The 43,419-nt window shown below is 60.7% G+C and carries 47 protein-coding genes and 1 pseudogene; 25 read left to right on the top strand and 23 right to left on the bottom strand.

The window, feature by feature from the left end; translation table 11 throughout:
• Positions 1-170: 170 nt before the first annotated feature.
• The 3 genes from ACN2XU_RS22235 to ACN2XU_RS22225 all read right to left on the bottom strand — a co-directional run bounded on the left by ACN2XU_RS22235 (position 171) and on the right by ACN2XU_RS22225 (position 2,319).
• Entirely contained in the window at positions 171-482 is a 312-nt protein-coding gene (locus ACN2XU_RS22235) for a cytochrome b/b6 domain-containing protein (RefSeq protein ID WP_419412547.1), read from the bottom strand.
• A gap of 258 nt (positions 483-740) precedes the next feature.
• A complete protein-coding gene (locus ACN2XU_RS22230; protein ID WP_419412546.1) occupies positions 741-2,060 on the bottom strand; it encodes an MFS transporter in 1,320 nt (439 codons plus the stop codon).
• Positions 2,061-2,067: 7 nt separating this feature from the next.
• Positions 2,068-2,319 carry a metal-sensing transcriptional repressor gene (locus ACN2XU_RS22225; protein WP_419412545.1) on the bottom strand — a complete coding sequence of 84 codons (252 nt, stop codon included), beginning with the start codon at positions 2,317-2,319 and terminating at the stop codon, positions 2,068-2,070.
• Between the two features lie 79 nt (positions 2,320-2,398).
• Here ACN2XU_RS22225 and ACN2XU_RS22220 point away from each other — a divergent pair, with 79 nt between their 5' ends.
• The 9 genes from ACN2XU_RS22220 to ACN2XU_RS22180 all read left to right on the top strand — a co-directional run bounded on the left by ACN2XU_RS22220 (position 2,399) and on the right by ACN2XU_RS22180 (position 8,660).
• Complete coding sequence (locus ACN2XU_RS22220) at positions 2,399-2,761, top strand: hypothetical protein (RefSeq protein ID WP_419412550.1); 363 nt, start codon at positions 2,399-2,401, stop codon at positions 2,759-2,761.
• Positions 2,762-2,818: 57 nt separating this feature from the next.
• On the top strand, positions 2,819-3,541 hold the full coding sequence (locus tag ACN2XU_RS22215; protein WP_419412544.1) for a HupE/UreJ family protein: 723 nt from the start codon (positions 2,819-2,821) through the stop codon (positions 3,539-3,541).
• Positions 3,542-3,563: 22 nt separating this feature from the next.
• On the top strand, positions 3,564-4,187 hold the full coding sequence (locus ACN2XU_RS22210) for a transmembrane anchor protein (protein ID WP_419412543.1): 624 nt from the start codon (positions 3,564-3,566) through the stop codon (positions 4,185-4,187).
• Positions 4,188-4,552: 365 nt separating this feature from the next.
• Positions 4,553-4,915, top strand: coding sequence for a hypothetical protein (locus ACN2XU_RS22205; RefSeq protein WP_419412542.1), 363 nt, complete (start codon positions 4,553-4,555; stop codon positions 4,913-4,915).
• Between the two features lie 59 nt (positions 4,916-4,974).
• Complete coding sequence (locus tag ACN2XU_RS22200; RefSeq protein ID WP_419412541.1) at positions 4,975-5,193, top strand: hypothetical protein; 219 nt, start codon at positions 4,975-4,977, stop codon at positions 5,191-5,193.
• A complete protein-coding gene (locus ACN2XU_RS22195; RefSeq protein ID WP_419412540.1) occupies positions 5,190-6,587 on the top strand; it encodes a TolC family protein in 1,398 nt (465 codons plus the stop codon). Before ACN2XU_RS22200 ends, ACN2XU_RS22195 begins: the two co-directional genes overlap by 4 nt.
• Positions 6,584-7,939 (top strand): multicopper oxidase family protein, encoded by a 1,356-nt coding sequence (locus ACN2XU_RS22190; protein WP_419412539.1) that lies wholly within the window; start codon positions 6,584-6,586, stop codon positions 7,937-7,939. The genes ACN2XU_RS22195 and ACN2XU_RS22190 overlap by 4 nt, the downstream gene beginning before the upstream one ends.
• A 21-nt stretch (positions 7,940-7,960) precedes the next feature.
• Positions 7,961-8,248 (top strand): copper-binding protein, encoded by a 288-nt coding sequence (locus ACN2XU_RS22185; protein WP_419412538.1) that lies wholly within the window; start codon positions 7,961-7,963, stop codon positions 8,246-8,248.
• A 112-nt stretch (positions 8,249-8,360) separates the two neighbouring features.
• A complete protein-coding gene (locus ACN2XU_RS22180) occupies positions 8,361-8,660 on the top strand; it encodes an SHOCT domain-containing protein (protein ID WP_419412537.1) in 300 nt (99 codons plus the stop codon).
• Positions 8,661-8,704: 44 nt separating this feature from the next.
• Here ACN2XU_RS22180 and ACN2XU_RS22175 read toward each other — a convergent pair whose 3' ends face one another.
• From ACN2XU_RS22175 to ACN2XU_RS22145, 7 genes are all read right to left on the bottom strand, one after another.
• Entirely contained in the window at positions 8,705-9,139 is a 435-nt protein-coding gene (locus ACN2XU_RS22175) for a c-type cytochrome (RefSeq protein WP_419412536.1), read from the bottom strand.
• Between the two features lie 29 nt (positions 9,140-9,168).
• Complete coding sequence (locus ACN2XU_RS22170) at positions 9,169-10,548, bottom strand: multicopper oxidase family protein (RefSeq protein ID WP_419412535.1); 1,380 nt, start codon at positions 10,546-10,548, stop codon at positions 9,169-9,171.
• A 10-nt stretch (positions 10,549-10,558) separates the two neighbouring features.
• Positions 10,559-10,993, bottom strand: a complete 435-nt coding sequence (locus ACN2XU_RS22165) for a c-type cytochrome (RefSeq protein WP_419412534.1) — start codon at positions 10,991-10,993, stop codon at positions 10,559-10,561.
• A 79-nt stretch (positions 10,994-11,072) separates the two neighbouring features.
• Positions 11,073-11,396 (bottom strand): hypothetical protein, encoded by a 324-nt coding sequence (locus ACN2XU_RS22160; protein WP_419412533.1) that lies wholly within the window; start codon positions 11,394-11,396, stop codon positions 11,073-11,075.
• An 83-nt stretch (positions 11,397-11,479) separates the two neighbouring features.
• Positions 11,480-12,238 carry a MauE/DoxX family redox-associated membrane protein gene (locus tag ACN2XU_RS22155; protein ID WP_419412532.1) on the bottom strand — a complete coding sequence of 253 codons (759 nt, stop codon included), beginning with the start codon at positions 12,236-12,238 and terminating at the stop codon, positions 11,480-11,482.
• Positions 12,238-13,074: a DUF305 domain-containing protein gene (locus tag ACN2XU_RS22150; RefSeq protein WP_419412531.1), complete on the bottom strand. Its 837-nt coding sequence runs from the start codon at positions 13,072-13,074 to the stop codon at positions 12,238-12,240. Before ACN2XU_RS22150 ends, ACN2XU_RS22155 begins: the two co-directional genes overlap by 1 nt.
• A 143-nt stretch (positions 13,075-13,217) precedes the next feature.
• A complete protein-coding gene (locus tag ACN2XU_RS22145) occupies positions 13,218-13,799 on the bottom strand; it encodes a Crp/Fnr family transcriptional regulator (protein ID WP_419412530.1) in 582 nt (193 codons plus the stop codon).
• 69 nt (positions 13,800-13,868) lie between these two features.
• Here ACN2XU_RS22145 and ACN2XU_RS22140 point away from each other — a divergent pair, with 69 nt between their 5' ends.
• The gene (locus tag ACN2XU_RS22140) at positions 13,869-14,408 is read left to right on the top strand and encodes a hypothetical protein (RefSeq protein WP_419412529.1); all 540 of its coding nucleotides are present in this window, start codon (positions 13,869-13,871) and stop codon (positions 14,406-14,408) included.
• Positions 14,409-14,429: 21 nt separating this feature from the next.
• Here ACN2XU_RS22140 and ACN2XU_RS22135 read toward each other — a convergent pair whose 3' ends face one another.
• A complete protein-coding gene (locus ACN2XU_RS22135; RefSeq protein WP_419412528.1) occupies positions 14,430-14,630 on the bottom strand; it encodes a heavy-metal-associated domain-containing protein in 201 nt (66 codons plus the stop codon).
• Between the two features lie 163 nt (positions 14,631-14,793).
• On the opposite strand from ACN2XU_RS22135, the gene ACN2XU_RS22130 reads away from it, so the two are divergent.
• From ACN2XU_RS22130 to ACN2XU_RS22110, 5 genes are all read left to right on the top strand, one after another.
• Entirely contained in the window at positions 14,794-17,301 is a 2,508-nt protein-coding gene (locus tag ACN2XU_RS22130) for a heavy metal translocating P-type ATPase (RefSeq protein ID WP_419412527.1), read from the top strand.
• Positions 17,302-17,312: 11 nt separating this feature from the next.
• The gene (gene cueR, locus ACN2XU_RS22125) at positions 17,313-17,732 is read left to right on the top strand and encodes a Cu(I)-responsive transcriptional regulator (RefSeq protein WP_419412526.1); all 420 of its coding nucleotides are present in this window, start codon (positions 17,313-17,315) and stop codon (positions 17,730-17,732) included.
• Between the two features lie 485 nt (positions 17,733-18,217).
• Positions 18,218-19,294, top strand: a complete 1,077-nt coding sequence (gene rsgA, locus ACN2XU_RS22120; RefSeq protein WP_419412525.1) for a ribosome small subunit-dependent GTPase A — start codon at positions 18,218-18,220, stop codon at positions 19,292-19,294.
• A gap of 4 nt (positions 19,295-19,298) precedes the next feature.
• Positions 19,299-19,730, top strand: coding sequence for a GNAT family N-acetyltransferase (locus tag ACN2XU_RS22115; RefSeq protein ID WP_419412524.1), 432 nt, complete (start codon positions 19,299-19,301; stop codon positions 19,728-19,730).
• A gap of 205 nt (positions 19,731-19,935) precedes the next feature.
• Complete coding sequence (locus tag ACN2XU_RS22110; RefSeq protein ID WP_419412523.1) at positions 19,936-20,898, top strand: helix-turn-helix domain-containing protein; 963 nt, start codon at positions 19,936-19,938, stop codon at positions 20,896-20,898.
• A gap of 43 nt (positions 20,899-20,941) precedes the next feature.
• Here the strand turns inward: ACN2XU_RS22110 and ACN2XU_RS22105 are convergent, their stop codons facing one another.
• From ACN2XU_RS22105 to rpsT, 7 genes are all read right to left on the bottom strand, one after another.
• Positions 20,942-21,694 carry a CPBP family intramembrane glutamic endopeptidase gene (locus ACN2XU_RS22105; protein WP_419412522.1) on the bottom strand — a complete coding sequence of 251 codons (753 nt, stop codon included), beginning with the start codon at positions 21,692-21,694 and terminating at the stop codon, positions 20,942-20,944.
• Between the two features lie 131 nt (positions 21,695-21,825).
• Positions 21,826-22,527, bottom strand: coding sequence for a hypothetical protein (locus tag ACN2XU_RS22100; protein WP_419412521.1), 702 nt, complete (start codon positions 22,525-22,527; stop codon positions 21,826-21,828).
• A 440-nt stretch (positions 22,528-22,967) separates the two neighbouring features.
• The gene (gyrB, locus tag ACN2XU_RS22095; protein WP_419412520.1) at positions 22,968-25,385 is read right to left on the bottom strand and encodes a DNA topoisomerase (ATP-hydrolyzing) subunit B; all 2,418 of its coding nucleotides are present in this window, start codon (positions 25,383-25,385) and stop codon (positions 22,968-22,970) included.
• Positions 25,386-25,458: 73 nt separating this feature from the next.
• Entirely contained in the window at positions 25,459-26,565 is a 1,107-nt protein-coding gene (gene recF / locus ACN2XU_RS22090) for a DNA replication/repair protein RecF (RefSeq protein WP_419412519.1), read from the bottom strand.
• Between the two features lie 80 nt (positions 26,566-26,645).
• A complete protein-coding gene (gene dnaN / locus ACN2XU_RS22085) occupies positions 26,646-27,764 on the bottom strand; it encodes a DNA polymerase III subunit beta (protein ID WP_419412518.1) in 1,119 nt (372 codons plus the stop codon).
• 166 nt (positions 27,765-27,930) lie between these two features.
• Positions 27,931-29,289 (bottom strand): chromosomal replication initiator protein DnaA, encoded by a 1,359-nt coding sequence (dnaA, locus tag ACN2XU_RS22080; protein WP_419412517.1) that lies wholly within the window; start codon positions 29,287-29,289, stop codon positions 27,931-27,933.
• A gap of 484 nt (positions 29,290-29,773) precedes the next feature.
• Entirely contained in the window at positions 29,774-30,037 is a 264-nt protein-coding gene (gene rpsT / locus ACN2XU_RS22075) for a 30S ribosomal protein S20 (RefSeq protein ID WP_419412516.1), read from the bottom strand.
• Between the two features lie 270 nt (positions 30,038-30,307).
• Here rpsT and ACN2XU_RS22070 point away from each other — a divergent pair, with 270 nt between their 5' ends.
• The gene (locus ACN2XU_RS22070) at positions 30,308-30,493 is read left to right on the top strand and encodes a hypothetical protein (protein WP_419412515.1); all 186 of its coding nucleotides are present in this window, start codon (positions 30,308-30,310) and stop codon (positions 30,491-30,493) included.
• Between the two features lie 45 nt (positions 30,494-30,538).
• Here the strand turns inward: ACN2XU_RS22070 and ACN2XU_RS22065 are convergent, their stop codons facing one another.
• From ACN2XU_RS22065 to ACN2XU_RS22055, 3 genes are all read right to left on the bottom strand, one after another.
• On the bottom strand, positions 30,539-31,315 hold the full coding sequence (locus ACN2XU_RS22065; RefSeq protein WP_419412549.1) for an enoyl-CoA hydratase: 777 nt from the start codon (positions 31,313-31,315) through the stop codon (positions 30,539-30,541).
• Positions 31,316-31,380: 65 nt separating this feature from the next.
• The gene (gene mutM, locus ACN2XU_RS22060) at positions 31,381-32,232 is read right to left on the bottom strand and encodes a bifunctional DNA-formamidopyrimidine glycosylase/DNA-(apurinic or apyrimidinic site) lyase (RefSeq protein ID WP_419412514.1); all 852 of its coding nucleotides are present in this window, start codon (positions 32,230-32,232) and stop codon (positions 31,381-31,383) included.
• A gap of 79 nt (positions 32,233-32,311) precedes the next feature.
• Entirely contained in the window at positions 32,312-32,902 is a 591-nt protein-coding gene (locus tag ACN2XU_RS22055) for a hypothetical protein (protein ID WP_419412513.1), read from the bottom strand.
• Between the two features lie 104 nt (positions 32,903-33,006).
• Here ACN2XU_RS22055 and ubiE point away from each other — a divergent pair, with 104 nt between their 5' ends.
• Positions 33,007-33,759, top strand: coding sequence for a bifunctional demethylmenaquinone methyltransferase/2-methoxy-6-polyprenyl-1,4-benzoquinol methylase UbiE (gene ubiE / locus ACN2XU_RS22050; protein ID WP_419412512.1), 753 nt, complete (start codon positions 33,007-33,009; stop codon positions 33,757-33,759).
• Position 33,760: 1 nt separating this feature from the next.
• On the top strand, positions 33,761-35,296 hold the full coding sequence (gene ubiB, locus ACN2XU_RS22045; protein ID WP_419412511.1) for a 2-polyprenylphenol 6-hydroxylase: 1,536 nt from the start codon (positions 33,761-33,763) through the stop codon (positions 35,294-35,296).
• A 17-nt stretch (positions 35,297-35,313) separates the two neighbouring features.
• Here ubiB and ACN2XU_RS22040 read toward each other — a convergent pair whose 3' ends face one another.
• Together ACN2XU_RS22040 and ACN2XU_RS22035 are read right to left on the bottom strand one after the other, a co-directional pair.
• Positions 35,314-35,988, bottom strand: coding sequence for a flagellar hook capping FlgD N-terminal domain-containing protein (locus ACN2XU_RS22040; protein ID WP_419412510.1), 675 nt, complete (start codon positions 35,986-35,988; stop codon positions 35,314-35,316).
• Positions 35,989-35,997: 9 nt separating this feature from the next.
• The gene (locus tag ACN2XU_RS22035; protein WP_419412509.1) at positions 35,998-38,952 is read right to left on the bottom strand and encodes a flagellar hook-length control protein FliK; all 2,955 of its coding nucleotides are present in this window, start codon (positions 38,950-38,952) and stop codon (positions 35,998-36,000) included.
• Between the two features lie 168 nt (positions 38,953-39,120).
• On the opposite strand from ACN2XU_RS22035, the gene ACN2XU_RS22030 reads away from it, so the two are divergent.
• The 7 genes and pseudogenes from ACN2XU_RS22030 to ACN2XU_RS22000 all read left to right on the top strand — a co-directional run.
• Positions 39,121-39,336 (top strand): rod-binding protein, encoded by a 216-nt coding sequence (locus ACN2XU_RS22030; RefSeq protein ID WP_419412548.1) that lies wholly within the window; start codon positions 39,121-39,123, stop codon positions 39,334-39,336.
• On the top strand, positions 39,326-39,673 hold the full coding sequence (locus tag ACN2XU_RS22025) for a flagellar protein FlgN (protein ID WP_419412508.1): 348 nt from the start codon (positions 39,326-39,328) through the stop codon (positions 39,671-39,673). The genes ACN2XU_RS22030 and ACN2XU_RS22025 overlap by 11 nt, the downstream gene beginning before the upstream one ends.
• A gap of 197 nt (positions 39,674-39,870) precedes the next feature.
• Complete coding sequence (locus ACN2XU_RS22020) at positions 39,871-41,118, top strand: flagellin N-terminal helical domain-containing protein (protein WP_419412507.1); 1,248 nt, start codon at positions 39,871-39,873, stop codon at positions 41,116-41,118.
• 79 nt (positions 41,119-41,197) lie between these two features.
• On the top strand, positions 41,198-41,575 hold the full coding sequence (gene flaF, locus ACN2XU_RS22015) for a flagellar biosynthesis regulator FlaF (protein ID WP_419412506.1): 378 nt from the start codon (positions 41,198-41,200) through the stop codon (positions 41,573-41,575).
• Positions 41,572-41,976 carry a flagellar biosynthesis repressor FlbT gene (gene flbT / locus ACN2XU_RS22010; RefSeq protein ID WP_419412505.1) on the top strand — a complete coding sequence of 135 codons (405 nt, stop codon included), beginning with the start codon at positions 41,572-41,574 and terminating at the stop codon, positions 41,974-41,976. The genes flaF and flbT overlap by 4 nt, the downstream gene beginning before the upstream one ends.
• Positions 41,973-42,782, top strand: a complete 810-nt coding sequence (locus ACN2XU_RS22005) for a DUF1217 domain-containing protein (RefSeq protein WP_419412504.1) — start codon at positions 41,973-41,975, stop codon at positions 42,780-42,782. Before flbT ends, ACN2XU_RS22005 begins: the two co-directional genes overlap by 4 nt.
• Before the next feature lie 197 nt (positions 42,783-42,979).
• Positions 42,980-43,189 (top strand): annotated as a pseudogene (locus tag ACN2XU_RS22000) (transposase); the annotation flags it as partial.
• Between the last annotated feature and the right edge of the window lie 230 nt (positions 43,190-43,419).

Here is a 43,419-nt window from a genome sequence, read left to right as displayed (position 1 = left end):
CGCCACGTTCAGCCGTCGATATTCTGCGCCAGCGAACGGGTGTTTTTCCATGCAGTCGGCGGGACGCGGTCACTCGCCGCAACGATCTCGAACGGCGGCAAAGCACGAATTTCGGCATCGGTACTGGGGCGATCTGCACACTAAGTCCCATGATCACCCGCCTTACGATTTCAGCCTGCGCGTACTATCCGCAGCATGACGTTGTTTTTCAGCACGATACGGTGGAAGGGGACGGCGAGGATGTGAAGCATGATGAGTGCCAGAAGAGCGATCTTCAGGAGGTTGTGCGCTTCCGCTGCGGTGCCGACATTGGCGAACCAAGCCACGCCTCCGGACACGGACATGGCTGCCAGCAGTCCGTAAAAACTCCAATGGGCCATGTGCGACAGGGTTTTCAGCGAGCCGGGCTCGTTTTCTGGGTGAGATGGCGCTCCGTAGCGTAGACGCAGGGTCAGACGCCAAAGCCACCAGCGCAAGAACAAGGAGGCCGCCTGCGACGTGGGCAAAGATCAGCGGCTCGAAGAGAAATTCATCGGCCTTGCGGATCCCCGCCCAAGCGGCGACGATGCTGTCATGGATTAGGTATTGCGCGGCGACCAAGACCGCGATGACCCAGTGCAGGGCGATCTGCGCTTTCGAATAGCCTTTCGGGTGGGGCATGTGGGTCTCTTCAATGCAAACACATTCAATAAATAATATTCAAAAGAGTCGCTCCTTGCGCTGGATCAAACCGCACTAAATCAGAACTGCGAGCCCCAGCGAGGATGGGCGTCGTCGATGACCAGCGGGTGAGTGTGTTGGCGGTGGCCTTGCAGGTGGGGGTGGTTCAGGGGCAGGTTGTCATGGGTGTGCTCGACCGCCTCCGGATCACCCGCAGGCCAAAGGCGCAGAGCAGCGAGGGTGCCGAGCGAAGCCAGTGCCGCCAAAGCCAGCAGCGCGGGGACTGTCCCGAAGGCAGTCATCAGCCAGCCGGACAGCGGATAGGTCAGCAACCAGCAGGCATGAGACAGAGCGAATTGCGCGGCGAACAGCGCAGGCCGGTCCTCGGGGTGCGCCGAGCGGCGGAGCAATCGACCCGACGGCGTCAGCACCGCCGAATAACCAAGCCCTACCACCAGCCACCCCACCAGCAACAAGGGCCAACTCAGGTTGATTGACAGGATCGTCGCTGCGAGGCCGGCCAGCGTCGCCACCATCGTCCAAGCCCCGGCCAACATCACCAGCCTGTCCGGGGCTCGATCCAGAAGGCGCGGCAAGACCAGCGCCGCCGCCATGCTGCCAAAGCCAAATGCGAACATCGTCCAGGCCAGCGCGCTGGCGTCCAGCCCCAGTTGCCCGCGCACCAGCACGACCGAGTTGACCAAAACCATCGCTCCGGCACTGGACACGGCCAGGTTCAGGCCCAGCAAGCCACGCAGGCGTGGCGTCGCAAGGTAAATGCGAATGCCGCGCGTGGTGCGATCGTAGATGCCGCGCGGCTCTGACACCTTGGGGCTGGGCAACAGGACCGACACCACCAGCAACGCCGAGGCGGCGAACCCGGCCACGGTGCCAAGGAACAGCGTGTTGTAGCTCATCACCGCCAGCAGAAGCGCCGCCAGCGTCGGCGAAACGATATTTTCCAGATCATAGGCGAGCCGCGACAGCGACAGCGCGCGTGTATAGCGTGCCTCTTCCGGCAGAACATCCGGGATCGTTGCCTGAAAGGTGGGCGTAAACCCGGCCGAAGCCGATTGAAGCAGGAAGATCAGGACATAAACCTGCCAGACCTCGGTGACGAAGGGCAGGCACAACGCCGCGGCGCCCCGCACCAGATCCAGCGCAACCAACAGCCTGCGCCGATCCACGCGGTCGGCAAAGGCCCCGGCGACCGGCGCGATGCCGACATAGGCGACCATCTTGATCGTAAAGACGGTGCCCAGCACCATCGCCGCCCCGTCGCCTGCCAGATCGTAGGCCAGGAGCCCCAGCGCCACGGTCGCCAACCCTGTACCCAGCAACGCCACCACCTGCGCAAGGAACAAGTGGCGATAGGTGCGGTCACTCAGGATGTCGAACATGGTACCCTCAGAGGTAACGGGAGATCGCCTTCAACTCGTCTCGGTCGTGGTCGCCATCCAGGCAATGATCCATATGATCATGGATCAGGGCCTGCTTGGCATTGCGGATCGCGCTTTCGACCGCCTGCAATTGCTGCGCCACGTCAACGCAGGGGCGACCCTCTTCGATCATGGAGACGACGGCGCGAAGATGCCCCTCGGCGCGTTTCAGCCGGGATACGACCTTGGGGTGACTTGCGTGGCGATGCGGTTCCGTCATACACGTTGGGTATCCTCCCCGAGGGGATAGCACAAGATGCCATGCAAGAGGCATCAGGAGGTTCACGGGCGTGCAGCAAATGAGGTGCCAGCACAAATCTGCAGGGATCGGAGCACGGCTGTTTGCCCTTCTGACCTGCTTTGCACTGGTGCTTTGGACCGTTTCGCCGAACGCCTCTCATGTGCCGAAAGTCATTGAAACCTTGCAGGAACATGCCGAGGTGATCGTCGAGCACGGTCATTCGCACGGCCTGGAAGAAGATCTGCTTTGGGCGATGCATGGTCATAGCCATGACGTCGCAGATCACGACCACGGACAGGTCGTTCTGATGCAGGCCCGGCGCAGCACCGTGCCCGTCGAGACGGACACGACATGGCATGGCCATGCGCTCGCCCATTGGTCACCGCCGGTCTTTCGGCTGGACCGTCCTCCGCGTGTATGAGCCTTGCCCGTCTCGGGCCAGACATCACGCATTCAAGGACATTCCAAGGAGAGAGACATGCACTCCGCTTTCGCGGATGGCCGGTCTTGGCGCACATCCCGCGCCCCCGCCATCCTGATGGCCCTTGCGGCCACGTTGCTTTATGCAACTGCCGCTGCCGCCCATAACGTCACCGAGGGTGACGCCGGCTACATCCAGGAAATCTGGGGGGTGAATATCATCCCCTTCATGTATCTCGGCGCCAAGCACATGGTGACCGGATACGACCACATCCTGTTCCTGCTCGGCGTCGTCTTCTTCCTCTACAAGATGAAGGACGTCGCCATCTACGTGAGCCTCTTCGCTCTCGGCCACTCGACCACGATGCTGCTCGGCGTCTGGTTCGGTTGGGGCGTGAACGCCTATGTCGTCGATGCCATCATCGGCCTGTCGGTCGTCTACAAGGCGCTCGACAACCTCGGCGCCTACCAGCGCTGGTTCGGGTTCCAGCCCAACACCAAAGCCGCGACGCTGATCTTTGGCTTCTTCCACGGCACGGGCCTCGCCACCAAGATCCTCGACTACGACATCGCCTCGGACGGACTCTTGCCCAACCTGCTGGCTTTCAATGTCGGCGTCGAGCTCGGTCAGATCATGGCGCTTGCCGTCATCCTTATCGTCATGGGCTACTGGCGCCGCAGCCCCGCGTTCCCGCGCCAGGCCTACACCGCCAACGTGGTGATGATGTCCATCGGGTTCATCCTCACGGGCTACCAGATCACCGGATTTTTCGTCGCCTGAAACTCTGACAAGGAGACATAACATGTTCAATTCCAACCGCCCCTCGCTCGAAGAGCTTCCCAGCTCGGCGCAGCTTCTGAAATCCACCGCCATCGCGGCGGTCTCTGCAGCGGCGATCCTCGTCACCGTCGTCCTGCCCGCGGAATATGGCATCGACCCGACGGGCGTCGGCCGTGCGATCGGTCTGGCCGAGATGGGCGAGATCAAGACCCAGCTTGCCGAGGAGGCCGAGATGGACCGGCAAATGATGGAGGCCGAAGGCGATCAGTCCAGCTTGCTGAACGACATCTTCGGCTTGTTCGTTGGTGGCGCACACGCACAGGAGGCCATCGTCTGGCGCGACGAGGTCAGCTTCACGCTCGAACCCGGCGAGTCCGCCGAATGGAAGCTGGTCATGACCGAAGGCCAGACCGCACAATATCGCATGACTGTGGAAGGAGGGCGGGTGAACTTCGACCTGCACGGCCATGGCGGCGACCAGTCCGTGACTTACGAAAAAGGCCGTGGCTCTACCGGGTCCGAAGGCGCGATCCTCGCCGGTTTCGATGGAGAGCACGGCTGGTTCTGGCGCAACCGCGACAGCTCGGATGTGACGGTGACTGTTCGGGTCCGCGGCGAATACGCCGAGTTCAAAGACGCCAGCTGATGCCCGTTGCTGCCACCCTCCCGACAGTCAGGGCGGAGAACGGTCCTTTGCTGCGAAACTCGTAAAGGTCTGCAATGCGAAATGCTGCGCTCTGCTTGGGCGCGGCTCCTGATCCGCAGAACGGCAAAGAGATGATGCGGCCGTGCAATCGGGCGGTTCGCGGAGTGCTCGTCAATGCGTCGAACAGCACATGGCGCTGGCTCACGGCACTCCGCGATCCGTTGCTGTGAGCCGGCTTGAATGGTCATTTTATGGAACGTCCGCGCGACACTGGTGTCGGCATGTCTCGCAAGCGATCTTATCCCGCATCTTCATGACGCATTCGTGAGTTGCCCTGCTTCGCGGCTTCGGTCAACGATCCAACAATGATAAAGCGGTTCGCCCTTGCCATGCTTGTCGCTCTGACGGGCCTTGCAGTCATGATCTATCCGGTCGTGGCTCAAGCAGCATTTGGGCATGCGGGATGTGGCATCAGCGAGATCGTCGCCGAGCATGAACATCCACCGGAGGGACACACGCTCCAGACTGATCACGGTATGTCCGAGCATGTCAGCACATCGGACGAGCAGGCTGTCTGCTGTGACGTGGTCTGCTCCGTCGATTATCCCTTCGACATGGGCGAGCGGCCGACCGCGTTTCTTGAAACCTGTCTGCCGCATCCTTGGGACAGCACCTCCCTGATCGACCAGTCGGGACCTTTTGGCCTGAAACGACCCCCGAGGGTCTGATCATCGTGCATCGCGGGCGCATTTCGCGCCCTTGCCAGTGATCCCTTCGGAGCCATTCCATGAAATATCGTTTCGCGGCCCTCGTGCCGCTGGCGCTTGCGGGCTGCACTGAGCCGCTTGCGTTGCCCGAGGCGAGCGCGTTTATTCGTGCCGCCGATCCTCATCTGGTGGTCGCTGCGCCGCCTGGACCAACCGTCTCATATACAGCGCTTCCCATCAGCGAACCGCTGGACTGGCGGCAGCTGAACGACGCGCAAGCGCCAGGCGGTAGCACATGAGTGCGCGCTTGCTGGGCATGGCCTCTCTGGCGCTGTTGGCGGCCTGTGCCGATCAAAGCGTGATCGAGAGGGCATCGGATCCGCGTGCGGGCTTTGGGTTTGTCGCGGACGGCGCGAAACGGTCCACCGGGGCCAACGCGGCCTGGGCGCAGACCTCGGCCGAGGTCGCCGCGAACGAAGCCCGTGCCAAGGCGCTGGTCGCGGGCAAGACCATTGGCGCGGAGACCGCCATACAGGTTGCCTTGATGAACAATCGCGGGCTTCAGGCCGCCTATGCCGAGCTGGGCCTGTCTGCGGCGGACCTGTGGGACGTCGCGCTTGGCCCGCGCCCCAGCCTCGAAATCGGGATCAGCGGCATCGGTGAGGCCGGGTTGGCCCGGTCGCTCGAGGCGGTGGTGACTGGGGCGATCCTTGACCTTGCCACGCAGAAACCGCGCACCAAATTGGCCGAGACGCGTTTTCGGCAGGCGCAGATGGTGGCCCTGGCCGAAACCGTCGCGCTGGCCGCCGAGACGCGCCGCGCCTGGATCGACGCGGTCGCCGCCTTCGAGGCATCGGCCCTGATCGGGCGAGCGCAGGGCACCGCCGAGGCGGCGTCGGAACTGGCTGCCGAACTGGGGCGCACCGGCGCGATGAACCGGGCGGATCAGGCGCGCGAGCATGTCTTTACCGCCGAACTGGCGGCCGAGCGCACCGAAGCGCGGCTGGAGGCGCAACTGGCCAAGGAACAGCTGACGCGGCTGATGGGACTCTATGGCACCGGCATCGACTACTACGTGCCTGACCGCCTGCCGTCGCTGCCCGGTCGCAAACCCGGACGCAGCGACGCGGAACGGTTGGCGCTGGAACACCGCACCGATCTGGCCATCGCCAAGCTGGAGCTTGAGGCCATCGCGCAACAATACCGGCTGGACACGCAGACACGTCGGTTGTCGTCGGCGGATGTCACTGCCGGGGTGGAGATCGAACGCAGCGACAGTCGCGAAACAGAAGTCTCGCCGGTGCTGGCGGTTGGGTTGGATATCCCGCTTTACGACGCCGGGCCGCTGACGTCGCGCCGGGGGGCCTTGGAATACAGCCGCGCCGCCCATGCGCTGGCCCAGCAGGCGGTCAATGCACGGTCCGAGGCGCGCTCGGCCCATGCGGCCGTCACCGGCACTTACAACATCGCCCGCCACTGGCGCGACGAGGTGCTGCCGCTGCGCCGGGAAATCGACCGCGAGGCGCTGAAATCCTACAACGGGATGCTGACCTCGACCTTCGAGCTGATCGAGGACGCCCGCGACGGGCTGGAGGCCCAACTGGAAACCGCCAAGGCGAAGGCCGCCTACTGGCGCGCCGAATCCGATCTGAAAACCGTCATCTGGGGACCGATCCCGGGAGGGGAAGAATGAACCGCCGTCAATTGCTGACCGGTGGCGCGGGGGCTGTTCTGGCCTCGGCTGCCGCCGCTGAAACCCGCTTTCGCAACCTGCCCGAGGCTGCCTTTACCGACAGCCCCTATACGCAGGTGCCAGACCGCCCAATGACCGGGCTGGAGTACAACCCCGTCGTCACGCTGAACGGCTGGTCTCTGCCGTGGCGGATGAACGCGGGCGTCAAGGAATTCCACCTTGTTGCAGAACCCGTCGAACGGATCATGGCCGATGGCATGATGGCGCGGCTTTGGGGCTATAACGGCCAGTCGACCGGCCCCACTATCGAGGCGGTGGAGGGCGAGCGCGTACGCATCTACGTCACCAATCGCCTGCCCGAGCACACATCGGTGCATTGGCACGGGCTGATCCTGCCCTCGGGGATGGACGGCGTGGGCGGGCTGAGCCACCCTGCGATCCCGCCCGGCAAGACCTTCGTCTACGAGTTCGACCTGACCAAGTCCGGCACCTTCATGTACCACCCCCATGCGGATGAAATGGTGCAGATGGCGATGGGCATGATGGGCCTGTTCATCGTGCATCCGCGCGATCCGGCCTTCATGCCCGTCGACCGGGACTTTGCCTTTCTGCTGGCGGCTTATGACATCGATCCCGGCACCTACATCCCGAAGGTCGCCGAGATGACGAACTTCAACATGTGGACGTGGAACAGCCGGATTTTTCCCGACATCGACCCGTTGGTCGTCAACAAGGGCGACCGGGTGCGGGTGCGCTGTGGCAACCTGACGATGACCAACCACCCGATCCACATGCACGGCTATGATTTCGAGGTCACATGCACCGATGGGGGCTGGGTGCCCAAAAGCGCCCGCTGGCCCGAGGTCAGCATCGACATTCCCGTGGGCGCCATGCGCGCCTATGAATTCGACGCCGTGCACGAAGGCGACTGGGCGATTCATTGCCACAAGTCGCACCACACGATGAACGCGATGGGCCACGACCTGCCGACCTTCATCGGCACGGACAAGCGCCGCCTGACCCAGATGATCCGCCAGCAGCAGCCCGGGTACATGCCGATGGGCACGGCGGGCATGGCGGATATGGGTGAGATGTCGATGGAGCTGCCCGACAACACCATCCCGATGATGACCGGCTGGGGGCCTTATGGCCCGCTGGAGATGGGTGGCATGTTCAGTGTCGTGAAGGTCCGCGAAGGGATTGCCCCCGGCGACTATTCCGACCCCGGCTGGTACGTGAATCCGCCCGGAACGCAGGCCTGGGAATGGACGGGCGAGCTGCCCGAGTTCGCCCGCGCCGACGGGCCCTCCACGCAGGTCCCCCCGAAATCCCACCTCAATCACGACCACTGACGCAGCAAAGGAAAACGCGCCATGAAAAACCTGATCACCGTCCTCGCCCTTGGCCTGATGACCGCAACCGCCGCACTGGCTCAGGACGCCATGCCGATGAGCCAGGGCACCATCACCAAGATCGACACCAAGTGGAAGAAGGTCACCATCGACCACGGCCCGTTGGAAAATCTCGACATGCCCGCGATGAAGATGGTCTTCGCCTATGAAGACGGCATGATGGAAGGCCTTGCCGAAGGCGCGAAGGTCGTCTTTGTCGCCGACCGCGTGAACGGCAAGCTGACCGTGACCGAGATCACGGCAGAGTGATCGTGATGTGATCATGGGGCGGCCCTTCGGGGCCGTTTCCTTGCGCAGGATCAAGGCCGCGCATTGGCGCCGGGTGCAGGATCGGACACGTGGAAACCGACAGGAGGTCCCGATGAAACACCTTGTTCTTGCGATGGTTCTGGTGGCAGGCCCGGCGCTGGCCGACCGGGGTGACGGCTATGGCTACATGATGGATGGCTACGGATACGGGATGAGCATGATGTTCGGTCCAATCCTGTGGCTGATCGTTCTGGGCCTCGTTGTGGCCGGAGTGATCTGGTTTGTCCGGCGCTCCGATACGAGTCCGGCGCAGAAATCCGGTGATGCCATGGCCGAACTCGACATGCGCCTCGCCCGGGGCGACATCGATGCCGAGGATTACGCCGCGCGGAAAAAACTGCTGGCGGGCTGAGCCCTTTCCGATACGCGCCCCGCGTTGAACGGGGCGCGGTCGTGTCACTTGCGGTATTTCGAATGGCAGGCCTTGCAGGCCCCGCCCAATTGCCCCAGCGCGGGGCCAAGATCGGCTTGCGCCGAAACCGTTCCGATCAACCCCTCGGCGGTGGTTTCGGTGGCCGAAGCGAGTTGCGCGAAGTCCTCCCAATCCTGCCAGATCGCGGGCTGCGCCTCGGATTTGGGATCGTCGGCGCGGGTCTCGAACAGCGAGCCGATCTGCGCGGACTGCGCGGCGATCTCGGTCAGGGCCTCATTAGCTGTCGAGGCGTCAAACGCCGCTTCGCCCTTGGCCATCGACCCGATGACCTTCATCTGGTCGCCAATCGTCTTCATGACCTCCATCCGTGCCATGACATCCTTGTTCTTGACGCCGCCATGCGCCAGCGCGGCGGTTCCGAGCGCAACCAGCGCCACGGCGAATACTGTCTTTTTCATAGTCCCTATGTCCTTGGTTTTGATGAGAGTCATGCAACCTCGATCCACGTATTCATGCCGGATGCGGCATGGGCCAGCATGTGGCAATGCATCAGCCATTTCCCGGGATTGTCGGCGGTAAAGGCAATGTCGAGCGGCGCATCCGGGACGGACAGGATGGTGTCGCGCAGCGGGCCCATGGTGCCATCGGCGCGGACCTCGCGGAAATGCATGCCGTGCAGGTGCATGGCATGCGGAAACGCCGTGCGGTTGGTCAGCGTCACCCGGGCCACCTCTCCGCGTTTCAGGGACGCAAAGGGCGTGTCGGACAGGCCCGCCTGACCGGACAGCGCCCAGAACTGGCCCTTTTCGATCAGCGCGCGGAAATCCAGTTGCTCGCCTTGGTAGGTGGCGCCCTCCATGCCTGCCATCGCGCCGCCCTCCATCACCATGTCAAAGCGGCGCGCATTCGACAGGTCCGGCAGGGCGGTGTTCGGGTTGGCGGGCAGCGGTGCGGGGGCGGCGTTGCGCCGGGGGCGCGCGCCTGTGACGCCGATTTCGACCAGCGCCTCCCAGCTGTCCCCGTCCAGAGACATCAACAGCCCGGCGGGGCCGTCGCTGGCGGTCACATCCACGATCAGGTCGACGCGCTGCGCCGGGGCAAGAACGATCTCGCCGCTCACCTCCTCGGGCATCTCCAGCGGCATTCCATCGAGCGCGACGGTCCAGCCGATCACGCCCTCCAGCTTCAGGCCGAAGATTCGGGCATTGGCGGCGTTGATCAGCCGCAGGCGCAGGCGTTCGCCCGTCTCGGCCTGCATCGCATAGGCGTATTGCCCGTTCACGCCGATCAGGTTGCCGGTCCGCCCGCCGTGGCTCATCATCATCGGGTGGGCAAAGGGTTCGGCGAACAGGCCGGTTTCGGGGTCGAGCAGCCAGTCGTCCAGCATCAACACCTCGTCACGGTCCACGTCCGGCGGGGTGGCCTCATCCACGATCAGCACGCCGGACAGGCCGCGCGCGACCTGCTCCATCGAGTTCTTATGCGCGTGATACCAATAGGTTCCTGCATCCGGCACGGCAAAGTCATAGTCAAAGGTCGCGCCCGGCGCGGCGGGGTCCTGCGTCAGGCCCGCCACCCCGTCCATCGCATTGTCGATGCGGATGCCATGCCAATGGATCGAGGTCGGCACGTCCAGGTCGTTCACCAGTTGCCGGGTCACGCGTCCGCCCTGCGGCACGCGGATCAACGGGCCGGGAATGGTGCCGTCATAGGACCAGACCTGCGTGGCAGGATAGCCTTCGGGCGCAAGCTGCACGCTGGCCATGCGCGCGGTCAGTACATCGGGGGCGGCCAAGGCGGGGCGGGCCAGCGCCATCCCGGCGACACCGGCCATCCCGGCGCAAAAGGCCCTGCGGTTGAATTCCATGCGCATCTCCTCAGTTGATGCCATTGGCGCGCTGAAGCGCGCGCACATAGGTCACGATCCCGGTAACATCGGCTTTGGTCAGCCCATCCTGAGCGGGCATGTCGCCGAATTTCCAGTGATGCGCGCGGACGCCATTCTGCACCGCCAGTTGGAACGCCATGTCGCCGTGATGAGACGGCTCGTAGATCACATGCACGAGCGGCGGGCCGAACCCGGTCTTGCCGGACGCGTTCTCGCCATGGCAGGTGGCGCAGACCGCATCGAAGGCGCGCTTGCCGAGTTCCGCCTCGGCGCTGAGCGTGTCGGGAAGGGTGACTTCGACGATGGGGGCACCTTGGGCGGGCGCGGCCTCGGCGGCCTCTTCGGGCGCGGTCTCGCGCGTCAGAGTAAACACGCCTGCGGCCAAGATGAGGGCTGCGCCCCCGGCGATCAGTTTGGTCTTCATGATATGGTCCTGTGTCGCGCGTCCCTGCGGGCTGCGCTGATCCTGACTGATGGCGGGCGAGCCGCCGATGAGGCAAGGGTCAGGCGGACAGGCGCGGCGGCGGCAGGTCGATCCGAGGGGGGATGCCGTTCAGCAGGTTTGCCCCGGCGCGATCATGTTGCCGACTCTGCGGTGCAGTCGTTGCAGGCAAAATCGCCGGGCTGACCATCACCATCGCACCGCAGCTTGTGACATGCGGGCAGTCATGGTCGATGCTCGGGCCACCGGCCAGCTCGGGGCAATCGGGGCAGCCTGTCATATGATCCGACACCACCCCATCCGACACGCTATGCGCCATCGCTGCTCCGGGAAGGATCAGCAAGGCCAGCAGGCCGGTCAGGACAAGAACGAGGATCAGGCGCACGGGCTCTCCACTGTGGACTGCGGCAGAGAGTGCGGCAAATTGCGAGCGCGGGTCAAGCCCCACATCCTCACGGATCCGACAGGTCAGCCGACCAATGCACGCGCACCCATCCACAGGCCCATGACGATCATCATAAGGTTTTCCGTCAACGAGACGAACCCCAAAGGCACGTTCGACGATCCACCGACGCAGGCGCATTTCAGCTCGCGCCTGTCGATATAGACCGCCTTGAACACGCTTACGGCGCCCACCGTGCCGATGAACAACGCCACCGGGGCGGACAACCATGTCAGGGCTCCGGCGGTCATCAGAATGCCCGCCAGTGCCTCGCCGAACGGGTAGAGCTTGCCATAGGGCACCCAGCGGCGGGCGAGCAGGTCGTAGTTCAGGAACATGGTGGAAAAGCTTTCGACGTCCTGCAACTTCTGGATCGCAAGGATCGTCATCGACAGCGAGATGAACCATTCCAGCGCGCGCAGCGTCACGACGGTACCGTATTGGTGCCAGGACAGCCCCAACGCCAGCAGCGCCGCGATGGAAAAAATCGCAATCACCGGCTGGTAGCTGGTCTCGCTCTGCTCCTCTTTCGGCGGGTCCAGATCAAAGAACACGCGCAGGTCGTCGTACCCGCCGATCCGTTCGCCATCGATGAAGGTCTGCGGCGTCGTCTCGACCCCGTGCTTTTCCATGAAAGCGTCGGTTTCCTCGCGGGTTTCCAGATGGTGGTCATCGACCGTATAGCCGTTGCGCTCGAGCAGGTCCTTCGACTTCAGACCAAAGGGGCAGAGGTGGTCGGGCATGACCATCCGGTAGAGCGTGGCGGTTTGGGTGTCGCGGGGCATCACGCACCTCCTTCACAGGTGTATTGGCCACGGAAACCGGTGGAATAGCCCTGCTCGGCGGTGACGATCATATCGGTCAGCTCATCCGCCTCGCGCAGTTCGGCGCTCAACGGGCCGTCGGTGAATTGCGGGGCACCCTCGCTGCCAGCCGTGTCGAGCCGCACGAGATCGCCGCTGATTTTCATCACCGCAGCCTCGGGGCCAACGGCCAGAACGGCGGGGCTGGAGGCGGTGTAGGTGAAGCGGCAGGTTGCGCCCTCGGGCAGCACCCTGGCGATCTCGGCTTCGGTCAGGAATTCGGGATCGACGGTGGCTATGACCTCGGTTTGCAGCGCCTCGGCGGCGCTCTGGACCTGCGCTTCGGGAGTGTCACCCTCTGGCGCCGCCTCGCCGTTGGCGGTGATATCCGCGATCAGGTAGCGCATCTCGGCGATCTCCTTGTCCTGCGCGTAGACGATGGCCTCGGCCAGTTTGGCCACGCGCGGATCGGTGATCTCGGCCCGGGACGAGGTCATGATGGCGATCGAATGGTGCGGGATCATCGCCCGCATGAAGGACCGGTCCTGCACCGTGACCTGGCTGCGCACCAGCCAGAGGCTGGCGGCAAAGACCACGACGGAGCCCACGAAGATGCCCGCGTTCAGCGCCTTGTTCGTGTACATCGACAGCATAAAGGACAGCATGACAAAGGCCATCGTCGCCCCCATCAACACCGCCATCCAGGCCCGCGTTTCGGAAAAGAAGACGTGCCCCAAAAGGTAGGTGTTGAGGTACATCAGCAAGAACATCACCAGCGTCGACGTGCCGATCATCAGGAAAAATCTGGAATATATCATCAATCCTCTCCCGCTTGTGTCGAATGCGGATGGAACGCCCTTCCAGCGCTGGAGGGTTCCGAAATGCGTCCAAATCCGTGCCATTCGGGCAAAGGGGCGCGCAGATGCGGCGTTGCCACATGCTCCGTCGCAGGCCGACCGTATCAGCGTGGCGGCACGCTGCGGCAGGCATAGCGCCCGCGTCCCAGCCGCATCACGCGCCCCTCGGCCACCAGGTCCGCCAGCGCGCGCGAGCACGCCTCTTGCGACAGGCCGATACTGGCGGCAAAGGCGGTGATCGTGCCAGACTGGCCAAAGCAGGCCAGCGCGGCAAAGGTCCGGTCGCGGGCCGACCGGATCGACATGATCTCGGCCCTTTGGCGTTCGTTGCGGACTTGCAGCGCCAGTCTCCGCACCAGTGACTCGGCAAAGTCGGGATCGCTGCGCAGGTGCTGCCTCAACACGGCCCGGTCCACGGCAACCCCGCGCGTCTCGGTCACGGCGATGGCATCGCAGTGATAGGCGTCGGCGAACAGGCTGGCCTCGGCCAGCGTTTCGCCTGGACCGATCTGCGCGATGGTCACCCGCTGGCCGTCCTCGGTCACGCGGTGCAGGGCGACGCGCCCGGCATCTACGCGAAACAATGCCGTAGGTATGTCCTCGCGTCGAAACAGAGCTTGACCGGCGTCAACGGCAAACGGGCGGAGGGCGGTCGCGGGAATGTGGTCAAAAGGATCGTCGCTCATGATCGCAATCATAACGGTTTCAGGATGCGGCCGGTAGCCTGACCGCATCAGGCAACCGGAGACACGCCCATGAAACGACTTGCCCTTGTCCTCGCGCTGCTGCCCGTCGCCGCAAGCGCCCAGATGGACGGCCATGCCCATGCCGGCCACATGCCCGGACTCCACGAGGACACCGCGACCGAGGGCGGACAAGCCGCCTTTGCCGCGCTGGCCGAGATCGTGGCGCGGCTGGCCGCCGATCCCGAGACCGATTGGGACACGGTGGATATCGCTGCGCTGCGCCGTCACCTTCAGGATATGGACCAGCTGGCTTTGCTCGTCGAGGTGAACGAAGCCCCCGTGCCCGGCGGGTTGAAGATGACGGTCCATCGCGACAGCCCCGGGGCGGAGGCCGCATGGCGCATGGTGCCCGCCCATGCGCCCGTTCTGACGGCGGAAACCGGCTGGCACAGCGATGTCGAGGTTCACGAGACCACGATCGAATGGACCGTGACATCGGACATGGCGACGGCGCAGGTGCGGGGTTTGGGCTTTTTCGGCTTGATGGCCACGGGGAACCATCACCCGGCGCATCATCTGGCCATCGCCCGTGGGCGCGCGCCGCACTGAGCACGCGCGCCGGGGCATGACTCAGGCGGCGACGGGCGCCGCGTCGTAGCCCGCATCCTTGATCGCGGCGGCCAGTTGATCGGGCGACAGCGCGCTGTCGATCTTGACCCGCCGGTCGGTCAGGTCGCAGGCGACAGAGGCCGCGGGATCGGCGGCCTTGACGGATTTCTCGATGGCGGCGGTGCAGTGCCCACAGCTCATGTCGGGGACGTTGAATTCCATGTCGAACCCTCTTTCGTTTCGGTTTCGATGGGCAGATGGGCCTTCCAGTGGGGGGAAGGTCAAGGGCGAAGCGCCGCGCGGGGAAAATTTTGCCTCACCCTTGACCTTCCCGTGACTGGAACCCCTATATCGGGGTCAGCCGCAAAGAATCACGGAGGCCGCCATGCCCGAGCAAACCCCAGTCACCCTGTCCATCGAGGGCATGTCCTGCGCGTCCTGTGTCGGCCGCGTCGACCGTGGCCTGACGGCGCTGGAGGGTGTGCAAGACGTGTCTGTCAATCTGGCCTCTGAATCCGCGCGCCTGACCGTCGACAGCCCCGACCGCCTAGCCGAAGCCATCGCGACGCTGGACAAACTCGGCTACCCGGCGCGCACCGCCAGCGTCACGCTGAACGTCGAGTCGATGTCCTGCGCCTCTTGCGTGGGTCGCGTCGACAAGGCGCTGGAGGCGGTGCCCGGCGTGTTGGACGTGAACGTCAACCTGGCCTCGGAAACCGCGACGGTGCACTATGTGCAGGGTGCCGTGACGCCTGCCCAGTTGATGGCCGCCAGCAAGGCCATCGGATATCCGGCCACGGCGTCTGAGACGTCAGGCGGAGAGGATCGCACCGCGCGCAAGGCCGAAGAGGCGCGCGACCTGTCGCGCCGCATGGCCTATGCCGCCGCGCTGGCCGTTCCGGTCTTCATCGTCGAGATGGGCGGGCATGTCTTTCCGCCGTTCCACCACTGGATCAACGCCACCATCGGTCAGCAGACCAGTTGGATTCTGCAATTCATCCTGACCACGCTGGTGCTGATCGGGCCGGGGCGGATGTTCTATGCCAAGGGCATCCCGGCACTGCTGAAAGGCGCGCCCGATATGAACAGCCTCGTCGCCGTGGGCACGGGTGCCGCGTATCTGTATTCCGTTGTCGCGACCTTCCTGCCGGGGCTTCTGCCCGACGCCGTCCGCGCCGTCTACTTCGAGGCGGCCGCCGTCATCGTCGTGCTGATCCTGCTGGGTCGGTTCCTGGAGGCGCGCGCCAAGGGGCGCACCGGGGCTGCGATCCAGAAACTGCTGGGCCTTCAGGTCCGCACCGCCCGGGTTCTGAAGGGCGGCGACAGCGTCGAGGTCTCGGTCGACGATCTGGAGCAGGGCGACATCATCGTCATCCGTCCCGGCGAGCGCATTGCCGTGGATGGCGAAATCGTCGAGGGCAGCAGCCGTGTCGACGAAAGCATGTTGACGGGCGAGCCTGTCCCGGCCGAGAAATCCCCCGGCGATGTCGTCACCGGCGGCACCGTGAACGGCGCGGGCAGCTTGCACTTCCGCGCCACACGCGTTGGCGCAGACACGACCCTGAGCCAGATCATCCGCATGGTCGAAGAGGCGCAGGGGACCAAACTGCCCATTCAAGGGCTGGTCGACCGGATCACCCTATGGTTCGTACCCGCTGTCATGTCCGCCGCCGTGCTGACCGTGCTGATCTGGCTGGTTCTTGGCCCGTCCCCTGCGCTGACGCTGGCCTTGGTCGCCGGGGTATCCGTGCTGATCATCGCCTGCCCCTGCGCGATGGGCCTTGCTACGCCCACCTCGATCATGGTCGGCACGGGCCGCGCCGCAGAAATGGGCGTGCTGTTCCGCAAGGGCGACGCGCTGCAACAGCTGGACGATGTGCAGGTGGTCGCGCTGGACAAGACCGGCACCGTGACCGAGGGCCGCCCCGAGCTGACCGATTTGGTGCTGGCCGACGGCTTTGACCGCGCCGACGTGCTGTCGAAAATCGCGGCGGTCGAGGACCGCTCCGAGCATCCGATTGCCGAGGCCATCGTCCGCGCTGCCCGTGCCGAAGGCGCCCCGCGCGCCGAGGCCAGCGACTTTGCCTCGATCACCGGGCATGGCGTGCGCGCCATGGTGGACGGGGTGCAGGTGCAGGTGGGGGCCGACCGCTTCATGACGCGCGAGGGGGTCGACATCTCGGCATTGGCCGAACGCGAGACCGATCTGGCGACGCGCGGGCGCACCGCGCTCTATGCCGCCATCGACGGGCGTCTGGCTGCGGTGATCGGTGTCGCCGACCCCGTCAAACCCGCCAGCCGCGCAGCCATCGCCGCACTGCACGCCAAGGGCCTGACCGTCGCCATGATCACCGGCGACAAGCGCGAGACAGCCCTTGCCATCGCCCGCGAGACCGGCATCGACCACGTCATCGCCGGTGTCCTGCCCGACGGCAAGGTGGCCGCGCTGAATGAGCTGCGCCAAGGCCGCCGCATCGCCTTTGTCGGGGACGGCATCAACGACGCGCCCGCGCTGGCCCATGCGGATGTCGGCATCGCCATCGGCACCGGCACCGACGTCGCCATTGAATCCGCCGACGTGGTGCTGATGTCGGGCGACCTGCGCGGCGTGGTCAACGCTTTTGAGGTCTCGCGCCGTACCATGCGCAACATCCGTCAGAACCTGTTCTGGGCCTTCGGCTACAACACCGCGCTGATCCCCGTCGCGGCGGGCGTGCTGTATCCGGCCTTCGGCGTGCTGCTGTCGCCGATGCTGGCGGCGGGGGCGATGGCGCTGTCATCCGTCTTTGTCCTGACCAACGCGCTGCGCCTGCGCCGCGTCGCCCCGGCGATGGATGAGACAGGGGCGGTCCAAACCGCCCCGCGCGCCGCCATCGCCGCCCCGGCAGAATGAAGGAGGGAAAGATGAACATCGGAGACGTCGCCCGCCGCTCGGGCCTGCCCGCCAAGACCATCCGCTACTATGAGGATATCGGCCTGATCCGACCGCAACGCAGCGAAAACGGCTATCGTAGTTTCCGCGAGAGCGACCTGCACAAGCTGGCCTTTCTCGGCCGCGCCCGCGCGCTTGGCTTTACCATCGAGGACTGCCGGACGCTGGTCGCGCTCTACGAGGATGAGGGCCGCGAAAGCGCGCAGGTCAAGCAGATCGCCGAGGATCACCTTCGCCAGATCGACGACAAGATCGCCCAGCTACAATCCATGCGCGCCACACTGGACAAGCTCGTCCACGCCTGTGCAGGCGACCACCGCCCCGACTGTCCGATCCTCGAAGACCTCGCTCAGGAACACACCGACGCAGCAATGTGGAAAGGGAAGGTATGAGCGATCCGGCGGTCCGAATGAGACGGCACGTGACAAAAGAGAGGTCGCTGGCAAGACACGCGCAGTATCCGAGCGAATGCCCGAATACGGGCTGAACCAGTCGTTGAGTCTGTTTAGATCGGATGCCCGCTGTGGGCCGTTCGGATAGGGGCTGCGACCGGCCAATTCCCTTTCCCTCGTTGCACCCCTGCATGACGATTTGGAACCTTTGTTGCTTGATGATTCACAGATCTCGCTCGACCGCTTTCACCCATCCGCACTACCGAAAGTCTTGCCAAAATTACCACACTGATTTACGCAGGTCCCACATTCATGGAGATTTTATGACCTGATAATGCGGGGAGGCAAAGCGCCCTCCCGATGCAAAGCAAAACAGAACCGACGCTGCCGCTTGACCGCTGTGGCGAACAGTTTTGCTTGATCTGGTCAAAATCTACATTGCGGAGCGGGCTTGGCCCGTTCTCCGAACATGAAAGTTCCCTAAAATGACACGGGATTATTCCAAATTCTTGGCGCCTTCGGGTTCGAGCAAGTTACCAAAACGCGAACCTTCACCTTTGAATAGCTTGGGCTGGAAACCCTTCTTCAGCCAACAAACCGATGTTGACGCGGCCGCTGACGCACCGCCCGTTCGTGTGGTTGAAGTCCACAGAACCGGCTTGCACGTGCTGGGCGAGAGTCTTGATACGCTCATCCCGCCGGGTCCGGATGCGACTGTCGGTGACTGGCTGCTCTATGATCGGCAAAAACCGTCCAATAGTAAGGTCTTGGAACGCAGGAGCGTCTTTGAGCGTCGCGCGCCGGGCACAGACCGCAAACGGCAACTGATTGCTGCCAACGTGGATACCGTCTTTATCGTGTCGTCCTGCAACAAGGACTTCAACATCGCGCGGCTCGAACGATATGTCGCGCTGGCGTTCGAGGCGGAGGTGACGCCGATGATCCTTTTGACGAAGGCGGATCGTTGCAATGATCCAGAAGCCTACGTTAAAGCGGCAAGCGCCATTTCAAACCGTGTTCTGGTCGAAGGGCTGAATGCCTTGAGCGAAGAACCAATTGCCAAATTGGCTCCATGGTGCAAACCCGGCCAAACGATTGCCTTTCTGGGGTCGTCTGGTGTCGGGAAATCGACACTGGTCAATGCTCTTTTTCGCGAGGGTGTGGCCGATACGGCTGCCATTCGCGAAGATGACAGCAAGGGGCGCCACACGACAACGCGGAGACAATTGCACTTCACGGCCAGTGGCTGCGCGGTGCTGGACACGCCCGGCATGAGAGAGCTTCAAGTGACGGATGTCGAGGCAGGCATTGCCGATCTATTCGCGGAAATCGTTGCCTTGGCGGGCCACTGTCGTTTCAGCGATTGCAGACATGACAGCGAACCGGGTTGCGCCATCCAAAGTGCATTGGCACGTGGCGAGATTGATCCTGACCGGCTTGTGCGATGGAGCAAATTGGCGGCGGAGGAACGCTTTAATGCGTCCACGTTGGCCGAACGCAAAACAGCCGACAAATCTCTCCATAAGATGATCACCGCGATCCAGCGAAAGAACAGGAAGTAAGAAGATGATGCGTAGATACAAACCCGACGATACCGATGCGTTGATCGCAATCTGGGACAAAGCAGAACCACACGCGCACCCCTTCCTGTCGGACGATGTCAGGGACCAGGTGCGCCGCGATATGGCCGACATCTATCTTCCAAACGCCGAAACATGGGTTTTGGAACAGGAGGGCGCACCGGTCGGTTTTATCGCAATGATCGGCGCGGAAATTGGAGGCCTGTTCCTCGACCCCTCTGAACAAGGCAAAGGTCTGGGGCGTCAAATGGTGGACCATATTGTCGGCATCAAAGGCCCGCTGACCGTCGAGGTCTTCAAAGACAACAAGATCGGTCTGCCGTTCTATGTCCGATATGGCTTTGTCGTTACCGGCGAAGGTGTGTTCGACGCCAGCGGCGACGCAACCCTCAAGATGGCGATGCCCGCTGCCAAATAATCACTTGGGAGGCGCTGATCATCAGCGCCTCTCATCAACGGCGCCCGCCGCAAAGAGGCATGAACTGTTGTTGACCCGACATGATTGGTCGAACAAGCGCTGGTATAGCGACGATCAGGCCGTTGTCTGGCCGGAAGGAATACCGATGATCACTCTGCCCCTCGTTTGGCTTGTAAGCGTTCTGACGACAATCGCAGCGTTTGCATTGGCGAAGGACAGCCGAATGCCCTTTCAAGCGCGCCTTTTTCTGTGCGGTTTTCTTCTGACCTTGGGGAGCATCGGCCTGCTGCTCGGGCTCAGGCTTTCCTTTGACATGCCCAGGGCCGCTTGGCTCCAGCCGGTGGTGGCCGTGATGGTCGCACCGTCGGCCTATCTCGGCTTCTCGGCTCTGACGCAGGACCTGGGGTCGAACTGGCGTAGGCGACTCCTTTTGACCGCGGCGCCGGTCGTCCTTGCGCAACTGGCGATACTGGCAAACCTCCCGGTCTCGGCAGATGTTTTTGTCCTTGGGATCAACAGCATCTACCTCGTTTTGATTGCCCGTCTTCTGCGCCGCCAGACAGATGACTTCGTCCATGTCGCGCCGCATGCCTTGATAATCGTGCGCTCCGCGATCAAGGCCACGATTGTACTGCTTGGCATGATGGTGGCCACGGATCTTTCGATTGTCGCCGCCAGCCTGTTCGCAGGCGATGCGTATATCCTGACATTTCTGACCGGGGTGTCAGGTCTCTTGACGGCATTCGTATTTGTGGTCGCTCTTGTCGGCGCGCCGATGTTGCTTCAGGTCACAAAGGCCGACGCAACCAAGGTTGAGGGGCCGACCGACAACGATCGCGCGATGCGCGCCGTGCTTGATGCGCTGATGAACGACACGCACCTTTACACAGACAGCAACCTGACCCTTGCGCGGGTCGCACGGCGCTTGTCCGTCCCCGTGCGGGATGTCTCCAACGCCATAAACAGAACGACTGGAGAGAATTTTTCCCGATACATCAACGGCTTTCGCATACTCCACGCCCAGTCGGCCCTGCGCACGACCGAGTTGTCCGTCACGGAGGTGATGTTTGAAGCGGGCTTTGTCAGCAAATCGAGCTTCAATACCGAATTCCGCCGAGTGACCGGGAAAACTCCGTCTCAGTTTCGCACCGAAAATACCACCAGCTGACGGACACAGTTAAAGCGCCATGTTGGCCCGGTGCGCGATAAGCCTAAAGCGCGGCGGAAATAGACCAAAATGCAACATGCGTGGCAATATGGGCAACCATTGCGTGTTCGAGACCACGTCGCCAGAAAAGCCAGCCGAAAACCAGCCCGAGCAACGCATTAAGCCCGACAGTGCGCAAAATCACAATCGGAGTCAGTGGGATGAGCGACGCCATCGCTGGCAGATGACACGCTCCGAAAATGACCGCCGAAACGAGCAAGGCGCCGAAGTAGAGCCCGGGCGGGCGCGTCGTCCACACTTTTGCGCCGATCCAGACGAGGAAGGTCATCAGGCCGTATCGAAGCATGAGCTCCTCGGTAATCCCACCGTAGCTGATCGCTATGATCGCCGTGCTCATGTCCGGAAGGCCCGCGACCGAGGGGAGCCGGAGCCAGGGCGCAAACACTTTGTCGAGCACGACGACAACCGCGCCTGTGCCGAAGCCGACAACCGCTGCGAGGGCCAGCCCCGACACATCCACCAAGGGCGGCAGGTCACCCCGCAACCGCGCGGTGACCCATGACCGAAGTCCAACACGTTCCCCGAGGGCCACGCCCACACCAATCCCGGCGACCAGAAGGATAAATGGCTGCACCACAATCAGCGTCCGCAAGACGTGGTCAGACACATCCGGGAATGCATCGAGCTCGCGCAGCGCGTCGATGTCCTGACCTAGGGCAAGTGCGACCAATCCGAGACTTCCAAGAAACAACCAAACGAAAAATGGGACAATGATGCGGGCAGATTGAGAGCGCATGGAAAGTCCTTTTCACTTCGTCCAACAATCATCCCTTTCCCGCCCAAGGGCGGTTCGGCAATGCAGGCGGAAGGCAGCATGTCGATGATCAAGAGCTGAGGTCATGCAACGCCGAAACCGTGATCTTCTGGTCATGCCCACTGAGCCCGAACCTCAGAGCAGGTGATCCGGCCTGTCGAGGCACCAAATATGTCGGCTACGACGGAGCTTCCCGGATTGAGAACGAAACCGTGACTTTCACTCAATCCTGTCAGAATGATGATATCCGCCTCAGGATCATCCGGCTGCGCGCTGATGCGGTACATATCGCTGACCACGTCATCGCCAGCTGTCAGCGCGCTGGCGACTCGCGGGGATCGGAGGATCAGGCGAATTGGATGGGATTCGTTGGTAGAGATGCCTTCGCCTCCAAAATCGCCTGCGACAAAACGGATTGGGACAATCAGGCAATCGTGGCTGTCTTTGCTCTTCAGGATCACGGTACCGCGTCCCTTGAGCCCCCTCAACTGCAGAAGCGTTGCCACGCGCGGGGCGTCAATGTAGGCAACCCCGTAGGCCCCGGCGGGTATTTGCTCCCCTGTTTCTGTCTGAACGGCAGCGCCTATCGGCCAGTTAGTTCTGTGATCTGCATCTTGTGCGATAGCTCCAAGCTGCGTCAGGAGCAGCGAGGTCGGAGCTGTCAGAAGAAGAGCTAAAGTGTGGCGGAACGACATGAATGGTGTCCTTTTGTGCATGGTTGGTTGAGTTGCGCATGTGGCTGCAACGTCTTGCACATGAAGGATGGCGCCGGGCAAATAGCCCGAAAACACGATCAAGAACGTTCGAAATCGCATTTTCGAACCTCTTGATGCGTTCATCGATTTCCACTTAGTTCCGCACTGCGGCACTTCAGCCAGTCAAATTGCTGCGCAGCGGTTACATTGCAGCAAGGCGAAAACTGCGCCGCAGCGTCAGGCCAATTGGCCAACATCAGGTCCGGGCCGTTCGTGACATTCCGACAGCGAGGGCGATTCCGGCACCCTCTCGGAAGCCGAGCAAACAATTTCGCCCTCGACCCTATGCTCCGCCGCTCAATCATTCATGACGAAAGTCCGCAGTTTTTAACGGGACTTTCCGAATCCGGCCGTGCACTCAATATTTGGGCCAAGATGAACAAATAGAGAATCTGCGCCCCGATATGCTTCTTCTGTCGACACCGCCAAACGCAAAAAACGATGCGCGAACTGCGCGGCGCTTTGCGCAAACGCAGACCTTTGCGCAATCCTCCAACGCTCTAGAAATCGAGGTTTGCGACGCTGAGGGCGTTGTCCTGGATGAATTCACGGCGGGGTTCCACCACGTCGCCCATCAGCTTGGTGAACAGGTCGTCCGCCTCGGCCATGTCGTCGATAGTCACCCGCAACAAGGTGCGCGCGTCCGGGTCCAGCGTTGTTTCCCAAAGCTGACCGGGGTTCATTTCACCCAGCCCCTTATATCGTTGCAGAGCCAGACCCTTTTCGCCTTCATCCAGGATCGCTTTCAACAGCTCCAAAGGCCCATGGATGAGCTGGCGGCGCTCTTTGCGCTCCAGCGTCGCCGGCGTGTTGTAGATCGCCTGAAGGGCTTGGGTGAAGGTGCCGGTCTTGCGGGCTTCGCCCGAACGCAGCATCGGCCCATCCATTGTCCGGACCTCCTCGACGCCGCGCAGGATACGCGCCAGCCGGACGCCCTTGTCCTGGGTGATCCGTCCTTGCCAACCCCGTTCATATTCCAGCGCCACGAGGTCCAGCCGCGCCGCGACTTTGTCAGCAACGCCCTGCAGATCCGCATCCACCGCACCGGGCACGAAAGCCCCTGCAATGGCCGCCTGTTCGAGAATGTGACGCGGGTAATGCGTTGGAAAGGCGTCCAGAATTCGGCGAAGCTGCCGCGCCTCTTCAACCACGCGCACAAGATCCTGCCCGGCGATCACCTCACCGGTGCCAAGCTTCAGATGCGCCCCTTCGATGCCCTGCTGAATCAGGTAGTCATCCAAAGCGGTCTGGTCCTTCAGATAGACCTCGGACTTGCCCCGCGCGACTTTGTAGAGCGGCGGCTGCGCGATATACAAATGCCCGTTCTCCAAAAGCTCCGGCATCTGGCGATAGAAGAACGTCAAGAGCAACGTCCGGATGTGCGCCCCATCGACGTCCGCGTCCGTCATGATGACAATCTTGTGGTAGCGCAGCTTGTCTATGTTGAACTCGTCACGGCCAATGCCGGTGCCCAAGGCCATGACAAGGTTGCCAATTTCCTGACTTCCGAGCATCCGGTCAAACCGTGCGCGCTCGACGTTCAGGATCTTGCCACGCAGCGGCAGGATCGCTTGGGTCCGCCGATCACGGCCGGTCTGGGCAGAACCACCAGCGGAGTCACCCTCCACCAGGAACAGCTCCGTCTTCGAAGCGTCCTTCTCCGAGCAGTCCTTGAGTTTTGCTGCGTTGAAGCTGACATCCATCGCCGTTTTGCGCCGCGTCAACTCCCGTGCCTTGCGCGCCGCCTCTCGTGCCAGGGCGGCCTCGACGATCTTGCCGACGATCTGCTTGGCCTGGTTCGGGTGCTCCTCGAACCATTCCTGCAGCTTCTCGTTCATCAGGCTTTCAACCGCGGGCCGGACCTCGGAAGAGACCAGCTTGTCCTTGGTTTGGCTGGAGAATTTTGGATCTGGCACCTTCACGGAGAGCACGGCGGTCAGACCTTCGCGGGCATCGTCACCGGTGAAGCTCACCTTCTCCCGCTTGGCGATCCCACTCTCCTGAGCGTATTTCTGAATGGTTCGCGTCAGCGCCCCACGGAAGCCCGCCATGTGCGTGCCTCCGTCGCGCTGTGGGATGTTGTTGGTAAACGGCAGCACGTTCTCATGGTAGCTGTCATTCCACCACATGGCGATTTCCACGCCGATGTCGTCCCGCTCACCGATCATGTAAACCGGCTCGTCCATCACCGCCTGCTTGGAGCGATCGAGGTATTTGACGAATTCCCGAACGCCGCCTTCGTAGATCAACTCGGTTTTGAGCGGCTCCGCCGGGCGTTCGTCTTCGAGAATGATCTTCACGCCGGAGTTCAGGAATGCGAGCTCCCGCAGGCGCTTCTCAAGCGTTTCGAAGCTGTAATCAAGGTTACTGAAGGTGTCCAGGGACGCGAGAAAGCGCACCTCGGTGCCAGTTTCGCCCACGGCATCGCCAACCACGCGCAGGTGCTCCGCGGTGTCGCCATGCTCAAACCTGGCATAGTGCTCCTTGCCGTTCCGCCAGATGCGGAGCTCAAGCCAGACGGACAGAGCGTTGACGACCGACACACCCACACCGTGCAGACCGCCGGAGACCTTGTAGGAATTGCTGTCAAATTTGCCGCCTGCGTGCAGCTGGGTCATGATGACCTCTGCCGCCGACACACCCTCTTCGACGTGCAGATCGACAGGAATACCCCGGCCGTTGTCGCGCACTGAGACACTGGAATCCGCGTGGATTTTCACATGCACATAGTCCGCATGCTTGGCCAAAGCCTCGTCGATGCCGTTGTCGACGACTTCGTAGACCATGTGGTGCAGGCCAGAGCCGTCATCGGTGTCACCGATGTACATGCCGGGGCGTTTGCGAACCGCCTCCAAGCCCTTGAGAACCTTAATGGAATTGGCGCCATACTCTTCGGGGGCACCAGCAGCGTCAGACATGCCGTCTTCCTTCATTATTTTATCCGGATTTATAGCCTGAACCCGGCGTGATGTCACGCAACAGACACAATATTTAGTAGGGATTCGACCCGGATGTGACAAGCGACTCCGGACCGTCCTCGTGCACCGCCAGATGCTGCGCCCGCGCGCCAAGCTCGGCAAAGAGTTCTGGGCCCGTTCCTGTCATCCAGGCTTGCGCGCCAAGGGCGCAAATCTCGTCGTAGAGCGCGGCACGGCGCCCCGCATCCAGATGCGCGGCAATCTCGTCCAGCAACACGATCGGCGGTGCGCCGAGATCCTGAGCCAGCGCCCGGGCGTTGGCCAGAATAAGGGAAATCAGCAGCGCCTTCTGCTCGCCCGTCGAACAATCAGAGGCTGGGACACCCTTTGCCGCGAAGACCCCGTAGAGATCGGTTCGATGTGGCCCCACCAATGTCCGGCCCGCTGCAAGATCGCGAAAGCGGCTCTCGGCCAGAGCCTCGCGCAGATCCACCTCGGTCTCGGGCATGGCTCCCTCGGTCTGTGTCAGCTCCAGTGCAGCCACCGGAAACTGCGTCTCGGCCTCCGCTTGGGACTGCGCAAGCCGGGATACGGTCGCAACGCGGTTCGCGTACACCTCCGCGCCCGAGCGCGCCATCTGCGCCTCCAGAGCACCATACCAATGCGCATCGCGCACCTGCTCCTTCAGCAGCCGGTTGCGCTCGCGCATGGCCTTCTCATAGTCGAGCACGGCCTGCGCATGATCGGGAAAAAACGACAGCACGGCCCGGTCCAGAAACCGCCGCCGCCCGTCTGCCCCTTCGATCCAAAGCCGGTCCATCGACGGAATGAGCCAGACCACACGGCAGAGCCGACCGAGCGCCACCTGAGAGGCATTCTTGTCGTCGATCTGCACCTGCCGGGCGTTTCCGCCTTCGGAGGTAAAGGCGATCTCGTGCCTGCCCTCGGCGCCCGCGACGCTGCCAGAAATCTTCCACCCCAGAGCTTCCGGCCGCCGGGCCATCTCTGCCGCAGATGCGCGGCGCAGGCCGCGCCCGGGCGAAAACAGGGACACCGCCTCGATGAGATTGGTCTTGCCCGCGCCATTGGGCCCATAGATCGCCACCGGGCGGGCATCCATCTCCAGCCGCACGCGTTTGTGCGACCGAAAATGCGACAGTGACAGCGACGTCAGATGCATCGCCGCGCCCCGTGATTCTCGATGGTAATGCGGTCCCGGCCTGTGGCTGAGCTGATTTTCATCCCGAAAGTCAGCAGTCCTCAGACGCGCATCGGCATGACGACATAGACTGCACTGGTGTCTGTGCCTTCTCGCATCAGGGTCGGATCGCCGGACGAGTTGAACAGGAACACGGCATTCTCGCGGTCCACCTGGCTGGCGATTTCGAGCAGGTACTTGGCGTTGAAACCGATTTCCAGATGCTCATCGGCGTAGGCCACCGCCAGCTCTTCTTCGGCGGCGCCGCTGTCGGGCGCATTGACCGACAGGATCAGACGATCTTCATCGAGTTGCAACTTGACCGCGCGCGACCGCTCGGACGACACCGTGGCAACCCGGTCCACGGCCTTGGCAAACTCGGAGGCATCCACTTCGAGCTTGCGGGTGTTGCCCTGCGGAATAACGCGCGTGTAGTCGGGGAAGGTGCCGTCGATCACCTTCGACGTCAGCGTAATCTCGGGCGTGGCAAAGCGCACCTTGGTTTCCGAAACCGACACCGCGATGTCCATGTCATCGTCATCCAGAAGCTTGCGCATCTCGCCCACTGTCTTTCGCGGCACGATCACGCCGGGCATATCGGCGGCCCCTTCAGGCAGCGGCGCGTCGATGCGGGCAAGCCGGTGACCGTCCGTGGCCACACAGCGCAGCACACGACCATCCTCGGATTCGGCCACATGCATGTAGACACCATTCAGGTAATAACGGGTTTCCTCGGTCGAGATCGCGAATTTGGATTTGTCGAACAAGCGGCGCAGCACGGCCGCCTTGGCAGAGAAGTTCGACTGATATTCCGAGGTCGCCATGACCGGGAAATCGTCCTTTGGCAGGGTCGCGAGGGAAAAGTTCGACCGTCCGGCCGCCACGGTCAGGCGACCGGAGCCCGGCTCCTCCGTCAAAGAAACCAGCGCCCCGTCCGGAAGTTTGCGCACGATCTCGTGGAGCGTCACGGCAGAGACCGTTGTGCCACCGGAACGCTCAACGACGGCCGGCGCCTTGTCGAGCACTTCGATGTCGAGGTCGGTAGCCCGAAAGGTCACAGTATCGCCCTCTGCTTCGACCAGCACGTTGGCAAGGATCGGAATCGTGTTCCGCCGTTCCACAACCGATTGTGCCTGTGCCACGGCGCGCAGAAGCGTCGCCCTCTCAATGCTGATCTTCATCGCCCTACCCTCTGCAAAGCCGGAGGCATACCCTAGCTTGGGGCCGTGCGCTCTCCAAGCCTGTTTTCACGTTTTGTCTATAGGAAGTCAAAGCCCGTCAAGGCAAAGGGGCGATCCCGCGACCGCCCCACCAAGACCTGTTGTTCCAGAGACCCAAAACCCGGGCTCAGGCCTCAAGCATCCGGCGCAGCAATTCGATGTCTTCCTCGATCTGGCCATCTTGCTGGCGCAACTCTTCGATGCGCCGCACGCCGTGCATGACAGTGGTGTGATCACGCCCGCCAAAACGGCGGCCGATTTCCGGCAAGGAGCGGCTGGTCAGTTGCTTGCACAGGTACATGGCCACCTGACGCGGGCGCGCGAAGGTGCGGACACGTTTGGGGCCAACAATATCCGACAGGCGAATGTTGTAGTGGTCCGCCACCTTGCGCTGGATCTCCTCGATGGAAATCTTGCGCTCCGATGCACGGAGAACGTCGGCAAGGCTGTCGTGCACGAGGTCCATGTTGATCGGCTTGCCCACAAGCGAGGCAAAAGCGAAAAGGCGGGTCAAAGCACCCTCAAGCACGCGCACGTTCGTGCTGATCCGCTGCGCAAGAAATTCCAGCACGCCGGCCTCGATCTGAAGGCCCGGATAATGGGCGCGATACATCTCGGCCTTGGTCTGGAGAATGCCGAGGCGCAGTTCGTAATCCGTCGGATGCAGATCGACCACAAGACCGGACTGCAGGCGCGAGCGGATGCGGTTCTCCAGATCCTTGATCTCGTCCGGGGCGCGATCCGCCGAAATGATGATCTGCTTGTTCTGATCCACCAGCGCGTTGAACGTGTGGAAAAACTCCTCCTGCGTCGAATCCTTACCGGCGATGAACTGAACGTCATCGACCATCAGAATATCGACGCTGCGGAACAATTCCTTGAAGTCCATCATCCGGCGTTCACGCAGGGCCTGGACGAAGCGATACATGAACTGCTCGGCCGACAGATACAGCACGGTCAGCTGCGGATTGCGGGCACGCAATTCATGCGCGATCGCATGCATCAGGTGCGTTTTACCAAGACCGACGCCACCATAGAGAAACAGCGGGTTGAACGTGACCGGCCCGCCCTCGGCGACCCGCTTGGCCGCCGCATGGGCCAGCTCATTCGGCTTGCCGACAACAAAGGTGTCAAAGGTAAAGCGCGCATCAAGCGGGGCGCCGGGCAACTCTTCCTTTGCGACTTGCGGCGCTGCGGTCTGGGTTTCCGGCTTGACGGCTTTCGGCGCTTCTACGGAATTCGCGGCATCCGCCACGGCGAATGCCAGACGACGAATTGAGGGATTCAACGTAGATATCTGCGAAATCAGCAAATCACCGTAATTCTGGTTTACGTAATTTCCGAAAAAATTGGTCGGTGCATAAAACCGCGCAATTCCTCCCTCTGCTCCGCAATACTCGAGTGGTTCAATCCACGCTTTGTAATTGTTGTCGCCGACCGTCTTGCAAATATTGTCCTGCAAAGCGCCCCATTGTTCGTCAGTCATGTGTCCCCGATCCGTCTCTTCTTACTGCCTTTGCCCGCGCCGAATCCCATCTCCGGCGGCGGTCACAGCGCCTGGACAAAACAACCCTGCCCCATGCGAGCAGCGCATAGGTTTGGCAAGTAGCCATGAGTGTGCAAATTGGCGTCTCCGGCGGCAGCAGGAGCAATGGCCAAAATGACCCGTGTTTTGTCATTGGACACGGCCGGGAATTTCCCGATACTGATACCGCTATTGGCAGCGGCGTTAAGCAGTCAGCTCCTAAGCCGCAAATAACCTCGGCTCGGAACTGGCGACCTGTCCCCCCAGCGATGTGACTCGCCTGATGAAACTACCAAGACTGTGATCGCTCCGGCAACTGATCTTCGTATCTTGACTCGGCTTTTGTGGAAAAGAATCTCTCGGCGCAAAAATATGTTGCTCAATCAACAAACGGCGCCACATATAGTGACGCCGTCCAATTCAAAACCAATATGTGGGATATGGCTTAACCGAGCGCTTTCACGCGGGAGGCCAGGCGCGACATCTTGCGCGACGCGGTATTCTTGTGGAAAACGCCTTTTGTAACACCACGCATCAGCTCCGGCTGAGCGGCGCGAAGAGCTGTCGTTGCGGCATCCTTGTCGCCGGATGCGATGGCTTCTTCAACCTGGCGCAGGAAGGTGCGGATCCGCGAACGGCGGGCTTTGTTTACGGCGAAACGCTTCTCGTTCTGGCGGGCGCGTTTCTTCGACTGGGGCGTATTTGCCATGATGATCTGTCCTGTAACTTCGGGTCTTGGTGTCTGATTTCGCGCGCGAAACGCCATCCTGACCCGAACTCCACTGTCGGACCGATTCTTGCCAAGCGGGCATCACGCGCATGTATAGCGGTTGCCTATAGACGGTTTCGACGATCTTGCAAAGCCCCAAGCTGCGCAGGGCGACAAACTGGCCACAGCGCCGCACACATGTTAGTTTAGGTGTTGCCGATCTGAGCAATGCTGCGGGTCGGGCGCAACACAAAGACAGGGAGGATATCCATGCTTGACGCAATGCAGGCTTCGGAAATGGCCCGTTCGCTTTATCGAGTCCGCGGTGCCAGAGCGGAAACCGACGTTGAGAAAAGGATCGCGGATCTCGATCAGGCCGGAAAAACCAGCGAGGCGCAGAACTGGCGCATGATTCAGGCTGCGATTTCAAAGATGGGCGCGCCAAAAGCGTCCTGAAGCACCGTGCCGACAGCCCGGACCGCCAAGCCCGGGCCAGCCGGATCAACGATCGCGGAACTGCGCCGCGCGCTTTTCGGTGAAGGCTGCCATGCCTTCCTTCTGATCTTCGGTCGAGAACAGCGAGTGGAACAGGCGACGTTCGTAGAGCAATCCCTCGGAGAGCGTTGTCTCATAGGCGCGGTTGACCGCCTCCTTGACCGCAAGCGTGCTGAGAATTGACTTCTCGGCAATCTTGTCCGCTGCGGCGCGAGCCTCTTCCATAAGCTGCTTGGCGGGAACCACTCGGCTCACCAAACCGGACCGCTCCGCTTCCTCCGCATCCATGAAGCGCCCTGTCAGGTTCATCTCCATTGCCTTGGACTTGCCCACAAAGCGCGTCAGGCGCTGCGTGCCACCAAGGCCCGGCATGACACCGAGATTGATCTCGGGCTGGCCGAATTTGGCGTTGTCCCCAGCGATGATGAAGTCACACATCATGGCCAGCTCACAGCCACCACCGAGCGCATAGCCCGCCACGGCAGCAATGATCGGCTTGCGTGTCCTGCAGATCGTATCGCCTTCACGACCGAAGAAATCCGACAGGAACATGTCGACATAGCTCTTCTCCGACATTTCCTTGATGTCGGCCCCGGCGGCGAACGCCTTTTGCGAGCCGGTGACGATGATACACCGCACCTTGTCGTTCTTGTCGGCTTCCGTAAGAGCCTCGCCCAGTTCACTCAAAAGATGAGAGTTGAGCGCGTTGAGCGCGTCAGGGCGGTTCAGTTTGATCGTGCAGACGTGGTCTTCGATTTCGACGATGATCGTCTCATAGGCCATGTGGCTCGGCTCCGGTCCATTTCCGTCAGTCGTCAACGCTTACCATCCTTAACGGACGGTTCAAGCTATCTTTGGCATGTCGGGCAGTAGAAAGAGGACCGGCCCGACTGAACGATTCGCGCGATTGTGCTGTTACAGCCCGGTGTCCTGCAGGGCTCGCCTTCACGCCCGTAAACGTCGAAACTATGCTGAAAATATCCAAGTTCTCCATCAGCTTGACGGAAATCCTTGAGCGAAGACCCGCCCGCGAGGATGGCCTCTTCCAACACTGTTCGCACGATGGGAACCAAAGCGGAAAGCCGCCTTTCCGCAATCCGATTGACGCGACGTGCTGGGTGAATTCGGCCACGGTAAAGCGTTTCGCAAACGTAGATATTCCCAAGGCCAGCGACGATTTTTTGATCAAGTAGCGCGCTTTTGATCGGCATGGACCGCCCCTTGAGCGCGGAGATCAAGTGAGATTCGCTAAACCCGTTGCCCAGCGGCTCCGGCCCGATGCTCGCCAGCAGGGGGTGCGCCTCTGCGGTTGTGGTCGGCAGCAGATCCATCGCGCCGAAGCGCCGCGGGTCATTGAAGGTAACACGCGCCCCATTCTCCATATCGAGTACGACATGGTCGTGTTTTTCCGCCGCCGGGTGCTCGTGCACGAACTGCCCGAGTGGATCGCCGGAAACCAACATGCGCCCCGACATGCCAAGGTGAATAAGCAAGCTCTCCCCGCGATCCAGATCCGCGAGGATGTATTTCGAACGCCGCCGCAGGCCGAGAACCCGCGCACCTTCCAGACGCTCGGCCATTCGCTCCGGAAAAGGCCAGCGCAGATCAGGCCGGTTAACCTGAGCCCGTGTGATCCGTTGGCCCTCCATCGCAGGGGCCAACCCCCGTCGGACGGTTTCAACCTCGGGCAGTTCGGGCATGTCATGTTCCATTCAGTGGTCGCGCAGGTGCCATGGCATTTGTGTTGCGCCCACCGGTAATTTCAAGGGCGAAGACCGCTCAGCGCCCGTTGATCTCCAGAGAATGGATAAACAGATCCTTGAGATCATCATGCCCGCGAATCCAACGCAGAATGAAGGCGCTCCGACCGTCTTCGAACTCAAGACGATAAGATTCCGACGCGTCCTGCTCGGCATGTGTCAGGTCGGCCAGATCATAGGTTTGATGTCGGAACAGCCAGTCGGTCTTATGCAGGGTGCTGCCATCCAGAACGATCCGCGTTTTCCAGTTTATCGTGCAAAGGTAAATGCTTGCGGCAAGCAGGATTGCAAAGGATACCCAGTCTGCCATGCTCTCGACCTGATCCATTTTGAACATCAGGATGATAATCCAAACGATGAGAAGCGGAGGAAGGTACCTTGCCCCCGCCGTCGCCTCGAACAGGGCAAGATCTCCGAACACCTTGGGTTTCGAACGCGAGCCGAAATGATAAATGGTGCGCACGTCGCCGCCCGTGTCATCCGCGAGGTTCCTGCGGCGGGGCTGCCCTTTGCGAATATCCTTGAAACCGAGCAGCATGCGCATTGGCCGGAACCGGATCAGCGGAACCAGCAACATCGGCAACAGAATGTAGACAAGCAACATGCTCATGGCACTGGAAACCTTCGCTTTGCGCGGATTTGACCGTTTGTTCTTTGACTTCTTCAAGTTTAAGGACAAATGCGACCCAACGAAGGCCGGATCGGATCCATTGCATGACTGAACAGCAGGACAACACCACGCATTTCGGGTTTCAGGACGTACCCGAGAACGAAAAAGCCGGACGCGTGCAGGGCGTGTTCCAATCCGTTGCCTCGAAATACGACATCATGAACGACGCCATGTCGATGGGCATTCATCGCATCTGGAAGGATGCCATGATGGACTGGCTTGCACCGCGCCCCGGCCAGCGTCTGCTCGACGTGGCGGGCGGCACCGGCGACATCTCCTTCCGCTTCCTCAAGCGGGCGGGACATGGGCATGCGACGGTCTGTGACCTGACCGAACCGATGCTGGTGGAGGGCCGCAAACGCGCGGAAGCCGACGCCATGGCTGATCAACTCGACTGGGTCGTCGGCGACGCCATGGCGCTGCCTTTCGCGGACAACAGCTTTGACGTCTACACGATTTCGTTTGGCATCCGGAATGTGACTCGCCCACAAGAGGCGCTGAACGAAGCGTTCCGCGTGCTCAAACCTGGCGGGCGCCTGATGGTTCTGGAATTCTCACAAATCCCGAACGATCTGATGCAGAAGGTCTATGACCTGTACTCCTTCAACATCATTCCGCGCATGGGTCAGGCGATCGCCGGAGATCGGGAAAGCTACCAATATCTCGTTGAATCCATCAGGAAGTTTCCCGACCAGGAGACATTCCTCGGCATGGTGCGCGCGGCTGGTTTCGAGAATGCCAAATACCGCAACCTGACCATGGGCGTCGCCTGCCTGCACTCCGGATGGAAAATCTGAGATGCGCGGGCCTCACAACATCTGGCGACTGATCCAGACCGGCGCAACGCTTGAGCGCACCGGCGCCATGCGCGCCGTGCTGGACGCGATGGAAGCTCCGGCGCCCCTGCGCGTCGCTGCACGGATTCTAGGCTGGCCCTTTGCGTGGCTGGGAGAAAAAGGTGATCCTTCGATGCCGGCTCCGGCCCGGGCTCTCTCCGCCCTGGGACCAGCCTACATCAAGTTCGGACAAATCCTGTCGACACGGCCCGATGTGGTTGGTGATGACATGGCGCAAGAGCTTCGCATTCTGCAGGACAAACTCCCACCATTCTCGATAGAGCAGGCTAAAAAAGCCGTCGAAGCAGAGATCGGTCGCCCGATTGATGAGGTTTTTTCCGAGTTTTCCGAACCCGTTGCGGCGGCCTCGATTGCGCAGGTCCACAAGGCAAGACTCGCGGAAACCGGAGAGATCGTCGCGGTCAAGGTGCTGCGCCCGAACATCGAACGCCGCTTCCGCCGCGACATCGATGCGTTCTACTTTTCCGCCTCGGTCATCGAGTTTCTCTCGCCCGCTTCCCGTCGTCTGCGGCCAACCGAAGTGATCGAGCACTTTGAAGGCGTCGTCATGGGTGAGCTCGACCTGCGCCTTGAGAGCGCCGCGGCGAGCGAATTTGCCGCGAACACCGTGGACGATGATGGCTTTCAACTACCTGAAATCAAATGGAACTACTCCGGTCGCCGGGTGATGACACTGGGCTGGGCAGATGGACTGCCGCTTGGCGACAACGCGGCGCTCGATGCGGCGGGGCACGATCGGGTCGCCCTGTCCGAACGGGTTCTGCAACTGTTCCTGAGCCACGCTCTGCGTGATGGCTTTTTTCATGCGGACATGCATCAGGGAAACCTCAAAGTCGCCTCGAACGGCGATATCATTGCCTATGACTTCGGCATCATGGGCCATATCGACGAATACACCCGCCGGGTTTACGCTGAGATCCTCTATGGGTTCATCCGTCGTGATTATCGTCGCGTGGCCGAAGTGCATTTCGAGGCCGGATACGTCCCTGCAGACCGGGATGTGGATGAATTCGCCCGCGCGCTCCGCGCCGTGGGAGAGCCAATCTTCGGGATGGATGCCACCGGTATTTCCATGGGTAAGCTGCTGGCCTACCTGTTCGAAGTAACGGAACGATTCGGCATGGAGACGCGAACCGAGTTGATCCTTCTGCAGCGAACGATGGTCGTTGTCGAAGGCGTGGCGCGCTCTCTCAACCCGAAAATGAACATATGGACGGTCGCACGTCCCGTTGTCGAAGAGTACATCAAACAGAGCATAGGGCCCCGTGCCGTGGCCAGCGACCTTGGGAAGACATTGCGGGTCCTCTCACGCTTTGGTCCGCGACTGCCCGGCCTGGTCGAGGCCGCTCTGGTACGGCAATCACAGCCGCCCCCGATCCGCTCGCATTCGCAATGGCCAGGAAGAGTGCTTTTCCTCACCATTGGGCTGGCTATCGGCGGCGGCATCGTTTTTCTGGCCGAATTCCTGTCGACCTAGGCACATCTCCGACGCGCTTAATAGATCGGCGATCTTAGGCCATCAATCAGGGACGGCGGGACTTCAGTGCCGTCCGACAGGCGAACAAGAACATCGTCGCCCTGTGTGCGCACCTCTGTAATCCGGCTGTAGGCCTGCGGGGTCGTCACCTCTATCATTTCATCTCCGACGTAGTGCTCAATCTTGAAACTATAGATGTCGACGGGCAGCAGATTGCCATCCGCATCCGCGCCAGTCCACATAATGTCTTCTGGTAAGTCATCGAGTTCGAAAGTTTGAACCGTATCTCCAGCGGAGTTCTGGACCAACAGCTTGGCCCGCGTTGCGTTGTCTGCATAATCGGCCCGGATAGCGATAGGACTGTCGCTGAAGAGCACAGGAGAGCGCGTCAACGCCTCCTTTCCGATCCATCCGCTCGCCTGTTGCAATGCGTTGCCAGCGAGCTTTTCGCCCATATCTTTCAACAAGTTGTTCGTTTGAATCTGCTGCTCGACAGAGGAGAATGTCGCAAGCTGCGAGGCATAGTCCGTTGCGTCGATCGGGTTTAGCGGGTCCTGATTCTGGACCTGAACCGTCAACATTGTGACAAATGTATTGAAGTCCGAGGCCAAGGCAGAAGAGTTTCCGCCCTGAGTACTCTTGGTGCTGCTTGTGGCCGCCGCAGCGGACGTGGAGCTAATTGCATCAACCATTCTGGTTCCTCATACTCTGATATCGAGACCGTCCATCGAGGCGGTCAAACTCTGTTGAATTTCAGCGGCGGGTATCGCCGTATCGGTCGATGTGCCGACCGGTCCTTCACGGCCCCGCTCCTCAGCACCGTTATTTGCGTCATTCTGTCCCGTGCCCTCACCAAACGAGAAATTCGCAGTTTCATAACCCGCCTCCGCAAGATCGCGGGCCAACTGGTCAATATTGCGCCTCAGCAGGTCGAGGGTCTCCGGCCGGTCGGCTTGGATATGAACTGTCATGCCCTGCTCACCGGGCGTCATGTGCATCCTCACATGACCAAGTTCCTCTGGGCTCAAACGCACTTCAATCTTGCCCTCAGAAAGCCTGGGGATCTGATCCATGATCTGCCGCAGGACCATCGTCGGCGCATGCGGTGTCTGAGCTGATTGACTACCTGTTTGCAAAGGCAGCGTCGTCCCGGTTCTCAATTCATTTGTCGCGCGCATCATCGAGACGTCGAGCTCCTCCTCTTGAGATCGAACCCGACCTTGATCAAAGAGCGATGGCCTTGGCGTTTCGGCGGGACCGACATTCGGCGCCGCAGCGACCGACATCGTGCGAGGCGGCGCCACCGGCTCTGTAGTAGCCCGCTCGGAGCCCCTTCGTTCCTCGGTCAAAGCAGTGCGCTCTTGCCTGAGTACATCGCCGCGCGCTTGGTTCCGTTCGAAATTTTGGTTCACAGATAGCTGGCCTGAAGCTATCGCTTTGGCACTGAACCGATTCGGAATGGGCGTTTCATCGATCGAAGGCGCTCCACCCTGCTGAGACGCGTCGCCAGGCGCTGGATTCCTGAACGGCGGTTGCTGAGTAAACACTTGGACGGAAGCAGCCGGACTTGCTGCTAGATGGCGGGCCGTATCGGCAGCAGCCGCTCCCGGCCCCACGGCCTGAGAGTTGGGTTTCGAGGATACATCGAAAGCCACAGAAGATCTTCCGACCATATCCACATCCGCCTCAGTAGCCAAAGAAGCCCTTGGCGAGCCAACAGCTCCGTTGCGCAGGTTGGATTGCAGAACCGCCTGTGGATTCGACCTGGATTCAGGCCGTAGCGTTTCGTTCTCATTCGTATTGGGCGCAGAAAATCCTTCACGATTTCGCTCCCGAGCCGCAGTTGTTACGCTCGCATCTAACTTGGAATTCGCCTCTCCCGTGATCGAAGGCCTGTTCGGCTGGCCGATCCAATCCGATTTGTCGCCTCTCGCTGGCTCGAAATTTGAAGTCTTTGGATCACTATCTTGGCCGCCGCTTGGAACCATCTCGATTTCGCCGCGAGAATGAGAACCTTGCGTCCCTCTAGCCGCCTGGTCACGCAGACCTGGCTCCATTGAGCCGCCATTCATTCGCACATCAATTGCGATCGAATTTTCGGCGCGCGCAAGTTTTGACATAGCAAAACTGTCTGCAGACGCATTTCCACGTCCAGATTTGACCTGATCGCTGAGCTGCGCCCCTTCCCGAGCTTCCCCTATGCTTGAAGCGTGGGTACTCAAAAGCGAGTGACCAAACTTAATCTGCGGCCTGCCTTCCGATAGTGCAGCTTGCGCCTGCGCAACATCGGAGGCGTCCATCCGTGACAACACGCCGCGGTTTATACCCCCAACGCCTCGGCCGACTTCGCCCGGGAGCATCTGATCACGACGACTTTCAATCGATGTTTGGATAGCGTTTGTGGTGCCTGAAGCGAAAACGCCACTGGATCGCGCTCTCTTCTGGTCGACAGACCCCGCCGGTGGCATCCGCGCGGTGGTTTCGGCCATCATGCCGCCATCGGCACGCCGCGCGGCCAAAGCCCTTGTCCAGGAATATGGGTCGCTGGGTCCCGGTTCGGTTGTAAACTTCGGCTCTCCATTGCGAACCACCTTGTCTCCCGCGTCTTGAGGTCTTGCAGTGTTGCTTGCTGACGCCAATTCTGTCGCACGGGTCGTCACAAAGGTTTGGTTTTGCGTCGGCCTCGTGCCTTTCGCCGCCGCCAAACGGGCAGCCATCATCGCATCAGTCTGCACCTGACCATTCTGGACATCGGCTCGACGTCCAATCATTGCCCCGCCTTCGTCAGCTCGCCCCGAACCCGTAGCGCCCGATCCCACCGTTTGTGCGCCCGCTTTCGCCAGACTATCCGCCGTCGCTCCGCTCTGGCCGATACCATTTTCCTGATCCCGGCTAGCCAGGGTCCCTCGGTTGTCTAGGGTGCTTCTTTCCAAGCCGCGCGAGTCAAAGTCCGTCCGTTTCAATGCAGCGTCGGCCGCAATTTCCGGAGGCAGAACCGATCTCGTGCGATCCCCTCTCCCGGCGACGTCCATTGAGGTACCGTCGGCCGAGGTCAAATTCCTGTCGGATTCTATTGATCGCCTGTCACCGGCTTTAAGAATCTCAGCATGCGCAGGATGCTCGTTTTCGACCAATGGTCCATCGGACCCGGGAAGGGGCATAAACGCTTCTTTTTCCCGTTGCGCCCGTCCAGGCTCTACGGTTTCAAAAGATCCGTTTCTATCGCTCGCAGAATCCTTTCGGCGTGGAGCGATCCTATCCGCTGACGGGGTAGCCAACGTGAACTCTTGACCTGTGTCAGCGGCGTCCAAGTCTGCGGTCAATCCATACTCATCAGACGCATCGTCGAAAGAACCCGTTTCAACCCTCTCATCGCCTGCCGCTACAGCATCCGAACGGCCCAGAGCCTTGTCTAGCGCAGCTTTTCTCGATCCGGGTTCCACCGGAGTGTTGCTAAGAGGAGAGTCTTTGGCATCGTTTTCCGGAGCTCCAGCTTCGTCTGGCTCCGCCACAAACTTTTCTTTTTTATCAGGCATCTGGTCAGCCGCGTTTTCGAACACCGCAGCAAAATCGGCCCCTTCACCTTTCGGTTTAGCCGTTTCGCTGGCGTCAGGTTTGGCCGTAAGGCCAAGAAACGTAGTCAGGTGGGTAAGCATCGGTGTGACTCCGGATTTCTTCCGTTGCCACTTTCTAAATCCAACATCCTTACCGGTTCTTTACCGCAATCACAGAAAACTTAGACAAGTGAGTCGAATTGGAGAGATACCTTGGACATCCCACCGCTGACTACCAAATCACCACATTCTCAGGACAAGGCCCTGCGCATGGCTGCTCAGGAACTTGAAGCCAGCTTTCTTGCGGAGATGTTGCGCTCTGCAGGAGTTGGAAAGACCCCGGAAGCTTTCGGAGGGGGAGCGGGTGAAGATCAATTCTCGTCCTTCCTTGTTCAGGAACAAGCTCGCGCGATGGCCGCTCAGGGCGGGATCGGACTGGCAGATGCACTTTACAAATCAATGCAGGAGAAAATGAATGACCGCTGAAGATACATTGGGCCGCCTCAAGACCCTCATCAACGCAGAACGGGAAGCCCTGATGGAGGGCGATTTCGGAAGAATCGCTGAACTCATGGAGGAAAAGGAAATGCTGGCCGGCACCCTGGCCGAAACCGATCACAGTGAAGCGGATGTCGCGCCGCTGCGCGATGGTTTGCGCCGAAATCAGGAACTCTTTGACCACGCCCTTGCAGGTCTCCGAAACGTTGCCAACAGAATCGGAGAGGCCAACCGAGTTCGTAAATCCCTTGAAACATATGACGAAAACGGACGGCGCACGACTCTGAGCACCCCCGTACCCAACAAACTCGAACGCAGAGCCTGAAGATTTCATTCAAATTGGCGGCAAAGCGGCCGAGGCAATTAGCGCAACGTTAGTACTCTGAATCCATGTTGGCCTTGCACTCGAAAGGGTGGCGCAGATCGGGGAAACCCCGGACTGCACACGTCAGAAAGACGTCAGAGATGCCGTAACCGGCAAATGAAACCGGCGCAAAAGCGCCTTTTAAGCAAGGACAAAATATGTCTAGCATCCTGACGAACAACGGCGCCATGGTGGCGCTTCAGACTCTTAAGTCGATCAACTCCAACCTCGGCACAACCCAGTCGGAAATCTCGACCGGCAAGCGTGTTTCCAGCGCCAAGGACAACTCTGCCGTCTGGGCGATCTCCAAGGTCATGGAAGCCGACGTGAAGGGTTTCAAGGGGATTTCGGATAGTCTTAATCTCGGTCAGTCGACCGTTGCAGTGGCCCGTCAGGCCGCCGAAACAACGACCGAGCTGCTGACCGACATCAAAGGCAAAATCGTCGCCGCGCAAGAAGAGAACGTTGATCGGGACAAGATCCAGACCGACATCAAGGCGCTCCGTGATCAAATCTCCGCTGTCGTGGGCGCTGCCCAGTTCAACGGTCTGAATCTGCTGTCCAACACCAGCAACGAAGCGAACTCCGGCAGCATCAACATTCTGGCGTCCCTTGACCGCTCGGGAGCAGGCGTTGATGCGTCCGACATCAACGTTTCCAAGCAAGACCTGGGCACCGGTGCCTCAGCTGCGGGCACTGTTTCTGTTAACGCCGGCTCGACAAACACTGTCAACGATGGCGCGTCTGGTGTCATGGCGACCTTCGCAGAAGATACCGCAGGCGGCGTCACCGCTGGTAACTCCTACGAGATCCAGGCAGCTGGTACTACGAAACTGGGCCTCTCTGCTGACGTTGCCTATGTCGCCCGCGACGGCGATTCCTTGTCAGACGTTGTGACTGGTATGGTCGCCGCGCTGAACAAGCAGGCGACCGAAGATGGTGTTGATGTCACCTTCGCCGCAACCAGCAACGCAGGCGAGATTTCGGTCACCAACAACACTGGAACCAACTTCGCTGCCTTTGCTGCAGGGGATGTTCAGCAGTCCGCTCTCGACGGATCGGAAAATAACGGCACGATCGGTGGCCGTCTCGCTGCTCTGAGCGACATCGACGTGACGACACAGGAAGGCGCAGACGCCGCGCTGGAAGAAATCGAAGGTCTGATCCAGATTTCGATCGACTCTGCCGCGAACTTCGGCTCCGCGCAAGGCCGCATCGAAACCCAGACCGATTTCATCTCCGGTCTAACCGATGCACTGAAGTCCGGCATCGGCACTCTTGTCGACGCAGATATGGAAGAGGCATCGGCACGCCTCCAGGCTCTGCAGGTTCAGCAGCAGCTGGGCGTTCAGGCTCTGTCGATCGCCAACCAGGCTCCGCAGCAGCTCCTGTCGCTGTTCCGCTAATCTTGGATTTCGGAGGCCGGGCGACCGGCCTCCGATATTTGAACACTCTTCAGCTAACTCATAACCAGAAGGTTCTGCAGTGAACGCCCAAACCCTAGCACAGCGTGCCTATTCCCAAACCGGTCGGACAACAAAGACCCTCCGCGGCACCGAATATGAACTGATTGCGCGCACAACGCACCGCATCAAAGCGGCAGCGGAAGCGGGCCCTCTCGCCTATCCGAGGCTGGTCGAGGCGCTCTCTGACAATCAACGGCTCTGGACTTTTCTTGCAGCCGATGTCGCTGACAAGGACAACGCACTGCCTCAGGAACTGCGTGCGCGTATCTTCTATCTTGCCGAATTTGTGCAACAGCACACGAGCAAGGTTTTAATGAAGAAAGGCCGGATTACGCCGCTTCTGGAAATCAACGCTGCCATCTTACGTGGATTGAGCGGCAGGAGGAATTCAAGATGAGCGGTCTGGTATTGAAGCTCGGGCCTAGGGAACGCGTTCTGATTAACGGTGCCGTTATCGAAAACGGCGATCGACGCAGCAGGCTTTCTATCGTGACCCCGAACGCCAATGTTCTTCGACTTCGCGACGCCATTCACCCAGACGAGGCTCAGACGCCCGTCAGGCGCCTGTGTTACTCTGCACAGCTTGTACTCACCGGCGACGCGGACCCCGGCGAAGCGAAACGTCAGATTTTGCCTCGTATTGAAGAATTGAGCCAGATTTTGGTGGATCCTGACAGCCGACGCCTGTTGACGCAGGCAAGCAGCGCGCTGCTCGGAGAACAGTACTATCAATGCCTTAAAGCCTTGCGTGCATTGATCCCCCGAGAGGACCGGCTTCTGGCCGCGCCCAGCCAATGAGCTTTCAACCTATCATCGTTGGCTCCGGATTGGTTGGATGGCAGTTTCTCAAAGCCACCAACGACACGCAGAAGGCGGTTTTCAACAAATCAAACGAGATGGTCCGGGACACGGACTACTTCAAAGAAAACATCCAATCCGTAAAGACAGCCGAGGATCTGGTTTCTGACAGGCGCCTGCTTCGGGTCGCTCTTGGGGCGTTCGGGCTCCAAGACGATATCAATAATAAATTTTTTATTCAAAAAATCTTGGAAGAGGGTGGCGTCAATAACGATGCGCTTGCCGTTAAGCTCTCGGATGAGCGATACAAGGAATTCGCTTCTGCTTTTGCCTTTGATTCACCTATCGGCTCCAGAACCCAATTGAGTTACTTCGGTGAAGAAATCGTCTCTAAATTCCGGGAACAATCTTTTGAGGTCGCCGTCGGAGATCAGGACAATGATTTACGATTGGCGCTGAATTTTAGTCGGGCCCTTCCAAACGTGGCAGAGTCAGATTCATCTGCCGACACAAAGTGGTTCCGAGTAATGGGAACGACTGCATTGCGGTCAGTGTTTGAGACCGCGCTGGGATTGCCCAGTAGTTTTGCGCAAATTGACCTCGATCAGCAAATTGAGGTGTTTCGAGATAAGGCACAAAGCCGCTTTGGTGTTTCGGAGGTCGACGACCTTGCCGATCCTGAGGTCATGGACAAGATAGTGCAGACCTTTCTTCTTCAGTCGCAAGTCAAACAGTCTTCCGCAACAAGCTCGGGCACTATTGCTCTATCGCTTCTGCAATCAATCCCTCGTACGTCCCTTCTCTGAATTTGACCTGCCCCCCACGAAATCCCTCAGTGTACTGTAGAGCCTGCGCCAACCCTGAAGGAGCAGACAAATGAGAAAGAGCCGCTCCACCGGTTAAGGGGACCGCGGCCACCGTGGGGCCGCGCAAGCCCCGTACCAGATAATCGGGATGATCAAGGAGCAGGGTTCAAGCGTTAAGTGATTGATCCGGTGGATCAATCAGAGCGCAGAACGGAATACTGACCGCTGAGGTATGCCGCATGCATGGCCTGAGCACCGCCACCTTCTACAAGCTCAAGGCGAAGTATGGCGGGATGGACGTGTCCAAAGCGGCCTGGCTGAAGTCGCTGGAAGACGAGAACGCCAGGCTCAAACGCTTGCTGGTTGACACCATGTTGGACAAGGTCGTCTTGAAAAACCTGCTGGGAATGGGGTGGCATTGTTGCAGAAGTGTCGGTTAGGGCGTGACGACCCCTTCCCCCGTAGGGGCTATGCGACGCGTACGATTTCGGCGGTGCCGAGGGCCGAGAAGCTGTTGATGAGGGCGATGCGGATGTGGATTTCGGCGGTCTGGCGGTCGGGGGGTAATCCCCCCCGATTTTAAGGGGCTGCAAACGTAGAATTTTCTCGGCAAGATGAACGAGGAGATTTCGAATGA

The organism is Pacificoceanicola niger, from assembly GCF_048553275.1.
Lineage (GTDB): Bacteria > Pseudomonadota > Alphaproteobacteria > Rhodobacterales > Rhodobacteraceae > Pacificoceanicola.
This window is presented reverse-complemented; position numbering and strand designations above follow the sequence as displayed.

Excerpts from the sequence above, each read along its gene's own strand:
- ubiB (WP_419412511.1), top strand. The coding sequence starts at position 33,761 with ATGCGCGGGCCTCACAACATCTGGCGACTGATCCAGACCGGCGCAACG.
- ACN2XU_RS22065 (WP_419412549.1), bottom strand. The coding sequence starts at position 31,315 with ATGGCCTATGAGACGATCATCGTCGAAATCGAAGACCACGTCTGCACG.
- ACN2XU_RS22215 (WP_419412544.1), top strand. The coding sequence starts at position 2,819 with ATGCACTCCGCTTTCGCGGATGGCCGGTCTTGGCGCACATCCCGCGCC.
- ACN2XU_RS22225 (WP_419412545.1), bottom strand. The coding sequence starts at position 2,319 with ATGACGGAACCGCATCGCCACGCAAGTCACCCCAAGGTCGTATCCCGG.
- ACN2XU_RS22175 (WP_419412536.1), bottom strand. The coding sequence starts at position 9,139 with ATGAAAAAGACAGTATTCGCCGTGGCGCTGGTTGCGCTCGGAACCGCC.
- gyrB (WP_419412520.1), bottom strand. The coding sequence starts at position 25,385 with ATGTCTGACGCTGCTGGTGCCCCCGAAGAGTATGGCGCCAATTCCATT.
- ACN2XU_RS22135 (WP_419412528.1), bottom strand. The coding sequence starts at position 14,630 with ATGGAATTCAACGTCCCCGACATGAGCTGTGGGCACTGCACCGCCGCC.
- ubiE (WP_419412512.1), top strand. The coding sequence starts at position 33,007 with ATGACTGAACAGCAGGACAACACCACGCATTTCGGGTTTCAGGACGTA.
- ACN2XU_RS22030 (WP_419412548.1), top strand. The coding sequence starts at position 39,121 with ATGGCTGCTCAGGAACTTGAAGCCAGCTTTCTTGCGGAGATGTTGCGC.
- ACN2XU_RS22185 (WP_419412538.1), top strand. The coding sequence starts at position 7,961 with ATGAAAAACCTGATCACCGTCCTCGCCCTTGGCCTGATGACCGCAACC.
- mutM (WP_419412514.1), bottom strand. The coding sequence starts at position 32,232 with ATGCCCGAACTGCCCGAGGTTGAAACCGTCCGACGGGGGTTGGCCCCT.
- ACN2XU_RS22145 (WP_419412530.1), bottom strand. The coding sequence starts at position 13,799 with ATGAGCGACGATCCTTTTGACCACATTCCCGCGACCGCCCTCCGCCCG.
- ACN2XU_RS22140 (WP_419412529.1), top strand. The coding sequence starts at position 13,869 with ATGAAACGACTTGCCCTTGTCCTCGCGCTGCTGCCCGTCGCCGCAAGC.
- ACN2XU_RS22150 (WP_419412531.1), bottom strand. The coding sequence starts at position 13,074 with ATGATATATTCCAGATTTTTCCTGATGATCGGCACGTCGACGCTGGTG.
- ACN2XU_RS22035 (WP_419412509.1), bottom strand. The coding sequence starts at position 38,952 with ATGCTTACCCACCTGACTACGTTTCTTGGCCTTACGGCCAAACCTGAC.
- ACN2XU_RS22130 (WP_419412527.1), top strand. The coding sequence starts at position 14,794 with ATGCCCGAGCAAACCCCAGTCACCCTGTCCATCGAGGGCATGTCCTGC.
- rsgA (WP_419412525.1), top strand. The coding sequence starts at position 18,218 with ATGACACGGGATTATTCCAAATTCTTGGCGCCTTCGGGTTCGAGCAAG.
- ACN2XU_RS22105 (WP_419412522.1), bottom strand. The coding sequence starts at position 21,694 with ATGCGCTCTCAATCTGCCCGCATCATTGTCCCATTTTTCGTTTGGTTG.
- dnaA (WP_419412517.1), bottom strand. The coding sequence starts at position 29,289 with ATGACTGACGAACAATGGGGCGCTTTGCAGGACAATATTTGCAAGACG.
- ACN2XU_RS22205 (WP_419412542.1), top strand. The coding sequence starts at position 4,553 with ATGATAAAGCGGTTCGCCCTTGCCATGCTTGTCGCTCTGACGGGCCTT.
- flbT (WP_419412505.1), top strand. The coding sequence starts at position 41,572 with ATGAGCGGTCTGGTATTGAAGCTCGGGCCTAGGGAACGCGTTCTGATT.
- ACN2XU_RS22210 (WP_419412543.1), top strand. The coding sequence starts at position 3,564 with ATGTTCAATTCCAACCGCCCCTCGCTCGAAGAGCTTCCCAGCTCGGCG.
- ACN2XU_RS22220 (WP_419412550.1), top strand. The coding sequence starts at position 2,399 with ATGAGGTGCCAGCACAAATCTGCAGGGATCGGAGCACGGCTGTTTGCC.
- ACN2XU_RS22100 (WP_419412521.1), bottom strand. The coding sequence starts at position 22,527 with ATGCGATTTCGAACGTTCTTGATCGTGTTTTCGGGCTATTTGCCCGGC.
- ACN2XU_RS22040 (WP_419412510.1), bottom strand. The coding sequence starts at position 35,988 with ATGGTTGATGCAATTAGCTCCACGTCCGCTGCGGCGGCCACAAGCAGC.
- ACN2XU_RS22170 (WP_419412535.1), bottom strand. The coding sequence starts at position 10,548 with ATGGAATTCAACCGCAGGGCCTTTTGCGCCGGGATGGCCGGTGTCGCC.
- ACN2XU_RS22155 (WP_419412532.1), bottom strand. The coding sequence starts at position 12,238 with ATGCCCCGCGACACCCAAACCGCCACGCTCTACCGGATGGTCATGCCC.
- recF (WP_419412519.1), bottom strand. The coding sequence starts at position 26,565 with ATGCATCTGACGTCGCTGTCACTGTCGCATTTTCGGTCGCACAAACGC.
- ACN2XU_RS22020 (WP_419412507.1), top strand. The coding sequence starts at position 39,871 with ATGTCTAGCATCCTGACGAACAACGGCGCCATGGTGGCGCTTCAGACT.
- ACN2XU_RS22070 (WP_419412515.1), top strand. The coding sequence starts at position 30,308 with ATGCTTGACGCAATGCAGGCTTCGGAAATGGCCCGTTCGCTTTATCGA.
- cueR (WP_419412526.1), top strand. The coding sequence starts at position 17,313 with ATGAACATCGGAGACGTCGCCCGCCGCTCGGGCCTGCCCGCCAAGACC.
- ACN2XU_RS22115 (WP_419412524.1), top strand. The coding sequence starts at position 19,299 with ATGATGCGTAGATACAAACCCGACGATACCGATGCGTTGATCGCAATC.
- ACN2XU_RS22005 (WP_419412504.1), top strand. The coding sequence starts at position 41,973 with ATGAGCTTTCAACCTATCATCGTTGGCTCCGGATTGGTTGGATGGCAG.
- ACN2XU_RS22230 (WP_419412546.1), bottom strand. The coding sequence starts at position 2,060 with ATGTTCGACATCCTGAGTGACCGCACCTATCGCCACTTGTTCCTTGCG.
- ACN2XU_RS22190 (WP_419412539.1), top strand. The coding sequence starts at position 6,584 with ATGAACCGCCGTCAATTGCTGACCGGTGGCGCGGGGGCTGTTCTGGCC.
- rpsT (WP_419412516.1), bottom strand. The coding sequence starts at position 30,037 with ATGGCAAATACGCCCCAGTCGAAGAAACGCGCCCGCCAGAACGAGAAG.
- ACN2XU_RS22025 (WP_419412508.1), top strand. The coding sequence starts at position 39,326 with ATGACCGCTGAAGATACATTGGGCCGCCTCAAGACCCTCATCAACGCA.
- dnaN (WP_419412518.1), bottom strand. The coding sequence starts at position 27,764 with ATGAAGATCAGCATTGAGAGGGCGACGCTTCTGCGCGCCGTGGCACAG.
- ACN2XU_RS22165 (WP_419412534.1), bottom strand. The coding sequence starts at position 10,993 with ATGAAGACCAAACTGATCGCCGGGGGCGCAGCCCTCATCTTGGCCGCA.
- ACN2XU_RS22055 (WP_419412513.1), bottom strand. The coding sequence starts at position 32,902 with ATGAGCATGTTGCTTGTCTACATTCTGTTGCCGATGTTGCTGGTTCCG.
- ACN2XU_RS22200 (WP_419412541.1), top strand. The coding sequence starts at position 4,975 with ATGAAATATCGTTTCGCGGCCCTCGTGCCGCTGGCGCTTGCGGGCTGC.
- ACN2XU_RS22180 (WP_419412537.1), top strand. The coding sequence starts at position 8,361 with ATGAAACACCTTGTTCTTGCGATGGTTCTGGTGGCAGGCCCGGCGCTG.
- ACN2XU_RS22195 (WP_419412540.1), top strand. The coding sequence starts at position 5,190 with ATGAGTGCGCGCTTGCTGGGCATGGCCTCTCTGGCGCTGTTGGCGGCC.